The organism is Peribacillus butanolivorans (assembly GCF_001273755.1).
GTDB classification, from domain to species: Bacteria; Bacillota; Bacilli; order Bacillales; family DSM-1321; genus Peribacillus; species Peribacillus butanolivorans.
On sequence record NZ_LGYA01000001.1, the window covers coordinates 3077470 to 3122331 of the forward strand.

Below are 44862 nucleotides of genomic sequence, written 5' to 3' on the forward strand. Positions count from 1 at the left end.
TGGAGGCATAGTTAAATAAAGGAGTAATAGAAAACTCCATATTCTACCATATAATACACGTCATCTCCACGCCGCCCCTGGAGGCTTTCCCTCCCATGTCTCAACGGGTCATCAAAAATATGCCCTCTCATTCCTTCGTCATGCCTATCCAAGGGGTGGAGGCCAGTTATGCTAACCTAATGGGTCGGTGCCCTTTTGTTCAAGAAATCTGGTACTCCGTGCATTTTTGGAATCCTACGAATAAGAAAACATTCGACAAAAGATAAGCTGAAAATCAAGTGTTAATGATTTTTAAGTGAGGTTCCCTTCGAGAACCTGCAAAGCCTGATTTATTCAATATAAACTACGCTGCTAGAGCTGAAAAAGGTTGTAATTTTTCTGGAGAATAAGATTCATTTCGTTTGGCTATGCCTACAAATACTCGAGCCAGTTTACCAACCAATTTCATAATAGACTTCATTTTTTTTATTTTTTTTACCTTAACATTATTGGCGTGCAACGCTTTAAACTCAGAGTTATTCATGACAAGACTCATCGTCGCTAGGTATAAGAAACGCCTCAGTCTGGATCTCCCACGTTTAGAAATGACAATTTGTCCTTTCCATTTACCAGAGCTCGCCTCGGAAAGATGTAACATGACGAAGGNAAGAGATTTCACTGATCCCTTTAATAGCCAGCAGTTTCTTTGCGAAAGGAATTTGTTGAAGCACGTTAGTGACTTCTTGTTCCACTCTTTCGAGTTGCGTTGTAGCTAGATCATACTCTTCTAGTAGTTGTTCTAAATGTAGCTTGTAAGCTTCAAGTGCTTGGTGCGTTCCGATAGAACGTCTAGCTAAATCTATAAGTAGATAAGCTTTTTTCAACCCAGGCTGACGCTTCATTACCGATTTCCATTTGGCTACAATATCTTGAGGTTGCATCGATCGTAACTCGATTGGTGTCGGAAACAAACGTAGAGTTGCGATTGCCCCTTTTCCTTTCACATCTTTAAACACTTGTCGTAGCTCAGGAAAGACAACATCTACCCATCGATTTAATTGATTAATAGAACTAACGAGACGTTTTACGATTACGTCACGGTTGGACATAAGAACTCGAAGTTTTTCGAAAGACTCTGAAGCCACATGAACAAAAGAATAGTATCCATTCTTGACCATATCCGCAATCACGAGAGCGTCTTTTTTATCACTTTTGGACTGAGTGTTATCTCGATTTTCTTTATTTCTTTTTACAAGGTGAGGATTGACTGTTACGACATCAATATTTTCGTTAGATAACCATTTCGATAGATTAATCCAGTAATGACCTGTAGGTTCCATACCGACAATAGTTGTGTCTAAGCTGTTTTTAGCTTTTAGTTTATTAATCCATTCTAGAAATCTGTTAAAGCCTTCTTCGTTATTTTCGAAAGTAAGAGGATCACCTACCACGATTCCTCGATAATTTACAGCTCGAGCAACGTGGAATTGTTGGGCAATATCTACGCCAACAACGAGATGTCGATCAGAAATTCGTTCAATAAGTTGATTTTGTTTGTCCTGCATTTTAAAATTCATATTAGGGTTCCTCCTTAGGTTTTGAGTTAGAGTGGTGTCTTACTCATATCTTACTGAGGAGCCCTATTTTTTTCAAAGCTGAAAAATAACGAACTACAGGAATGCTATTCTGCCCCTTTAGTTCCATAAGAGGTCTTGCCGGCAAAACGCGAATATTATACGGTAAGACATTTTTTGGAAGGTAAAAACCTGATTTTCCTCCGGTACGGTGAGAACCACGGTTGTTGGATACCTGTTAATACTTAGGGAAATTTCACCAAGCATTTCTAACAAAAGATACGAAAAATCCCGATTTTATCTATAAAAAAAGATAAAGTCAGGATTTTTTAAAGTCATCCATTAATTTTGGGGATTTTCAGAAGATCATATTTCTATGTAATTAAAAAAGCTTAAACAATAGGAATCCCACAACGACTTGCACCCGTTGTACCAGCAGAATCATATTTAATTATTAATTCATCTTCTGGAGTAGAATTCTGATTAAGAAATAAATCAACATCTTCAGAAGGTACAACATTCTTTATATGACTACTACGTAAATAATCGATACAATAATTTTTAGTTACCTTATAAACCCACGTATCTAAGGAGCATATTCCCATAAATTTTTCACGATTATAATAAACCTTCAAAAAAACTTCATGAGAAATATCCTCTGAAAGGTATGGATTTTTTATAAACGAAAGTGCTATTTTAGATATTTTATTTCTATATTTAATATAAAGTTGATTTATGTTTTCTTCTTCACTCATCATTTCATCCAATCCCATGTAAAGTATCTAAGGTTATAAAAGTTCAGTGTTAATCTTTATCATTTTTTTATTCTTTTCGCTTTCTTCAGCAGTCTGATTTTCTGTACTCTCATACAAAAACTTTAGAGCATGATTGTATTCTATGCAAAGCGATAAAAACCTCTCAACCACTCGTCTACTTCTCAATAAATTCAAGAAAAACATGATTACCAGCTATTAACTCAAGATGATTAGGTATTCGTAAATAAACGACTTGGTCGCCGGTACTAAAAGATGGATTTATGATCGATTCACCTGTAAATTGCCGTATTGGAAAATCAGCTTTAGTTATTATAAGATTAATATCTTGTTGCTGAGGAAGATTAATGGTAAGGGTATTTTTCATTAACTCAAGATGATAAGGCTTCAGTTTTCTAGAAAAATCGTAACCGTCTATTATTAATCCATTGCCAAAAATGAAAGCTTCAATCGTGTCATCGTTATTTGCTTTTCTTTCTACGAAAATCTGTGAACTGTCATTGTTGCTAGATTCGACCCTTATTGATTGATTTTGGTAATTACTAAAACTACTTTCTTTCATTAAATACTTAGCATCAATCTGATCGATCTCTCCCTCATTAAGTTTCGTATATAAACCACTTAATTCCCGATCTGTATCTATGGCTTTTTCCATTCCTTTCTGACTCAAAGAATCATCAATGATGAAAGGAACAAAAACAGTGCCTAGAAGCAGTACGCCTATATAGATGAAGAGAAGCCAGTGAGTTACTTTGGGAGTTGCAAATTTTCTGGTAAGCCTAACCATAAAAATGAAAACACCAAATATAAGAATCAGGATGACTAACGGCAAAATTGCTGTCAAAACGGTCATCGTCTTACCTCCATTCGATTCAAGATGCTTATAGCAGCTGTAAAAAATACAGCAACCGTTACAATCACTTTGATAATAAATAGAAAAAGCGTTGATTCCATCCCATAAAATTTAAATACATTTATGAGAAAAGGCTCTTTTTGCATTGATGCCTCAAGAAATAGTATTCCAAAAAACAAAACCGGAATAAGAATGATAAACAATTTACTTTCTTGGACCAGTGTCCCAATAAAATAACCAATGGAGGTAACGAAGAAAACATATAAAATTGTTACACCTATACCCATAACAAGTTCTTGAAGCCCAGTATTAAAGCTATAAATCTGATCATCAAGCAAAATATGAGCTAAGATTTTCAGTAAATTCCCAGCCAGTATGGCAGTGATACTCCCAACGATACTTGCCGTTAATAAATATAAAATATTCGACAGGCTGCTACTAAGGCGATTGGTTACGAACGTAAAATCATGATTTCGGTATGGTTTCGTAGTGATTACAATCGCTGTAACGAAAGCCCATATCAGTGTGAAACCAATGACTAAATCTGCAGAATAGTATTTTATATTAATACTAAAATTCCCTCCTCCCATTCCAACTGAACCAACACCGCCAAATGAAAAGAGAAGCGCTAATAACTGAATTCCAATGAGTGAACTAAAAGCATCTATATTTGCTTTTAGCTTAAAGAAGTATTGTTTTTTTACCGTTTCCCACAAATTAACGCTTGTTAAAGACATCATCAATTCCTCCTTTCGTTTCACTGGTTAAGTAAACACATAAATCACTAGATTGTACGGGTAAGATTTCCACTCCTACAAGGTGCGCTTTATTAAGTAAGGGCTCAGAAAAATCATTTTTTACAACCGCATACATCGTATTCAAACCGAAATATTCTTTAAAAAGTATTTCCTTTCCATCCGAAAAATTAAGTACTTCTTCTGTGGTTCCTTTTAATCCGATAGCCCATTCTTTTAACTCAGAGATTGACATTTGGAAATGTTTTTTCCCATCTTTAATGAGTAACACATCTTCCAGTAAATCCTCAATTTCATCCAAGTGATGGCTAGATAAAATAATAGTACGGGGATAAGCAATATAATCCTTGAGCAATGCTCGATAGAAGTCCTTTCTAACCGCTGCATCCATTCCTGTAGTGGGTTCATCAAAAATTGTTAATGGACAACGGGATGCTAAGCCGATAATCATATTAAAGGTACTTGTTTTTCCTTTTGAAAGCCGATTGTGATAAGATTTTGGATCAAAAGAAAAATAGTCAAACAAGCCCTTAGCTAATTCCCTATCCCAATTTGGATAGAAGTTACCCGCCACTGTTAATATTTCACCAAGTGGTATGGCTGGCGGAAAACTCATTTGGTCGTCCACAAAGATGGAGTTTATGGAGACGTTCAGGCTGTTATATGGTCTTTCGGAAAAAACCTTGACCTGTCCTGACGTTTCTTTGATGAACCCAGCAATAATTTTAAGTAAGGTGGTTTTTCCAACTCCATTTCGACCAATTAATCCCGTTATTTTATTTTCTTCAATTGAAAAAGAGAGCTTATCTAAAACATTTTTCCTTAAATAAGTTTTCGTTAAATCCGTACATTCAATCACCCTCATTGTTCAGCCTCCTGATCATTTGCCACTTTTATCATTTCGATTAATTCTATTTCACTTATTTGTAACCGATTAGCTTCCAAAACCAACTCCCGTACTAATCGCTTCAATGTTTGGTTTTTTCGTTTATTGATGATGATTTCTTTTGCATCACCAGAGACAAACATTCCAAGTCCTCGCTTTTTATACAGGATATTTTCGTCCACCAGAAGATTGAGGCCCTTTGCTGCAGTTGCAGGATTGATCGTATACATTTCAGCTAATTGGTATTGTGAGTACACCTTCCCATCACTCTCAAAATGTCCATTTAAAATTTCTGATTCAATCCAATCTGCAATTTGCACATAAATAGGCTTAGTACTACCCGTATTCAGAATTGTCTCCGCCTCCTCCCAATATAGTGCATTACTGTTGTAATGTAGTATATAGTAATTTGGAATATATTACAATAACCGTTTTAATTTGTATAGATAGGCTATTTTCTTCCAGTTTGTACTTTTACAATAGGATTCCATAAACGACCGTTTTTGGTTATAGAAAAAAATTCTCTAAAAATAATCTGTCACTTTGACCGATAATTTGCGTATATTTTAAGTGCTATTTTGCACATCCAACTTTAAAAACCACCTTCACATGAGAAGATTAGCTGGGTTTCTTAATTATTTACATCCAATCATTTATAGAACTATTCGGATCCGCCAAGTAAAAAAGCAACTGCTCATTGTTATAGTGATAAGTAAGTTTTTGACGTTATCGCCTGCTTTTCCCCCACTTCACAGTACAGGCGAGTTTCCCCGCATACGGCGTCAAATTGGACAGAACAAGCAGTTAAAAGAATAACAGGAGTTTGTATGTTTTCCTTTCTTAATCTCCTCAATACCTCGATACCACTTAAACCAGGCAACATTACATCTAATTAAATTTGGTCAATTTCTGTTAGAAATGCTGTTTCTAATCCTGATTTACCGTTGTGTTTAACTGTTACTTGATAGCCCTCATACTCCAATTCCATTTTTAAGACACGAGCAATTTGAGTTTCGTCTTTGATTACTAAAATATGTTTTCACTTTTTATTCGCCCCTTCAAAACACCTTAAGGTATTATTTGAGTTTTATTCTCAATTTTAACCTTATCCAAAACAAGCCGTAACATTTCAAACAACAAAAAGTTAAAAGATATCCAGACACCGCCATATACATATCCACCCAAAATATCACTTGGAAGTAAATCGGTCGATGCAATATTTGCAATTGCTAACCCCATTAATAATATTAACCCCATTAAAGGAACGAATATGGACGTATAATTTTTTTTTGAATGACGAGTGAGTAAAAATAAGCATGTTCCATAGATAATTATTGTAATAGTAGCATTTATATCAGGAAAATTTGCGGAATGAAATTTCGCAACGAACCCTAATGATTGGAGATAGGAAAAAATCTGCATAATTGATTCATGAAACAGCCTCGCTCCTAAAACCGAAACGATAAGTAGAAAATACTCAAGCAGTCTATTCCTTCTCTTTCTCCAAATGCGGATGATCGTTACCCCAATAATTACTCCAAGTACATAAGGGGATTGAAATACTAACAACCCTTTCATCCAACTCATATATAATGAAGACTTCACTATATATTCAGCAATTACATTAAATTGAGTAAACTCATTATATAAATAGTCTTGAGCCATTCCCAGCATCAAGGTCACCATACCGATTAAAACTAAAGTGAGAAAAATAAGAAAGATTTCTGTTTTTCTTATGGTTTTTAGTCGATTTGTTAACCATTTAATTAAATGAATAAAAAAGTTTTTAATTTGAACTTTATAAAACCGATAAGTGAAATACCCAACTAACAATACCCCAAAAATAATAATAAAAATAATGAAATATTTACTTGCTGAATGATGGAAGGCCTTCCAGTGAGGTCCCAATACTTTTCCTAGAGTAATAAAACAAAATCCCCATAAAAATGAACCTGTATAAGCTGGAATAATAAATTTTCGAAACGACATTCTAGAAATCCCCGAAATATAACCAGTGAAATGTCTAATGCCTGGAATGAAATAAGCAAAGACCAACAGTTTACTGCCAGAACGCTCAAACCAAGCGGATACTTTTTTATATCTTTCTGGTCCCAAATGGATATACTTTCCATATTTTTCAATTAGTTTATACCCTCCTGCCTTACCAATCCAATAGGTTACAGTAATTCCCGCACCACCTGCAACAAAGACTGTCAGGAGTGCCAAAGGGTAATTCATTGTTCCCTGAAATACAAAATACCCAGCGTAGCTCATTAAAAATTCACCTGAAATAGGTAGAGCCATGAGTTCTAGAAAAATCCCTATGAATAATATCAGATAACTGTGCTGTTCAAATAAATTTATTAAGTATGACAAATAAATGCCTCCATTTTTTATAAAAAGAAACTTTTGAGTAAATAATTCTACAACTTTAGATCTAATTACAATTTAGCACGAAAAATGAATTCATTTTCTATGTTAATGAATTTTTAATCTTGTATTAAGTGAAAAAAAGGTTTATGGATAAAATAAAAAAGCTGTACCCTTTCTAAAAAGGTTCCTAGCTTTTTTACAAAGGATAATAAAATTAAAGTTTTTTTACCCTTATAGGACTTACCATTAAGAGTGCGAGTATTAAGGTAATCCACGCATTGCTATATAAAAAGAATCCCATACCAGCCAATGGTAATCCAGCAGCTGGAATAGGTAATCCTTTAAAATACCCAATGGTTGGTTTAACACTAAACTTAGCTAATCTTAATGCTCCCATCGTTGGGAAAAGGATAAATGCCAAAGACGTTAAAATCGATGGTGCTGCTATTGAATGAAATAGAAGTGCAGGAGCAACCCCGAAACTAATAATATCAGCCAAGGAATCCAATTCCACGCCAAATTCACTGTTCACTTTTAATTTTCTCGCAATCCTTCCATCAAGAAGATCTAAAACAGCCGAAAAGAAAATAAAAACGGAAGCTACTTCCAAAAAGCCACTCATAATATTGGTAATTGAAAGTAAACCGAACAATAAATTTCCAATCGTAAATAAATTGGGCACAGCTTTTGCTATCTGATTGAACAAGGTAGTCCCCCTGACGTCGAACAATCTACGCATTTATGTAGCATTTTCGATATATTCTTCCGCTTTTCTTAAATATTAAAGGAAAAACTATCCCTGTGCCCCACACAGTCTTAATACAGAAGCCACCAAGTATCTCACTTGTCTTAAGATAATCCTTACCTAATATTCTTTTTGCATTTTAAGGAATTTTTAATCATTTATTCATAGAACAAAAAGTTTCCTTTTATATACTTAGGTTACCCAATTTTGGATAACAGTATCATATTTGAATTCATGTAGCTGTCAAAAGATATTAGGGGTTTTTCATAATAGTTATTGGTTAAACAATCAGGGAGGTAAAAATGAAAAAATTAGTAGAGGCAACCATGCAAAGAGCCATTCTTATGATTGTGTGTGTTGTCATCATTTTGTCTTGGGGCGGTATTTCCGCATACCAGATGCAACGCGATTATTTGCCTGGAATTAATAATACTACTCTTTCGGTAAATATGAGAGTACCTGGGTATCAAGCGACTCAGGTAAAGCAAGTGACAGATAATTTGGCAAGTGCCCTCAAAACAGTGGATGGTTTATCCAATGTGGAAACCACTTCTTATGACGGTGGGTAACCACTGTGGGAGAAACAGCGCAGACTTCCTTAATGATTAACTTGGATTTGGATGGGTATCCTTATTTGGAGAGAAATAAAATTAAGTTGTGGGAAACCACTTTAAAGAAAGGAAATTATATATGCAAGAAAACCAAAAAAAAATGAAAATTTTACTTAACAAAGTGCCACAAGTGACGATTTTCTTTTGGATCATCAAAGTTTTGTGTACAACTGTTGGTGAAACATTTGCTGATTACATCAATTTCAACATTGGACTTGGTTTAACTCTTACTACCATTATTATGGGAGTTGCGTTTTTTATTGCTTTGTTTTTTCAATTTAAAGCAAACAAATATGTTCCAGCCATTTACTGGGTAACAGTTGTTCTTATAAGCGTATTTGGAACACTGGTAACGGATAATTTGACAGATAATATGGGCGTACCACTTGAGGTTAGTACAGCTGTATTCTCGGTGTTACTAGGACTGACTTTTCTATTTTGGTATCTTAGTGAAAAAACACTATCGATCCACTCGATTTTTACTAAAAAAAGAGAAGTTTTCTACTGGCTTACGGTCCTTTTCACCTTTGCACTTGGAACAGCGGTCGGCGATTTATATTCCGAACAACTTGGTTTTGGTTATCTTAACACAGGAATAGGCGTTGTTATTATTATTGTTCTTGTGTTCTTAGCTTATAAATTTTTGAAACTTGACGGGGTATTAGCTTTCTGGATTGCGTATATTTTAACTCGTCCGCTTGGAGCGTCAATTGGTGATTACCTATCTCAACCAAAAGTAAATGGCGGATTAGGACTCGGGACAACCGTTACGAGTGTGATTTTTCTTATCGCTATTTTAGCAATCATCGTTTTCCTTGCCCTTTCAAAAATTGATACAAATGCTAAAAGTGATATAGCGGAAACAAACCAAAGTAATGCAAATAAGAAACATGTGCTAACACAAACGATTGTTGTACTCGTAATTTTCTTAGTTGTTGGTATAGGTGGTTATAACTGGCGCAGTAATAATATTGCATCACAAGGTGCTGCAGAGCAAGCTACATTAGCGGATCAATTAAATGATTTTGTTAAAATTGAAAATGATATGCTAAACGCTGTAAATAAAAACGACTTTGCTTCAGCAAAAAAAGGCGCTGATAATTTGGAACATCAGTGGGATACACAAGAACCTAAGCTTCGAAAAATTGATAGCACTACATGGACAAAAATTGATGGAACAATTGACTCTGTGTTAGCAGCAGTTCGTTCTTCAAAACCTGATATTAATCAAAGCAAAACAGCACTTAATAATTCACTTAGTGTCTTAAAAGGTGCAAATAAATCAACATCAAAATCTGGTGCCTCACAAACTACATTATCTGGACAGTTAAACGATTTTGCAAAAATCGAAAATGATATACTAAACGCTGTAAACAAAAATGACTTTGCTTCAGCGAAAAAAAGGGCAGATGAATTAGAACATCAATGGGACACACAGGAACCTAAGCTTCGAAAAATCGATGGCGCTACATGGACGAAAATTGATGGAACAATTGATGTTGTATTAGCAGCAGTTCGTTCATCGAATACTGATGTAAACAAGTGTAAAACAGCACTTAACAATTCACTTAGTACCATAAACGCAGCAAATAAATAATAATCTTAGGAATCGCCAATCGCGGTTCCTTTTGCAGTTCAAAGGAATCGACTTTTTTACTTCTTCTTATAGAACTAACTCATCTGATTCTACAATTTAGAACCCAGAACCTTTATAAAAATTAACATATAGTTTTAGTTTGGCTTGCTCAACAAACCTGCCCCTTTAATAGCAAAAAAAAGGAACTGCTGATCAGTTCCGGATGTTTAAAAAAAGCACCCTTTAGTTTAATAATTAAAGTTTAACGCAAAAGGCCAAAAGGCCCTAAGGATCTTTTTATTTCGGTACATTTATGGTAAACGGAACGGTAAATACTTTTCCGTTTTGTTGGAATTGTCCCCAAATTTTATAGAGACCACTCTTAGGGAAACTCGTCATAAATTTAGCATTTGGACCAGTTGCCTTTTCGTCCATTGGATGAACATGTAAATAAGTTTCAGTATCGCCACTAATTGCTACAACGTGCCCTACTGCCCCTAAATAAGGTTGTAAATTTGTGATAGGCTGTTTCGTTTTAGCATCATTAATCGTGAATGTCATCGTCAAATCCATTCCAGTCATCAAATGGTCAAACTTTAAAGTAACCTCTTTACCATCCACTACTTTTGTTATTTCCTTATCTTCTGTTAACGGCGTAGTCTTCGCTTTGTTTCCTGCTACTGTCACGACATTCGATTTTACCGTTTTGGAACCTTCCTTAGGCGTAAAATCGGCATAAATTTTATACTCTCCACCAGTAGGGAAATTTGGAGTTACAGTAAATAAACCGTTCCCTTTATATTCAGGATGAATATGGTCAAAATAGGATAAATCTTTGCTAACCACAATTAAGTGCATGAGTTTTTCGTGTTCAACCTCAAAATCCTTAATTGGTTTACCGTCCTTATTATTTACCTTAATGTCTAATGGTATTTGTTTGCCATTTTCAGGATTTTCTTTAAAGGAAAATTCTACGTTTGTATTATCTTTTTGGGAAGAGGGTGTCATATCCCCATGATTCATCCCATCATGGTTTGTATCTGTTTGTTTTTTATTTGAGTTTTGGTCCATATTTCCATGGTCCATTGAACCATCTTTAGAACAAGCTGCTAAGAATAATGAAATGATTAGTGAAAAAACAACCATTATAAGAAACTTTCGTTCCATGGTATTCCTCCTATAAATTAGTCTATCCGATATCCTATCACAAAAAATTGCAGAAATTATGCATTTTATTTGTTCCTTCACTCTTATTTGTTATTATTACTTCAATTTAGATTACTGTTGGGGTAACTGTTTCTCTTAATGAACTATCCTGCCCCGTTAGTGCCATAAGAAAAAGCTGCCGCAGCAACCTCCCTTATTGAAGTAAAGACCCGTTAGCTTAAAAACTTTCTCTAAATAAACGGTTTCCAATTAGGGTCTTTTATATCTTTCTCATTTGGCTTTCTTACAAACTCAATACAGCCTTTTTCGCATGCCCCAAACTTAGCGAAGTTTTTTTGTGCTTGGCTTAATGAAACTTCATTAGCCCCGCCTTCGTAATCAGGGTCTCGAAATTGAACACCGTCATCTTCCCAAAAGCATATTTTGCAAATTGCATATGTATCGGTTGGTTCTTCATCTAATGTTTTATATCCACAGCAAGGACAAGTATATTTCATACAATCACCTCGATACTTTTTATGAATTTTACCATGCTTTCTTGTTCAACTAAACTGCCCCGATAGTTTATTAAAAACAAAAAAAGGACCCCTGGTCCCTTAAAAATACTTTCTATACAAGTCTCTCCGCATTGCACCACTTAGATATGCATAAATTTTTGTGGTTTCACTTTTTTCATGGCCCATTAAATTTTGAATCATTCCAGAGGAGCTCCATTATTCAATAAATTTGTGGCGTAACTATGTCTAAGCTGATGAGGATGAATGCTCTTTTTAATGTCCGTTCTCTTTGCTATCAGTTTTATAACGTTTCTCGCTTGAGAAATACTCATTCGATGGGGGGCGCGTGTTGTCACAACGAGTATTAAAATATACTTCTCGTTCTTTATTTCCTTTTCCTAATACGATTGCTGATTGATTAGAAAAATTAATTGATGTCCTATCTAGCGTTATTGCTTCACCAATTCTACATCCTGTTGAGTACATAAACTTAAATAAAGCATTTTCGAATGTTGTATGACAAGCTTCCCGCAAATGTTCAATTTCCTCTTCAGACAAGTATTTTGGAACCCTTAATTCTACTTTTGGTTCCTTTATTTTTGATGCAGGATTTCCATTAATTAAATTTTCATCCTGAGCCCATCTAAATAAAGATTTAATAAATCGAATTCTATGCCCCAGACTGGATGGCTTAAGCTTTTCAGCTGCTTTTCCCAGATAAACTTTAAGAGAATTAGTTGAAAGTTCTTGAATGGATATATTTCCAAAACTATTCACTAACAAGTTAAATTGGACGTTATACGCCTTTAATGTTTGTGATGAATAACCTTGGATTTGCTTATCTGCCTTATATAAACTCCATACATCAGTTAAGATCATTCCTCTTTCTCTCCCATCTATACCATATTAATAGACAGTATAGACAAAAGAAGAACAATTATACTAGATTAGTAGAATTTTTATTAAACAAAAGCACCCGTTAGCTGAATAACTTTCTTGGAAGAAGCACAGGAACAAAAAGCACCAACAGAAGCATTTGTAGATAAATTCGCAAGTATTTATACACCTATTGTATTTATTTTAGCTTTGGCAATTATGTTGCTGCCTCCACTCCTTGGATTTGGCACTTGAGGAGACTGGTTCTATAAGGGACTGGAACTGTTAGTTGTAGCTTGCCCTTGTGTTTAGTGATTTCGACTCCTGTTGCGATCGTATCAGCTATTGGGAACGCTGCGAAGAATGGAGTCTTAATTAAAGGCGGTACTTTCTTAGAAAAAGCAGGTACCATTACTGCCATTGCATTTGATAAAACAGGGACTTTGACTGAAGGAAAGCCTAAAGTATCAGAAATCAAGCCGTTAAACGTATCAGAAGAGGAATTACTTTCAATTGCATTAACATTAGAAGATTATTCAACACATCCAATAGCCAAAGCGATTGTTGGATATGCCAATGAAAAAGGAATTCAGCCTAAAATTGGTGAGTTATTTAAAAGTATCGTAGGAAACGGCGTTCAAGCGACCATTCAAGGAGATATCTTATACGCTGGAATCTTAAACTATTCGAAGAAATGAATGTATCCTTAGAGGAAGTAAAAAAACATGTTCAAGATATACAAAGTAATGGGAAAACCGTAGTTATTATCGGTACAAATCATCAGGTAATGGGTATGATTGCATTTTCTGATACAATACGTGACACAACGGTTTCAGCTTTAAAAGGATTAAAGCAAAGTGGGATTAACCAAACTGTATTGTTGACCGGAGATAATGAAGGAACTGCAAAAATGATTGCTTCAGAAGCTAATGTTACTCGTTGTTTTTCAGATTTATTACCGGAGGATATAGTAGATGCCATAAAGAAATTACAAAATGAAGGACATAAGGTGGCAATGGTCGGAGACGGTATTAATGATGCTCCAGCACTTTCAACAGCAGATTTAGGTATTGCTATGGGTGGTGCAAGGAACTGACACCGCAATGGAGACAGCAGATATTGTTTTAATGGCTGATAATCTTGGGTAAACTTCCTCATACAATGAAGTTAAGTAGAAAAGCTTTAACGATTATTAAACAAAAGTTCTCCGTAATTATTAAGGTAGTTGCATTAGTCCTAATCTTTCCTGGCTGGCTTACACTTTGGATGGATGTATTAAGTGATACAGGTGCTGCATTAATTGTTATTTTAAATACATTAAGATTGTTGAAAGTGGAGTTAGTATAGTTTCATGGACACATTTTAGTTAAGTCCTTACAATAATTTTTGAGAGGATGTGTCTGTCTTGGAACGTAAGAATACAGGTAAAAAATATAATAATGAATTCAAGAAGACTATTGTAGATCTTTATCACTCGGGTAATTCGGTCAAAGAATTAAGCGGCGAATATGGCGTATCAGAAGTTACCATTTATAAATGGGTTAAAGAATTTACCCCTATCGGTTTAGGGGAAGAGTCTATGACTCCAAAGGAATTAGCCGCCATACAGAAGGAAAACCTTCGGTTAAAGCAAGAAGTTGAAATCTTAAAAAAGGCTATGGCCATATTCGCGAAAAAGTAACCGAGACAGATCTTACCGAATTTATTGAGGAACACAAGAAACAATATCCCATACAAAAGATGTGTGAAATACTAGAAATCCCAAGAAGCAGCCATTATCAGTCCCTTCAAATAGTCGTATCAAATCGCGAACAGGAAAACCAAGAACTCACGAAGGAAATTCATCTCATTTACCTGGAAAGCAAGGGACGATATGGGGCTCCAAAGATTCATGAAAGCTTATTATCCAAAGGGTTTTCCCTAAGTCTAAAGCGTGTTCAACGTTTAATGAGCAAGGCGAGAATTCGTTCTATTACTAAGAAAAAATACCGTCCCTATCCATCTAAAGAAAAGGTTATTCAATTGGATAATTTGCTAAAACGAGACTTCACTACTCAGACCATTAATGAGAAATGGGTAGCAGATATTACGTATATCCACACGTTAAAAGACGGATGGTGTTATTTAGCTTCGGTACTGGACCTTCATTATAAGAAAATAGTAGGGTATTCATTTTCTCGTTCAATGACGACAGAACTGGTCATAAAAGCTTTCAATAACGCACACATTTCACAAAAGCCCTCGGAGGGCTTAGTTCTTCATACCGATCTTGGCTCACAATATACAAGTAGTGAGTTTACTCAACATATCCAAAACCATCATATTAAGCAATCCTTTAGTCAGAAAGGTTGCCCGTACGATAATGCCTGTATTGAATCCTTTCATGCCCTATTAAAAAAGGAAGAAGTCCACCATGTACAATATCTAGACTACCAAACAGCTAAATTAGCGATGTTCCAATTTATTGAAGGTTGGTATAACCGAAAAAGAATTCACAGCAGCTTGGGCTATCAAACCCCACAAGCCATTGAAGATCGAATTAGGAATACAGCTTAAGATTTAACTTTTTAGTGTCCAAAATATTGACTCAAATCCAATAGTTAAAAATTAGATGTTAATGAGATGTTTCTATAGAAACATCTCATTTCAGTTTGTAGACAAAAGGGGTTCGGAATTATAAAATTCCGAACCCCTTTTGAAATTCCCTTTGAATTTTGGTCCAAGGTTAAGATATTGGGGCTCTACGAGCCCACTCTGTTAGGCCATTTTTGGACCTTGCCATGTCCAATTGGCCATCTTCTTTAAATTAATGGCAGCGAAAGTAAGCATCGCTTGCATCGACAATTTTTTAAGTCCCCTTAAAGTAGTCCAACGCATACCATGCTTTTCTTTTGCATCTGCGAATACACGCTCAATCGTTTCTTTACGTTTCGCATATATAGGTTTTACATCTTGATGAGTACGCAGATGATCTGCTTCTTCCACATATGCTTGCCAGATATGCCGTGTCACCACTTTTTGGTGGTCTTTGCTCTCTGTACACCGTGATAAAGATGAGCATGTTGCACAAATGTGTTTTGGCGATTTGTACTCGCGATAGCCCTCTTTATTTGTTGTTGAGTACTTTAAAGTCTCGCCCGAAGGGCAAAGGTAACAATCAAAATGTTCATCGTAAATATATTCATGTTTGCGATAGAATCCTTCTTTTGTACGAGGACGTGTATAGGGTAAAGCCGGTGTAATTTCTTTTCCAAATAGATAGCTTGTAATGGCTGGTGTTTTATAAGCTGCATCTGCCGCAACGGCTTCGGGTTTTCCAACTTTCTCAATCACTTGTTCAACAAGTGGCTCTAATATATGACTATCATGCGTATTTCCAGGTGTTACAATCGTTCCCAGTACAAAACCGTTGCGGTCTGCGGCCGCGTGGAATGAATAGGCAAACTGTTTTGTTCGTTCATCTTTCACATAGTAGCCACTTTCAGGATCAGTTGTACTTTCTTTAATCTCTTTGGTTTCTTCCTTATCAAATTTATCCGGTGGGAAAGGCTTCTTTCCATGGTTTTCACGATCTTGATTTATTTCTTCTTGAAGGCGTCCTTGATACGCTCGTGTTTCCTTGCGAACGATTTTCTTTTCAAATTTCCGCTTATTCGCACTGGCTTTCACATGTGTGGAATCAACGAATACGTGCTCTGCACTTATTAACTTTCTATCGGCAGCTGTCATTAAGATGCGATAGAATATCTGTTCAAACAGGTCTGTATCTTTAAAGCGCCGCTCATAATTTTTGCCGAACGTTGAGAAGTGTGGCACTTTATCATGGAAACCGTAACCTAAGAACCAACGGTAAGCCATATTTGTTTCAACTTCTTCAATCGTTTTACGCATTGAACGAATACCGAAGGTATATTGAATGAATGTCAGTTTAACTAAAATAACTGGATCGATACTTGGGCGACCTACCTCTGAATACATATCTTTTACCAAATCATAAATGAAAGTGAAGTCAATGGCTGCCTCAATTTTACGAACCATATGGTTCGCTGGCACCAGTTGATCCAAAGTAATCATTTCAAGTTGATCTCGCTGAATAGAATTATGTTTCGAAAGCATCGTCATCACCTCAAGTTTTAATACTCCTATATTAAAACAAAATAGACTGTAGGCAAAAGTGTTTATTTCTAATTGTTAAAACAAAGTTGATTGGAACGGAAGGTGCGAGACTCCTGCGGGAAAAGCGTGTCTAAGGGAGACCCCACAGGCGCAAAGGCGCCGAGGAGGCTCCCTGACCGCCCGCGGAAAGCGAGTGCCTGGAGTGGAAATCAACGTTCGAATTTTTACAACCCCTCAAAAAAACTGTAGACAAACTCGATTTTCATCGAGTTTGTCTACAGTCTGTAATGAGATGTTTCTATAGAAACATCTCATTTTTTATACAAAAAGAAATTTATTGCACTAACCTGCTACCGGTGTTCAATAAGTCTTAGAATATGGTGGGCTTATTTTGTATGGCCTTTCACGAATATATTTTCATACAACAAAGAGCTGCCAAAGCAACTCTCTTATTGAAGTAAAGCACCTGTTAATTTAAGTACAATTCTTCACAAACCCACAAATCGTTAATATTCATAATAAAAAACTGCAGAAAGCTCGTTTACACGAACTTATCTTTTTTCGTACCTCTACAAAATCAAAGTTATTGGTGATATTGAACTAGCTAATAAAGAAGTATGAATAAAAGTGAATTTGTTGCTATCATATCGCATGAGCTTAAATCACCCATAACTGCTGTGATGTTTAAGTTGGAAGCAGTCATCGAAAAGTAGGTCTGTATCAAGATCGGTTAGATATTTGAAAAAGTGCTACAAGATGATGGGAGAGATTCAGGAACTAGTAATGGATATGGTGGAAATCTATCTAATGAAACACACTGTAATTGAATCTAAATTTTATAAGAATGGACTTATTGGATATCGTTAATGAAAGCACCTAACGGCTGCAACATTACAATTAATCAAAGAATAATCTCTTCTTTAGTATGCCTTTTTAAGAGTATCATTACATATTTGAAATGGCTTCACTTGTTGTCCATGTAGCACTACTGAAAGCTCGGTAGTTCGTAACAGCAGCATGAAAATCGTTTTCACTAATCGTGGCAGTTGCATCGTAAACAACAGCTGTCTTGAAGCCATTTTCGATTAAATCTCTCATATGCGATTCAACACATACGTTTGATAATACCCCAGCCAAAATTACTTGTTCTTTTCTGCGTTGCCTTAGTTGATAGACCAGATCATTTGTCTGAGGACTGGCCACCTTGTGCGGTGTTGCAATGACGGATGTTTTATCCCAGATATACGGAGCTAAAGTTGGAACATAATCGGCTTCCGGAGTTGGAGGACTATATTGATTTAATTTCTGATAAACACGCAAACTAATCAACATCTCTTGTTCGTTCCCTGTAAACTGCCAATCATAGTCATGTGGATATAAAAAGTGCGGGGAAACAAAGAGCTGATAACCTTTACTACGGGCAGTGCTTAATAGTAGTTCCAAGTTGGCTAAAGTATTATTCTGTTTAATGTTAGCCTTTGTCAAATGATATCCTCTTCCGCCTGGAGACAAAAAGTCATTTTGAGGGTCAGTAATAACTATTGCAGTATTCGCGGGATTTGGTTTAAACATAGAATTTTTCCCACCTTTTTTATGTTTTCACTTATCGATTATATGAACTACATTGATTAAAAATTCCTTAGGAAAATGAAATTTTGAAGTTAATGAGTGACAATAAAGTACGGATAAACAAATACAACTATTGCATAGAAACCCCATTTCTTTTTTTGTATGATTTCCTTCCAATAAACATAAAAAAGAGCTGTATTTCACCTCACTTGTTCAACCTGCCCCGTAAGCACTATAAGAAAAAGACCGCCGAAAATGGCAGCCAGATATTCAACTCTTGCACCTGTTAGTTGATTAAGAATTTTTTAAGATACTTTTGTCTTAAACAACTTTATTCGTAATCAGACGACTTTGTTAAATTTAAATAAGAAAAAAGGAAACTCGAAGTATAATGGAATTTCCTCTTTTCTTTTATTCTACAAGCTTCTGTTAGTTTAAATTGAAATTGCTTTTTAATTGTTTCTTAGCTTCTTTCACGATAGTTGTAATTAAATTGCCCTTGGTTATATTTGTAATGTTATCACCATATCGAAAGTCATCAATTTTTTCACTAATATCATACCATACTGATAATTCTTCATTTGTGAAATGTTCACGGATTACGTTGTATATCTCATAAGCAATTTCAAGAACATCATCTTCATCATTTAATATTTTTCTTAATAATTCATAAATATAATATTTTGCACATTCTTCGTGTAAAGGTTCCTGCAAACTTAATTCTCTTATAGCTCTTGAAAAATAATCTTCAACTTCAAAAATATTTAGTGGTTCATTAAAAGAAGATAGAATACTTAATGACTGTGTTGAAAAATCATTCTCCAGCATATGTATGGCCCAATTAACATAGTCGATAGATTTTACACTACCTTCAAATTTCTTATAATATAATATTTTAGTGCCCATTTAAAACCTCTATTCTCTTAGTGAATAAAGAAAAATCTGCCTTAAAGACAGCTCCGATCTTAAGTTAACGCACCCGTTAAAGAATCGCGCCCTTTAATTGAATAGAGACTTACTACTAATGCCAATTTTGCTGGATTTGGTACACTAAAAGGAATTGAACACACGAATATGTGTTTGTATCTATAAATATTACCTTGTAACGGACGAAATGCCATCAGTACTATTAAAAAGATATCTAGACCCTAATATAGGGGTTCAGCCGAGGTACGTGTAAAAACAGGTCACATACTGGTTATTATTTCCACAATTAGTTTTTTAGGTGAGAATCCCCTCCATCAAAAAAGCTAATTTCCTGTACGTTAAGGAAATTGGCTCTTTTATTTTATACATTAATTAGTTTGTTTTTTTGAACACGGAATGACTCCTAAAAATAATGGTGTAGAAGCTAAGATATTTCTTTTTCATCATATACTCTCCTTTATTCAGATAATATGAATTAATTTTTTTGATACTCTAGAATATCACCTGGTTGACACTCTAAAACTTCGCAGATCTTTTCTAATGTTGAAAATTTAATAGCTTTTGCTTTTCCATTTTTTAATATTGATACATTTGCCATCGTAATCCCAACCCTCTCCGAAAGCTCCGTTACGCTCATTTTTCGTTTTGCTAACATCACATCAATATTAATAATAATTGCCATATCCTCCACCTCAGACCGTTAAATCATTTTCTGATTTTATATTAATAGCTTCTTGTAAAAGTCTTTGGAGAACAGCAGCAAAAACGGCGATCACCATTGAGGCGAAAATAATGACCAATCCGATTGGTATGAAACTTGGAGGGTCAACTCTTTCCGCCATGAGATAGTAGAGTGGCATACCTAGCAAGTACAAGGTACTGATTGTGATGGCACAGTACTTTATATTCTTTAAAGCCTTTACCGATAATTCCGAGAACGCTTGGTTCTTATCAATATAGCTTAAAAGTTTAAAAGCTTGATACAGAGCAAAGTAAAAAGGTATCGCTGCCGCATACATATCGATTAAAACGAGAGATTTCATATAAGCAATATCTGGATACAATTCTCCAGCAAAATTCCCGATCTTAGGCACAAAAAATATGCACAATGCAAGAACTGGGATTCCTATAAAAATAACAGCTAGCTTTAAAAAGAGTGTCGTAACTTGTTTCATAAAAAGCACCTCACTTGTGTATCTTTAACTTAAGTTTAATGCAATGTTTATCGTTTTACAATAAATAATTATTTTTTTACATAATATTATTATCATTTATATATATCCCTTTATATCTTTAGACATAAAAAAAGCACTTCCTATAACTAAAAATGCTCCCTAACTTTAACTAGTCTTTTTCCACTATCCTGATCCATTAGTACATTTAACAATCTCACATCAATATAAATAGCTAATTTTGTTAAGAACCCCCATACTCCATTAAATGGCCAAATTGTTGAAAAAAGATCAAACAGCACTCTTCAACTATCCTGCCCCGATAGTTGCATAAAGAAAAAGAGCCTTAAAGGCAGCTCCAATCTTCAGCTAACGCACCCTATAGTTTAAGTAGAAACCTTCACAATCTCTTTTATACTTAAACATAATCTCATTACAAAAAGACGCCTTCTTATTAAAGAAAAGCGCCCGTTTGTGGAACAAACATATTTCTTTTCTGCCTATATAACATAAGTGAGATTATAGGAAGTTAATCAAAATATAAAGCTGACTTTAAAAGCCAGCTTTATACACCATTTACTTATGAATTTAATTATTTTTGCTTTAGTAATTGATCAACAAGTAGTTGAGACTTTAACCCTTCTAATCCATCAACAAGGGGTTGCTCATCATTTTGAATACAATAAATGAAATGCTGTACAGCATCTTCAAAGCCCCGTTGTTTTAAAGTTGTTTCCCATGAAGAAGAAACTGTTGTAGATATTGCATTTTCTTCTTCGATTTCTGTTGTATTCATGTTTTTTACACGGATAATTGCTCCGTCTGTTATCAATTCTATTTGTTCTAAATTCGTTCCTGCTTTTCTATGCATAGCTGTGGTGAAAGATATATTTTGTGAGGATTCATACGTATGCTGCGCATATAAAAGTTGATTTTCATCGTTCGTATGAACAGTACCATACAGCACACTAAGATCTCCATCACCCAACCAACGTACTGTATCGACTAAGTGAAGATAATCATCTAACATTGTGAACTCATAAGAATAAGGACCCACACTGTCCGTTCTGTGCTTTTCAACACGTACCCAAGCTATATTATTCGCTTTTTCCTTTGCTTTCACATACATTGGAGCAAAACGACGATTAAATCCAACCATAAGCTTTCTTCCCAATTTTTCACTTAATTCGACTAATTTTTCTGCTTCTGAAATAGATGCTGCCAATGGTTTATCGACATATACATCTATCCCTTTGTTAAGCAGTTCCGAAACCACTTCATAATGTGATTCAGTAGAGCTGTGTACAAACACGGCATCACACTCTTGAGCCAATGCTGGTAAGCTATCAAAATCTTGTATACGATACTGATTGCAGATTGCCTTTCTCTTCTCTCTACTGGGTGAAAATGCACCCGCAAATGTCCAATCTGTTTCTTTTGAAAGAATAGGCAAATATGCTTTCTGAGCGATACCACCCTGTCCTACCATACCGATTCTAGGTTTCATCAAATTAATCATCCTTTTCATGTATAGATTTGGTAAAGCATTAATGAAGAACAATTGATTTGTTCCTCCGTGATGCATAATAGTTAACCCTAAAAAAGGTCCAACTACCATACCAAGATTGAGTGTTAGTCCATAATAGCCCATCCCTTCCCCTTTTCGTGATTCAGGGATGAGATCTGCTACGATGGCTCCGGTAGCTGTAGTTGCCATTCCAAATCCAATTCCATGGAAAAAGTGAACAATAAGTAGTGTTGTGATCGATTGCGCTATAGATACCTGTTACTTTATTTGGATGCCTTTTGTTTACAAACTGTGCCGAACACCCATATGATGTTCGTTGAGAATAATTATTTTTCAGTTGCTGTATTCCCCATTGCAATAGATATTCTATTCCAACTATTGATTTGATTAATTATTAGTACAAGGTCAACATATTGTCGCTCGTCATAATGTTCACGTACTCGTTGATAAAGCTCATCTGGCACACGTTTTGTCGGGATTAAAGTTACGTATTCTGTCAACTCAAGAGCCACTTTTTCAGGATCTGTGTAAAATGTGCACTCTCTCGAAGCACTAATACAATATAAACGTTGTTCCGTTTCTCCCATTTTTCTAGCATCAGCTGTATGCATGTTAAGACAATATGCACAACCATTTATTTGAGAAGCCCGAATTTTTATAAGTTCACGAAGTTTACGGTCTATACCTGTTGTTTTCGTATACTTCTCCATTTCCATCATTATTTTAAGTGCTTCAGATGCTACATTGTAATAATCAACTCGTTGTTCCAATTTAATTTCCTCCTTATATTTCTTTTCTTTGCCTTTAAGAAAGTATTAATTTAGGTGCTAATCTTGAAGCAGCTTCTTCAGCTTCTTTATATGCTTTTTGTAATACTTCATTTGGTTCTAGTAAAGCAGTTCCTTGCGCCCGAATGATTTGATAATCTTTAATACCAAGGAAATTGAACATTGACTTCAGGTATTTTTGGGAGTAATCAACTTCTGTATACCAATCATTATTGGTATAGATTGATCCACTTGCTTGTATAACAAGCATTCTTCGTCCGTCATTAAGTAGACCCACTGACCCATTTTCAGTATATTTAAAAGTTTCACGTGCAATCAGGATATTGTCCATATAATCTTTTAACTTTGATGGAATATTAAAATTATGCAAAGGTAAAACAATGATATACGTATTTGCACTTTTAAATTGATTTAAGATCTCGGACATACGCTCCGTTACTTTTTGTTCTTGACTAGTTAGCTCTTGTTCTTTTCGTTGTTTTTCCCATGCACTTAAAACTGTTTTATCTATCATAGGCACTTCATCACTATACAAATTAATCTGTTCAATTGCTTCGCTGTCAGGAATTAATTCTTTATATGCTTTCAAAAAGTGGTTAAAAACCTGCAAGCTTACTGAAGAAGTATCATCTACTTTTGGATGTGCGTTAATGATAAGTGTTTTATTCATTTTTATTTCCCCTTTAAAATGAATTTTAAGTTCCAATTGGAGACTAAGTTAATCGGCGATTAACTTAGTCTATAATATTCGCTATAATTATTTTTGTCAAATGAATATGATTTACCCAAAAGAGATTTCTTTTATTTGACTAAAACTCTAAATACTCCTAAGATACAATTTGATAACCCTTAAAATCAAAAGCAGGTGAGTTTATATGCAGTATAGTGTCGGAGTTGAATATGCTTTACATTGTCTGGTTTATTTAATTGATGTTCCTTCCAACGATAGTATTGGGATAAAGGATTTGGCAGAATTCCAAGGTCTTCCTGAGACATTTCTTTCAAAAGTTTTCGGTAAATTATCTAAGGCTGGAATTGTAAGTTCTGTCCCCGGGGTAAAAGGAGGATATAGATTATCTAAGTCTCCGGAAGAGATTTCCTTTTGGGATGTAATTGAAGCAATTGAAGGCCCTAAGCCTATTTTTCAATGTAAAAATATTAAAGATAATGGTTATTTGTATAGAAATAACTGCTGTCAAGCTCCCTCCTTTTGCACCATCAATTTAGTTATGCTCTCTGCGGAAGAAAAAATGCGTGATGACTTACGTAGTAAATCACTTTCATGGTTAAATGAAGAACTTGATAGTGTCTTATCCAAACAAATACGTGAAGATACTCGGAAATATTTTTCGAAGAGCAACACATAAAACAAACCTCTCGTGAAATTCCTTAATTAAAGGGAATTAAGAGAGGTTTTTTTTCTTAGTTCAAAGAATCGTATCATTCAATTGTCTAGTAAGAACTACAACCAATCCTCAATTAACCTGCTAGTTGGCCCATTCACAATCTTAGTAAATTATTCCACTAAATGGCCCGATTACTGAACAAAGATCAATCTGGACTCTTCCACTAAACTGCCCCTTTAGTTCATTAAGCAAAAAGGCTACCAAATGGCAGCCCCGGTTCTCAACTAACGCACCTGTTAGTTTAAGTGAGGAACATCACAAACAGAGTATTAATTCATTTTAACAATATTTTTATTTTATTAGGCTATGTTAAGATTTTGGTTGAATGAAAAAACGCAAAAGATTTGGTTATTTATGTTAAAATAAAATGATATTGTGATAATATCGACTTAATTAGAGAATAAAAATGAAATGTTCATTTTAAAATTTTAATGGTGGTAGTAAATATTCTATTAGCTATTTTTTAATTTAAAAACGTATATTAGCAAAGCAGTATTCGTTTCTGTGATATAAAAAAAGTGTAACAACTTGTTTATATTTCAAGTTATCAAATCAAACTAAATTAATCCTTTTTTGAACTCAATCTTTCTAACTTTTCTTTATTAATGATAAAATATTTTCTTCCTTTTTTTTCTAATAATCCGTCTTCATGGAATTGGTTAAGTGTGTATAATAAATGTCGATAGCTTACCCCCACGTATTCTGCTGTTTCGGTATGCTTCTCTTGAAAGCATCCATCGTTTTCTATTTGAAGAATATATTTCGCCAATCGATTTTTGAATTCATAATCCTGCATAGCTGTGTAATGATCCGTTCTTTTAAGTAATTTATCACCTAAATATTTTGATAAATTATGGAGAAAAAGATTGTCATTTAACAGATGCTCTTTCGATGAAGCCAATGGAACCGCTAAGCAAGTGCAGTCATTTATAGCCACAACATCTTTTAAATTCTTTTCCACCTCAATCAAGGATAATTCACCAATAAAATCATCTTTCTTTAGAAACTGAATCAGCGCACGTTTTCCATTTTCGTGTACTATATATATTTTTGCCCGCCCATCCAATAATAAAAATAAGTGCTGAATATCTTCATCAAAGCGCACTATATATTCATTAGAAGAAAACTTACAAATAAAAGCCTGATGTAAAACTGCTTTCGGAAAAGTTTCTTGAATATCATTATATATATCTACAAAATTTTCAGCGTAATCCTTCAAATTGATTTTTTCCATTTTATCACCTCAATATGAGATATCTCCTATTATTATATTCTTACTTTCGATATATTACTACCAAGAGGTGGATAGGAATGAACAAATACAAACATATTATTTTTGATTTAGATGATACGATACTTGATTTTCAAGATTCAGAAGAAAAGGCTTTAAAACAAATTATTACGCTGTACGAGTTGCCCTATAACAAACAAACCATTGCATGTTATAAGCGCATTAATGATGGATTATGGCATCAATTAGAGGAAGGCTTGATTTCTCGTGAAGAAGTGCTGACAACGCGTTTTTCACTTTTTTTGAAGGAATTTCATATAGATGAAAACGGAGCAAAAGTTGAAGCTACTTACCGTGAGCATTTAAACCAAGGACATAAGACCGTTCCCCATGCACATGAATTATTAAATGCTTTAAGTAAGCAAGATTATAAATTATATATTGGAACAAACGGTGTAGGAATGACTCAAAGAAAAAGATTAGGAGGTGCCAAGCTACAAGGATATTTTGAACAACTTTTTATCTCCGAAGAAATTGGTTATGAAAAACCGAATCCCCATTTCTTTTACTATATTTTTGATGCCCTGCATACAAGCCGTAAAGAAGAATTTTTAATGATAGGTGATCGTTTAACATCGGATATTCAAGGGGCTATCAATGTCGGAATAGATTGTGTTTGGTTTAACCCTAAGAGAAGCATGCCTAAATCATGTTCACCTAAGAGCACATATACGATACCAAATTTAATGCAAATAATGGACTTATTAGAGGAATAATCATGAAAAAAGTAATTCAATCGATTCTACTCTATATAGTAAGTGCTATTGGCATTAGTCTTACATTAAAAGCTGATGTTGGAGTAAGCAGTTTTAATGCAATGAATTTATCCATATCTGAATGGACTTCCATCAAAGTTGGAACAATTACATTCATTGCAAATCTCATTTTTCTAATCGGTTATATCTGCCTATGCGAAAAAAAGAATTTTAGAAAATTTACTTTGATGTTCATTTCCATCTTGTTCTTTGGAATGGTTATTAATTTTTTCCTCTATACTATTTTCGGTACGATTCACGTAGAGAATTATTTAGTAAGGATCGGACTATTTATTTTCGGTGTGATACTAGCCGGTGTAACAACAGGCATTATTTTATCATTAGATATTATTCCTTTTCCTATTGAAAGTTTATGTTTACGAATAGCTGAATTAACAAAACGCTCTTTCTCTCAATACAGATATTGTGTCGATTTATTCTCCATTATTCTATCAATAACAATATCACTACTATACAATTTACCAATCAATATTCGAGAAGGAACGATTATCAGCTTCTTTTTATTGTCCTGCATTATTTCTTATACACGATTGAAATTTAAAAACTATCAGCTGAAACTCAATAAAAAACATAACTAAAAAATAACCTCTTCCGGATAAGAATCCAAAGAGGTTATTTTTATCAAACTTATTCTAAACGATCAATCTTTTTAGTAAAACTACAGTTAAACTACCCTGCACCTTTAGTTACATAAGGAAAAGCTGCCTTAAAGACAGCTCCGTTCTATTAAAGTTTGATCATTTCTTATTGAACTAAAGCACCCGTTAGTGCGATAAGAAAAGTTACATTCTATTGCACATTATCTACATACTTCGATACGAAAAAATCAAATCTCTAACTTTAAACCAACTTGTAATTTTTTTATTATTGTATACAATAATACTATCTTAAAGTGTGAAGGGACTGAACTATGCACAGATATCAATATCTAAACCCCAAATTAAAATAAAATGGAGGCAAAAATATTGATTACAGAACTACGAACAGAAAGATTAATATTAAAAAAAATGAAAGTATCAGACTCCTCTAGCCTATTTAAGATCTGGTCTGATCTTGAAGTTACAAAGTTTATGAATATCAATAGTTTCACTGATGAAAGTCAAGCAATACAAATGATTGAAATGCTTGATAAGTTATATCATGAAAACAAAGCTATTCGCTATTCAATTTTTCATTTAGAATCAAATCAAATTATTGGTTCTTGTGGTTACAATACCTTAGACTTTGAAAATTCAAAAGCAGAAATCGGTTATGAAATTAGTAAAGAATATTGGGGTAACCGATTTGCTTCGGAAGCCATTCTTAAACTATTGGATTATGCATATAATACTTTAAATTTTAATAGGATTGAAGCGAAAGTCGAACCTGAAAATAGAAATTCAATAAAGCTTCTAGAAAAGTTAAATTTTCAATTTGAAGGCACACTAAGAAAGTCCGAAAAATCAAAAGACACATTTATTGATTTAAATATGTATTCAAAATTAAAAACTGATTAACATAAATTGTGAAAAGCCTATATTCTATACGAATATAGGCTTTTTCGGCACTTTATTGATCGCTTTTATTCAACATAACAAATATACTACTGTTTAATAATAAAATTATCTTTTCTGATTGAACTATCCTGCCCCGATAGTTGCATAAGAAAAAAGAGCCGTTTGAACAGCTCAACAATCTTCAACTCATGCTCCCGTTAGTTGAAGAGGACAATCTATATTAATTTGAGATAAACGGTGCTTTTTGTACATACTTTAGATTTTCAATTTGGTTAATGATAAAAGTCGCAATATCTCGGTTAGTTATTTTTGTACCTGGCATATCTGTAAGATTTTCCTTAATGAATCCTATTTCTGTACCATCAACTATAAATGGAAGCCTAATTAGAGTCCATTTAATTAGTTTATTACGGTTAAGAATATGCCATTCTTTTTTCTTATCTATCATCATATTAGAGTAGATGATTTCAAACATCTTTGCCCCAACTCTATTTAAAATTTTCTTTTTATCTCCATTAATAGTTAGAGAACCACCCGTAACACCAATATAACGATCAATTTGTAAATCTGCCATTACCTCAAGTATTTTTTCAGTTACATTGCTATAAAACGGTTTCTCTTTGAGTGGCTGACCAAAAGTATTAATAACTATTTGACAATCTTTTAGTTGTTTTCGGATATCCTCCAAATTTTGTACATTCCCTTCTACTATCTTAATCCTAGCGTCTCTGAAAGTTAACTTTTCTGGATTTCTAACAAGCATACGAACTTGATACCCATTCTCTAACGCTCTAGCAGCAATATGACGTCCTACCTTCCCCGTTCCACCGATTATAGCTATCTTATAAGAATTATCCATAATACCCCTCCAAATAATCATAGTAATATGTATACGGTCAAATTCCCTTTTCGATTCAAATATTCCGTTATTCAACTAAACTGCCCCGTTAGTTCCGTAAGAAAAAGAGCTGCCAAAGCAACTCCCTTATTGAAGTAAAGCACTTGTTAGTTTGATAAGAAAAGACTATGTTAAAGTTCTCCGGTGTTTTTGAATTATTGTAGTGATTGGATTTGGAATATTAATTATTCTAGGGAATATAAATGATTAATTTTCTATGATACTATTTACTATAGTTTGTTTACCAGTATGAGGAGGGAAGGAATGAATCGGAACTTCCGTAATACCATATTCTATTTACTGATCTTTTTGGTCATCATTGGAATTGTAATCATCTTTAATAATAACAATGAATCAACAGAGAAAATGACCCAAGATGAGTTCTATAATCATTTGGAGAGTGGGGACGTTACATCACTAACGATGCAGTCCGAAAGCAGTGAATTTAAAATCATTTGGAAGCTTAAGGGGGAGGATGAAAACAAGAACTTTGTGACGTACGTGCCATTCAGTGAATATTCACAGAGTCGAATTAATGATGCCGTAACTAAATTAGGTAAAGACATCATCACTGTTGAACCTCCAGAAAAGAGGCTGGGTGACATTTTTCACTTCCATTATTCCATTTGTAATCATTTTCATCCTGTTTTTCTTTATTTTTCTGTTTGTAGCTATAAGAAAAAAATGGAAGGGATGAAAATACATATACATAAAAAAAAGTAAACTCGCTTTCCATATGGACTTTGCGAGTTTTTTTTACATTGTTTTTGTAAGTCAACCTTTATCTAGCCTAATAAAAGAAAAGGATAGCTTATTAAAGTAACGCACCCGTTTGTTTAAGTACAACATTTCACAATATCAATACAATTTAAAGAGGGGAATGTTTAAACATTGAATTGTCTATACAACATTAGCTGACATCATTTACATATTAAACCCTATATGGATGTATACACAACCAAACGAGAACCTTCTCGTTTGGTGAATAAGTCGCCATCTATTAATCCATCTTAACAAATGAAGCTACATGGAGGGGAGGTTCTAAGCATGAGCCAAAAGCGTGATAAAGGCAATAGTCAAAAGGGAAAAGCTAATAGCAATACAGTAGATCCAGTGATCGCAGCAGAAGACTTGGAAAAAGCAATTAATCCAACTAATAAGCTCCCGCGCAATGCCAAAGGGTAAGTACAATCTCGTGATTTCTTTGCTTTTCCGAAAAGAAACTTGCAGGTAAACGAAAATGAAGAGTCAAGCAATCCACTAACATGAAGGATTACTTGACTCTTCAAAGGTATAATAGACTTTTATTTTAGTCCTTATATTGTTCATTAGGCCTTGAAATTTCTTCTTTACATACTCCATAGCTTAGCAAGAACAGTCTTTTTTAGAAGCATACTTAGGAGGTAAAATCCCAATGTCTATTTTCATAAATTCCCCCAATTTATTATACCAATCCTCATTGGATTAACCTGCCCCGATAGTTGCCTAAAGAAAGAGCTGCCTTAAAGACAGCTCTGATCTTCAGCTAACGCACCCGTTAGTTCATTAACATATTAAGCGTTGAAGTATGTTTAATAAATGTTTTGCCAAAACCTATCACTTTTCATATCTTCAACTACTTTTTTAAATGTATTTAAAATCTGTTGAACATTTTCATCACTAAATATAATCATTTGAACTGGGGAGCTACTTGTAGTACCTCCATTTTTTGAACAAGGAAAAATCCTTATTTGAGAAAAATGCTTCCAATCAAGCGCCTCAATCAGCCAGTGTGTAGCATAAGGGTATTCAGGTGTTAATTCATCATTATTCAGAGCATACTTATCCCTTTCTCCAATTGGTAAAAACTCATATCTTATACACCTATTGCCTTTTCGTTTAAATCTTTGACGTCTGGCTTCATTTAAAGCATTATAACTATTTTCTAATTTTTTCTTTAATCGCTTTCTCATTTTTCACCTCTAATTAACATTACTTAGTGAACTAAACTGCCCCGTTAGCATTCCTGTAGTTCAATAAGAAAAGCTGCCTAATAAGCCAGCTGGATTTTCAAATAACGCACCCGTTAGCCATCCATGAAGCGCAAAAATCAGCGCTTCACCACAGAGAATGAAAATTGGTTTCTAGGTCGATAATGTTTTAATGGCTGGCGAAGAAGGTCGTTGAACTATGGTGCCTTTGAGCCCATCCGTTAGTCTGACTCCGACGACCACGGTGTACCACCGACTGTCGCGCCCTTTATGGGTAGCACTCATGGGAGATTAATCCTTTTTTGGTCGTCGCGCTAGCCTCTACTTAATTTGCTATAATTGGAGGTTTTTGTTTAACGATTTACCAAACTCAATCAGATCACTCATAAGGCTCAGCCTTTTTTAAAAAGCGTTTTTACTGGGTCTATTTTGTTGTGGTTTTTTCTGGATTTTGAGCTTTTTTAATTTTCATGGGAGTTCAATAAGAAAAGCGAACCTTATTCAAGAATCGCGCCCGATTGTTGAATAAGTGACAATTACTATCGAGTATTACCTATATTGTATTTTATCTTTGGAATGTGCAATATTATTAATTCCCATTCAAATGATAGATTAGTTGCACAACGCCAGAGGAGAACGTTCTTGTATTAACCATTTTTAAATTCAACCTCTGTTTTATATCAATAAACAATGGTTTTCCTTCTCCCAAAATAACAGGGTGAACAGATAATCTAAATTCATCAACAAGCCCTAAATTGATAAAAGTTGTAATAAGACTTGCTCCACCATATAACCAGATGTCTTTACCAGGCTTATTCTTTAATTTATTTACTTCTTTAAGAATATTATCATTTATGAATATTTCTTTATTATCAGTCCCTTTTTGCGTTCTGGAAAACACATATTTTTCCTTACTATGAACTAATTCCCAAATTTCTTTTTCAGTATTAGTATCTTCAATTTCTGGAGTAAATTGTCCCCATAAATCGTAGCTTTTTCTTCCATATAAAATAGTATCAATTTGATTTAAGAAATTAATAAACCCCATCTCAGAGTCCATGATGCACCAATCAACTTCCCCATTTTCCCCTTCAATAAATCCATCTAAAGTAATTGCTAAATCTAAAATTATTCTTCTTGGTCTTACGTTATTGGACATAATTCTTCCTCCATTTAATCATTTAGATATTGTTTCTCCCGCCAATTTTTTTATATTTTCATTATTTACAGCATTTATTTCTGAATAAAGTTACTGATGTTATTAAACTGCCTTAACTTAATAACAATCATCTCAAATTGCTATTATTTCCACAATTAGTTATTCAAGAATATGGCCCAATTGTTGAACAAATCAATATGCACTCTTGAACTATCCTGCCCCGATAGTTCCATAAAGAAAAGCTGCCTTAAAGACAGCTCCGATCTTCAGCTAAAGCACCCGTTAGCCAACCATGCAGCGCACGACCAGCGCTGCACCACAGAGAATGAAAATGGTGGAAAACCGTCCATACTGATTCTATGGCTGGGTGAGGAAGGTCGATGAACTATGGTGCCATTAGAGCCCATCCGTTAGTCTGACTCCAACGACCACGGTGCATCACAGACTGTCGCTCCCTTACGGGAAGCACTCATGGTAGATTAATCCTATTCTGGTTTTTGCACCAGCCTCTAATTTTTTCGCCATAGAAAGGATGGTTTCAATGGAAGTTATCATTGAGCGAGTATGCGGAATGGATGTACATAAAGATAACATTACCGCCTGCATTATGACCCCCGAAGGGAAGGATATTCAAACATTTTCTACAAAAACGGTGTTTTTAATTCAACTGATGGATTGGATTAAATCACATGGTTGCACTCATGTCGCTATGGAGAGCACAGGTGTGTTTTGGAAGCCTATCGTGAACTTAATTGAGGCTGAAGAAATGGAATTTTTAGTTGTTAACGCACAACATATGAAAGCAGTCCCTGGTCGAAAAACAGATGTCAAGGATGCCGAGTGGATCGCTCAACTTCTTCGTCATGGGTTGTTGAAAGCAAGCTTTATCCCTGATCGAAATCAGCGAGAATTACGTGAGCTTGTTCGTTATCGCAGAAGTATTATTGAAGAACGAGCTAGACAGCATAATCGAATTCAAAAGGTCGATGCCCCATATTCGTTCATATATTTAAGTACCTCTAGTTTAAAGGGCAGAGTGTAATTTGTATAGGATGAAGCAAGTCCTTCCATCCCATGTTTTAGATAGCGAGCGACCCATCTTTTCAGAGGGGATAAACCTACATTTCTTTCTTGTGCAATGGATTTATAGGATTTTTTCCCTTCTAAGTACTCTAAAACTGCATGTGATTTTTCGTCTATCGTATATTTAGTCAAAAAAACTGCACCTCCAATTATTAGATGTTGTCTAACAATTGGGGTGCAGTTCACAAAAGGCTCTTTAATCACTGTTACATCTCTTATTTATCTTTCCTTACAAGTAGTGAACAGCACTCCACGTGTCCAGAGTGTATGTGGCAACACATGGGAGGCTGGTGAGACCATAACAAAAAATCCCCCAAACTCTTATTCTGGGGGAACATAAAACGCACTTCAATATTCTTCTAAAATCCGCTAAAAGTATTGATTCCTGCGGGCGGATCCAATTATATACTTAGTAAATTCCCACCGAATCAAATCCGGCAGCAGCTGCAGCCTCTTCCTTGCTGCCTTCACCATAAATATCAATTGCAGACTGAACAATAGCCTTACGAGCGTCACTAAAATCGGAATTTGGCGTTAAATAAACGCTTATTGCACGATAGTAGATTTGTCCTAACTTGTGCCTTCCAATTTCTTGACCAATCAAGTATGCAGCGTGGTTTGTAATCGAGGAGTTAACATGGACACCGCCGCCATCTACCGAAGTTGGCATGTGATAAAATTCATCCATATGAGCCGGATAGACTCCACTGCCATATGCAGCTCTTTCCGCATTACTTACTACAACACTGTTTGGATTACTCAAGCTGCGCAATCTCGTTACACCGTCAGCTTTAGCAGCTGGTGCCATAATATCCTCACCCATTTCCCAATCATCGTCGTCAACAAGTGCACCAAAGACGTCAGCAAATGATTCGTTTAGTGCTCCAGATTGATTGCGGTAAACTAAATTTGCTGTATGAGTGATGACGCCATGAGTCATTTCGTGGGCAGCAACGTCAAGACCGGCTGATAGTGAAATAAAGAACTCACCGTCACCATCCCCATAGGTCATCCAACGCCCATTCCAGGATGCATTGTTGTAATTATTGCCATAGTGGACCTTAGAAATGATTGCCATTCCTTCACCGTCAAGAGAATTTCGACCATGCTCATTAAGGTAATAATCATATACCTTTTCCGAATTATAGTGTGCATCGACAAGAGCCCGATCATAGTCGCCGATAAATGCAGCAGAATTCCCCACATATAGAGTATCATTACTGGAACTATTATCATTTTTAGCATCATACGTAAGTATTCCATCAAGACCATTATGAGAGTAATCAGCTAACGCAAACTGAGTTCCAGATTTAGGTTCCTTCACTTGGGTAATATGTAATTCCCTGTGAGCACCATGTACCCCTTTTCCAGCACCTTTTTGTGTTTTCATTTCATCAGCATGCATTAAACCATTATACTTATCGATGATTTCTCCCGTGTTTGCATCCACAAAGACAAACCAGTTGCCAGGCTCATCCCCCATGAAGTTAACATTCACTTTATAAGCTGTATGATTCTCTCCTTCAAAAGGATAGACTACAAGCTCAGAAGTTGGCTCATACGTTAGCTCTTCAGGGGCATTGACAGATGATAGTGCCTGCTTTAGTGCTGCATCACTGCTTAAGGAGGCAGTCGTGTCCACCGCATCATCGGCAATCGTCTGATTTACTCTTCCGTTGACGGATACGACTTCATTATTCTTATTAAAATGAACAATAACTTCGGATCCTTCTACGTTCACTCCATTTATTGATTGATTAAAGCGAACGTTGGTCATACCGAGTTTGTCTTTTTGTAAATCTTTTACTTTTAGGTTTTTATCTGGATTTTTAATTCCGGTTTTACCTTCGTTTTTCTTTAAATAATTTAGTGCATTGGAAGGGTTGCTAGAAGAGAATTTCTCAGCAAATCGCTCCTTCACAAAAACAGGAACGCTTGCCTTCTCATTCCACTTTTTAGAAGCTTGTACACTACTAGCCACCTTCGAATCAACCGGCTTCGCAAATACATTACCGACTGGGATAGAACCTACCAACAACGCTGACGATAGTACTGCAGGAACAATAAACTTTTTCTTCAATATCGATCCCTCCATTTTTTTCCATTGACTTTATTATAGATTAATAAAAGTTAATTTACATGAATATTTTGAATTATTTTAATTTTATAAAAACTATTAAGAAAAACCCAGATGCTATCTTATGGTAGGTATAATTTACCACTTGACATGGTAATGGAATTAAAAATACCTCTAAATTTATTGGATTTTCTATACCTTTTTTTGTAGTTAATTTAAACTAATTATAAAAAGTAGGATCTTAGCTAGTTAATTTGGAATATGCATTATAATAGGTATAATGATAGTCGGTTTGACACGGAAGCTCTGCGGGCATGATGCACGGCCATGCCGTAAGGTTTTAGGAGAGTAAGCGACATTTGGGTTAGTCCCAAGAAAAGAAGTGCCAGGCACCTTCCAATTTAGTTGATTTTCTTCAAATTAATAGTGTATTCGAAATGAAACTCGAATACTCTTATTTTTTCGAATGGAGAATAAGTAATAATCGCCCCCACTTCTTAATTTCGCATGTTAATTATTCGTCTTTTTCATTAATAATTCCGTAATATACTAAATCCACATATTTACTGTCTTTTATGACATGTTCATTTAAAATTCCCTCTTTTTTCATACCAATCTTCTCCATAACTTTCCCCGAAGCAAGGTTCGATGGAAAATATCGCGCAAACACTTTGTGCAGTTTCTTTTCTTCAAAAGCAAATTGTAAAATCGACTGCGCTGCCTCTGTCACATAGCCATTTCCCCAATATGGCTCGTCAATCCAATAGGCAATTTCTCCATGGTTAAAACGTTTATTGTTCGATAACGCAATTGCTCCAAATAATTCGCCAGTTTCTTTGTCTGTTACTGCGAACTCATACGATTTATCCGCCATAAAATTATCGTAATGGTGCTCCATCCACGACACTGCATCGTTTAAACTATACGGATAAGGCAGGTACTATGTATGTTTGAAATATTATAGTTATTGAAAAGCATCGCAACCGCTGCCGCACAGGATGTTTGAAATAATCTAAGGACGAGCCATTCTGTCGTGATCATTAATTTTTCACGAACATATCCCATTCAATCGACTACCTTTACCTACAAAATGTAAATCCTGCCCTGAATCGTCTACACTTATCTGGACAGAGGTTTTAAGGGCAGATACACTTAACTCTCTACAGATAAGGGAGCACTCAAAATGACCAAGCGAGAACGCCGTACGTTCACTTCCGAATTTAAACAACAGATCATTCAACTCTACCTAAATGGGAAAAACCGTAAGGCTCTTATTGAAGAATATGAACTTACTCCTTCTTCTTTAGACCGGTGGATACAACAGAGTGAAAACACAGGTTTTTTTAAAGAAAAAGATAACCGTTCTCCTGAGGAACAAGAACTTATTAAACTACTAAAAGAACAGAAGAAGTTACAGATGGAGAATGATATTTTAAAGCAAGCCGCGCTGATACTAGGACGAAAGTAAATGTCATCAAACGGAACAAAGAAAAAATACTCGGTATCAGCAATGTGTGGCGTCCTAGAGCTTTCACGAAGCACCTATTACTACGAAGCAAAAGAACAAACCTCAGATGACGATGTCACAAACGCTATTTTAGACATTTTTGATAAAAACCGTAAGGCGTACGGAACACGTAAGATTAAGGTTGAATTAAAGAAAAGAGGCCTTACGGTCTCCAGAAGGCGAATTGGCCGGATCATGAAAGAACAGGGGCTTGTTTCCTCTTATACAGTCGCTCAGTACAAACCGCAAAAGACCTCATGTAACGAATCAGACCAGGCTAACGAATTAAATCAGGAATTTCTACAAGAAAAAGAAAAAAAAGTAGTGGTCAGCGATTTAACATATGTCAAAGTCAAAAATAAATGGCATTACATATGTGTCTTTGTCGATCTCTTTAATCGTGAAATTATTGGATTTAGCACAGGACCTAACAAGGACGCCAAGCTTGTGGCAAGAGCGTTTGCATCTATCAAAGGGAACCTCCGTGATATTCAGCTCTTCCACACAGATCGAGGGAATGAATGTAAAAAGAAGCTGATTGACGAAACGTTAACCATATTTGAGATTGGTCGTTCACTAAGTATGAAAGGTTGCCCTTATGATAACGCTGTCGCGGAAGCGACCTTTAAAATCATTAAGACTGAGTTCGCCAATCAAACAACATTCGCAAGCTTAGCTCAGCTTACACTCGAATTTGGAGACTATGTGAACTGGTTTAATAAGTTGCGAATTCATGGAACTTTAGGCTACGTAAGCCCTCTAGAATTTAAAAAGTTATCCCTTAAAAAAGTTGTTTGATTTAGTGTTGACAATCCAAAAGCAACTCTAATTAGATAGAGATACTTTAAAAAATATAGTGGATCTTAAACAATCCTACCTCGTTTAAGTACAATCCTCCACAATCTGGCCCTTTAATGGAAAAACATGACTGACGTTTTTAAACAACTTTATTATGTTTTAAACGTCACTTAACAGTATTCCTTATGGAACTATCCTGCCCCGTTAGTTAATTAAGGGTCCTTTTTCCCTTGAATTTGAAAGTATGATAATGGGAATGATTTCACGAAATTTAAGCCTCAGGTCTTACTTTCAGTTAAACCCCAGGTCTGTTTTCTAAAGATGGCATAGCCAGTACACTTAATCATACAAATATCACTTAAAGGGAGAAGGAATACTGTGGTTCTTGGAAAGAAACTGCCTGAGTTTTGGACGAATTTATTGATGGGCGCGTTTGCAGCCATGTGCGTTTTTGTATTTTTACCATCGCTGCTGATAATTTATAAAGTTATATTTACAGTCATCTTAATAGGCATTCTGTCTATTAATCTTGTCTTGATAAAAATGAAAAAAGTAAACTATTTAAAACTTACGAGTCTTTCCTTAGTGTACTTGAGCATTTTTTTGATTATTGTCTGTCTGATTTTTTATTCTACAAAGTTTTTGATTCTGGCAGATGCGAACGGTATTGAGAGCGTTTTAGGAGAAAATACCCTATTAGTCAAACTCCTTTTCCTACTTATTTGTTTCCTTCAGCCAATCATATTACCCTTGCCTGAAGCTGTAACAATTCCTGCAGGTAGTGCAGTTTTTGGCTCATTTACCGCAGCTTATCTAGGTTTTTTCGGAACTATTGCCGGAATAGCAGTCATGTTCCTAATAGCTAGGATTGGTGGACAAAAGCTTGCATTAAACTTAGTAAAAGAAAAGCACTTGCAAACCTACCAAAACTATGTAGAAAAAAATGAAACGGCCATCCTTTTCCTTCTGTTTATTATCCCGATTCTCCCAGATGAAATCATTTGCCTGGGATCGGGGATAGGCGGAGTTTCTTTTTGCAGATTTATTCTGATTGCTTCACTCTCAAAACTAATGACAGCCTTAGCCCTATCATATTCAGTCGAATTGGCAAAAGCCCTCACCATGACAGGACAGGAATTAATCTCGGCAGTGTCACTTGCTGCTGGTGTATTGTTTATTTTATCGATAGGAGTAAAATGGGTTTTAAACAAAAGAAAAGAACAATAGCAGAATGTATTATGAGAAAAACGCTGGAAAGAGTATAGCGTTTTTTTTGTGACCGAAAAAATTATAGGTATCAAATCCATTCATTCTTAACACTGTTGCTTACGTTTATGGAACTACCCTGCCCCGTTAGTTTAAGTAGAAAATTTCACAATATTGATTAACAGATTAAGCTGTCTTCATGAGAACCCAATATTTGATGAACTACAACTCAGTTAATAGAACAAGAAAAAGAGTCGCAGCTCCGACTCTTTTTCTGCTAAGTACCCTTTAGCACAATAAAAAAGGTTTTCAATTTTCATTGATAAGAATTTATATCTCTAATTCCATCTTCAAATCAGCTTCAAGATATTTGATATTTTTTAATGAAACAAACGAAAAGCCGAATTTTTTATACAATTCTATTGCCGCAGTTAGTTTATGGTTTGTAAAAAGTACAATTTTGCTTGCACCCTCTAACTTAGCTACCTCTATACATTTTTCCATTAATCTGCGTCCTATCTTCAGCCCTTGATATTTTTCTGTTACTGCAAGCTTTGCCAATTCAAATGCATTTTCTCCGTCTAATTTTATTAATGATACTGTTCCCACTATTTCAATATTGTATTTAGCAAAGAAAATAAAACCTCCACAATTTAAAACAACTTCTTCTGGATTATTTATTATTTTCTCATCTTCAGGTTCAACACTTACATATTTTTCAAGCCACTCGTATGAAAGTCTTTTTAAGTCTTCCTTGTATTCACTATTGTATGGAACGATTAAAACTTCTGCCATATTAAATATCTCCTAAATGATTAATAGTCACGTTTTATTCCACGCTTCACTAATTGCCAATCTGGTTCAATATTTTGTTTCATTCTATCTAGCATTGATAATAAGATTTGTTTTTCATCTTTACTAAAATCCCTCAATGCTACTTCACTTGAATAGTCACCTTCTCTTTTAAAAAAGAATAAATATCTTTCCCTTTTTCAGTCGGGAAAAGTTGGAGTTCTTTTTTATTTAGAGAACTTTCCCTTTTTTCAACCCATCCATTTGACTCTAATTTTTTTATCGCCTTGGCGACAGAAGTGCGGTCTATGTTAAGTAATTCGGCTAACTGTCCCTGGATGATGCCTGGATTTTCATTTATCCTTACCAAGTATAAATATTGACCTCTTCCAAGATTATAGTCTTTAAATTCAATATTACTAATTGTTTCAATACACCGGGATAATTGACCTATCTTTCTAAGTATTTGTTGCATAGAATACCCACTTTCCAAAGAGAACTAATTATGGAATACAATGACTATGCTTCATCCGTATTGTTGAAAGTTCAACAATAATGTTGTTAATTATTTTAAACTAATCTGCCCCGTTAGTGCTTAAGAAAAAGGCTGCCTCAGCAACCTCTCTTATTGAAGTAAAGCACCTGTTAGTTCATTAAGAAAAGCATTTCTTATTAAAAAATCGCGCCCGATTGCTGAACAAGAATAACGTATTTCTCTTTGTGCCTTATTTAACATAAGTCAGGATTATCAGAGTTTTTTTAAAATCTTGGTTCTGTTAAAGAAATAATGTTGTTTTTTAATACTAGGCTCTGTTATAAAGTATTGTTGTTTTCTTTCCTGGACAACTCTTTTCCCGGTTCTTCTTTTTTATTTCTTGTGTATTTTTGGCTTACGATATAAATCAAAGGGGTTCCGATGATGGTAGGTATAAACCAAAGCCATAGTTTGGGAAGTTGGTTAAGTAGAGGAATCATATTCCCAACATTAACCAAAAGAGCTGTTACAGCACCGATATAAGAACCTAACATACCTCTAATGTGGTGATGAATCCAGTTTTTCCAACGTCTTTTACGTGCAAGGTAACCATAAATCGCAAAGGAGTAAGAAAAAAGGGCCACATAAAACAAATAAGCGATTTCTTCCCATCGCAAAATTGACAAGATGATTGCAGTAATAAATATTACAACGTAAGATGCATGGTAGAGTTCACCCCATTTTGTATGAATACCTCTTCTTTTTTTGGCGGACATAGCTATTACACCTGAAAATAAGCATATTATTCCGAATATAATATGAATGATTAAAAGTATTTGGAAAGTATCCAAAGTAATCCTCCTTCAATTTATAACAACATATACCATTAATATATTCGAAGAAGATGTAAAAAATCATTAATAATTGTATTACATGCGCTATTCAAACCCAGTTTACAAAAAGCTTCTTAAAGGGAACCCAACCAAAACCAAACCCCTTGGCACCAAAGGGGTTTCGCTTATCGGCATTTATCGTTTATGAATGATTTATTATACCTCGTTGATAAATCATCGTTTACGCTTGCTCAAGAGCGCCTGATGGCTGCATAAAAAGCAGGGTTTTATGCAACCTCTTATTCAATTAAATGGCCCTCTACATAAAGAAATAGCACAATCCTTTCTACAGAATTGCGCCCGTTTGTTTAATAAGAATTAGGCTAGCAGTGAAAGCGTTGGAAACTCATGAATTAAGAAAACTTTTTACGGCAGCTAAGAAGGCTGGTAAATTAGCATCATGCACAAAGTGCCCGGCATCTTCTATCGTCACCAATTCGCAATTCGGTATAAGCTCAGAAACTTCCTGCAATTTGTTTTGAGGAATATGACTGGAACGACCGCCTATAATAAGAGTCGGCATGATAATGTCCGAAAGACGCTCCCACCATTCGGGATTGGGTTCATTAAGTTGCCGTAGAATCGAAGGCACAACCCGCCAATCAAACGGTAGGGGATCAGAAGGTTTGGAAGGAACTTCGAACGTCTGATCTGGAACAGGAGGAGGAGTGTCTTCAACAATCAACCTTTCTATTCTTGACGGATATGTTTCCGCGAAAAGATAGGATACTGTTCCGCCCATGGAATGACCAATTAGCGTAAACCGTTCCAAATTCATAGCATTCGCAAAATGAAGCAAGTCATCGGACATCAGTTCAAAAGTGTATGTACTAGTTCTCGCACTCCCACCGTGCCCCCGTTGATCTAAAGCTAAAACTCGGTATTTTTCTCCTAATACAGCAGCAACTTGATCCCATGTTTCTGCACTTGTCCCCAGCGCGTGAAGTGCAACAAGTGGTGGGGCAGAAGGTTCGCCACTCTCGCGATATTGAAAAGTGAGTCCATTCAGTTCAATTTGATTCACCCGTGTTTCCATCTCCGATCATCTCCTAGGGTAGGTATTATCATTTTAAACCCGATTTATTTAATGTCCGTACCTATATATTCAGCGAATGTGTGAATATTCCTTTTTAAACTCTTCTTCCCTTTAGTTAAATAGTCTCTAATATCATTTCTTCTACACTATTCTGCCCCTTTAGTTAATTACGGAAAAAATCCACCAAATGGCAGCCCTGATCTCAACTAACGCACCTGTTAGTTCAATTAGGTTAAGGAATTTTAATTTATTTTAGGCTTTATTCTCTGTTCAAATTCATCTTTGGCTATATCCCAAACTTATCTTGAACATCTTGAGCCATTAAATCAGTAATTATTTCATAATCATCTACTATATCTTCGTTAAGGATTCCCTTAACTGTACTCCACTGAATAAATTTATCATCACTTGGGCTGATAATATAAAAATATCTGGTTTCATACTTGTTTATCATTGGTACCTCCAGGATGAATTTTGGTTTCAAATCTTAATTCCAGTTTACAATTCGAGTTATATCCTCTTAAACTTAAACTATCCTACTACTTTTGTATTTTTAAAAAATCTCCTTATCAAGCCGTCACCTAAAAACAAAACAATTGCACAAATTATTAAAAACCACCAACCAAGTCCTTTCCAATACGTTGTAGCTAAAATCGCAATCAGAAAATACCAAGCTATAATTACTAACCCGTATAAAAACTTCATTTTAACGCCCTTCCTTTATAGACATTAAGAAATCCCCTCAATTATTTTTAAAGTATCCTGCCCCGTTAGCTCAATATTTACTTCAATTTTATTAGTACCATTAACACTAGTGAATATGGAAAAAATCTTTTTCTCACCTACCTCTTTACTTTACAAAAAGTTAGCATTTCCCTTTTTAAAGGAACATCCGTTTGTGGAGGAAAGTTAGCTGTAATGATGATGTCTGGGTAATAATAAGTAAGTTACCGTTGCCTATTAAAAAAAGCAAGGCCCGATTGGCCCTGCTTGTTATTTGACTATTACTTTTCCAGCCATTCCTTCTTGTAAATGGTACCGACATATCAGATCATATGTACCGTTCTTTTTCGGTTTCACGGTAATGGTTTTTTCTTTTCCCGGCTGGACTTCGGCGTCAATACTGAGCTTTTCCACTGTGAAGGTGTGCTTTTTCGTACCTTTGTTTTTCACTATCAACGTTGTCGTTCTTCCATTCGGAATAGTGATGACTTTCGGATTAAAGTAATCATCGTTCAACTCGACCTCAATCGCTTTCACTGACTCAATTGGCTGTGTTACGACTCCAGACTCGGCAAATACACTGAGTGAGTCTGGAGTTGTCACAACCACAATCATCGCAAGCAAAACGACCAATCCAGTTAACCACTTTTTCACAGACATTCGCAATCCCTCCTTTCCTAAGACTATCTTTTTCCAATTCATAAAATATTATCACTATAAATTAGGTTCCAACGTGCTTCAAATAGTAACTCTTTTATTTGAAACAGTGACAAAAAAAAAAGATCGACTCTAATGGCGATCTTCTGGAATCCATTCTACTTCATTCGAATAGGTAAGGGTTTGACATTATCGCTCCCTTTTCCCCTCGTTCACACCGTACATGAGATTTCCACCTCAAACTGCGTTCCAACTAATCCAATTCGATTTAATCATCAACACTTCTGAAATCGTTACCCCTTCAGTGTCTCAATTCTTCTGTTTCAATAAGTCGGTGCCTCCCGTGGGAGATAAACCTCTTTTAGTATTACGAAAACCTTATTTACCGATAAAGATTTGCCTTACATGATTACATGAATCTTCATTATTCTAGTGGCTATCCCTCCATGTGGATTAGACATATCATTGGTACTATGCCACCACTTTCCCGAAATAAAGATAAGTTATACAGTGGCTAGTCTCACTAGTGTTTTCCTTATCAACGCATCATTGGGAGTAAGCCCTCCACGTTACCAGCTTACAACGTTGAATTATCTATTATGGAATGAACTTAGGTGCTTCCTCCCTACCCCTATCTCTTTTTCTAAGATAGAAGGGAGGTGACCGCAATGGATCTTCTAAAAGACGTATTAGTGGAAGTAGCTAAAACAGTTGCCAATTCGACAGTTGTATATTTATTTAGCTTACTTCCTGCTAAAAAAGTCAAAAAGAAAACCACCCGTTCTACATCCAAACAGCACGGGCGGCCTTCTAGGAGTGTAAGATTTAGGAGCAACCGACCACTTTGGATTGGTTACTAGGCGAGATGTTAGCGCATCTCGTCTTTTTTATATATTCCACGTTATAACATAAATATACTAAAAAGATAAAAAAGAAACTACTTTCCCTTCGATAGTTCTTGCTTTATTTTTCTCCGGTTATATGATCCTTTGCCTTTCTTATTCAAAATCACACGAGTTGAGGCATCAAATCCCCAACTTAATCTACTATTGGTCATTTCACCGATTGTTTTCTTTTTCATATACATACCTGCTTTCTTTGAAACTTTCTTAGACCGCTACATTATTTCACAAGGCTTTGGCTTTTTAAATTCAAAGTATAAACAACTTTATTATCTCCATACATCAGGATATTAACAGTCGTAATTTCGTTTAAATTTGTTAACTCACGCATACTTCCTTAACATAATTCGGTCGTCCGTTGCATTCCAAAAGCCTCTAAAAATCGGGCCATATTGATACCGATATTAAACTAACGTACCCGTAAGTTGAACAAGGTTAAGTAAAATCTTTAAAAAAACAATTTATATAAAACATATCCAACTATTAAAACAACAATTAATATTCCTGTTTCTTTCCAACCTAAACCACTAACTAAGTCTGCTGGATTACCATATTCAGTTCTATTAATTCCATCTTTGAATGCACCTGTTGGATTTTTTTTTAGTTCTTCTTGTCTTAACCTCTCTCTTTTTTCTTCAGACATTTCACGGTGATTATTCAAACTAAGCACCCCCCTACGAATAATATTCTGTAATTTATCGTCTATACCTTCTTACACTAACCTGCCTTGGTTTAGTTCCATAAGAAACTCCTATGGCGGCGCTCCTCGCCGCCACCATCTACTACGAAAATCTATACTCAAAATAGAGTCTAACCCTTTAACTCCTTGACGATAATGGATGATAACAATACAACCAGGCTGAACCTTTTTTGGTGGATCTTAAGGAAGATACCCTGTATAAGAAACTGGTTGTGACAGTATTGAAGAACCATTTAGTGTACTACAAGTACG

At 35.2% G+C, this 44862-nt stretch carries 44 protein-coding genes and 8 pseudogenes; 15 read left to right on the plus strand and 37 right to left on the minus strand.

Annotated features, from left to right (window positions below; translation table 11 throughout):
- Nucleotides 1-343: 343 nt before the first annotated feature.
- From AKG34_RS28995 to pssA, 10 genes and pseudogenes are all read right to left on the minus strand, one after another.
- Nucleotides 344-645: pseudogene (locus AKG34_RS28995) on the minus strand (transposase); the annotation flags it as partial.
- A gap of 1 nt (nucleotide 646) precedes the next feature.
- Nucleotides 647-1556 (minus strand): annotated as a pseudogene (locus tag AKG34_RS14060) (IS110 family RNA-guided transposase); the annotation flags it as partial.
- 389 nt (nucleotides 1557-1945) lie between these two features.
- Nucleotides 1946-2308 carry an RNA polymerase sigma factor gene (locus tag AKG34_RS14065; RefSeq protein WP_053346648.1) on the minus strand — a complete coding sequence of 121 codons (363 nt, stop codon included), beginning with the start codon at nucleotides 2306-2308 and terminating at the stop codon, nucleotides 1946-1948.
- A gap of 175 nt (nucleotides 2309-2483) precedes the next feature.
- The gene (locus AKG34_RS14070; protein ID WP_053346649.1) at nucleotides 2484-3179 is read right to left on the minus strand and encodes a hypothetical protein; all 696 of its coding nucleotides are present in this window, start codon (nucleotides 3177-3179) and stop codon (nucleotides 2484-2486) included.
- On the minus strand, nucleotides 3176-3916 hold the full coding sequence (locus AKG34_RS14075; RefSeq protein ID WP_053346650.1) for a hypothetical protein: 741 nt from the start codon (nucleotides 3914-3916) through the stop codon (nucleotides 3176-3178). The genes AKG34_RS14070 and AKG34_RS14075 overlap by 4 nt, the downstream gene beginning before the upstream one ends.
- A complete protein-coding gene (locus AKG34_RS14080) occupies nucleotides 3897-4799 on the minus strand; it encodes an ATP-binding cassette domain-containing protein (RefSeq protein WP_053346651.1) in 903 nt (300 codons plus the stop codon). The genes AKG34_RS14075 and AKG34_RS14080 overlap by 20 nt, the downstream gene beginning before the upstream one ends.
- Nucleotides 4796-5173, minus strand: a complete 378-nt coding sequence (locus AKG34_RS14085) for a GntR family transcriptional regulator (RefSeq protein WP_053346652.1) — start codon at nucleotides 5171-5173, stop codon at nucleotides 4796-4798. Before AKG34_RS14085 ends, AKG34_RS14080 begins: the two co-directional genes overlap by 4 nt.
- Nucleotides 5174-5589: 416 nt before the next feature.
- Nucleotides 5590-5808: pseudogene (locus AKG34_RS29000) on the minus strand (response regulator); the annotation flags it as partial.
- A gap of 80 nt (nucleotides 5809-5888) precedes the next feature.
- The gene (locus AKG34_RS14090; RefSeq protein WP_053346653.1) at nucleotides 5889-7196 is read right to left on the minus strand and encodes a VTT domain-containing protein; all 1308 of its coding nucleotides are present in this window, start codon (nucleotides 7194-7196) and stop codon (nucleotides 5889-5891) included.
- 211 nt (nucleotides 7197-7407) lie between these two features.
- Nucleotides 7408-7899 (minus strand): CDP-diacylglycerol--serine O-phosphatidyltransferase, encoded by a 492-nt coding sequence (gene pssA / locus AKG34_RS14095; protein ID WP_053346654.1) that lies wholly within the window; start codon nucleotides 7897-7899, stop codon nucleotides 7408-7410.
- A gap of 341 nt (nucleotides 7900-8240) precedes the next feature.
- On the opposite strand from pssA, the gene AKG34_RS14100 reads away from it, so the two are divergent.
- Nucleotides 8241-8507 (plus strand): efflux RND transporter permease subunit, encoded by a 267-nt coding sequence (locus AKG34_RS14100; protein WP_053346655.1) that lies wholly within the window; start codon nucleotides 8241-8243, stop codon nucleotides 8505-8507.
- 121 nt (nucleotides 8508-8628) lie between these two features.
- The gene (locus AKG34_RS14105) at nucleotides 8629-10146 is read left to right on the plus strand and encodes a COG4705 family protein (protein WP_053346656.1); all 1518 of its coding nucleotides are present in this window, start codon (nucleotides 8629-8631) and stop codon (nucleotides 10144-10146) included.
- 276 nt (nucleotides 10147-10422) lie between these two features.
- Here AKG34_RS14105 and AKG34_RS14110 read toward each other — a convergent pair whose 3' ends face one another.
- The 3 genes and pseudogenes from AKG34_RS14110 to AKG34_RS14120 all read right to left on the minus strand — a co-directional run bounded on the left by AKG34_RS14110 (nucleotide 10423) and on the right by AKG34_RS14120 (nucleotide 12668).
- Complete coding sequence (locus AKG34_RS14110) at nucleotides 10423-11292, minus strand: DUF8832 domain-containing protein (protein WP_053346657.1); 870 nt, start codon at nucleotides 11290-11292, stop codon at nucleotides 10423-10425.
- A gap of 230 nt (nucleotides 11293-11522) precedes the next feature.
- The gene (locus tag AKG34_RS14115; protein ID WP_053346658.1) at nucleotides 11523-11789 is read right to left on the minus strand and encodes a CPCC family cysteine-rich protein; all 267 of its coding nucleotides are present in this window, start codon (nucleotides 11787-11789) and stop codon (nucleotides 11523-11525) included.
- Between the two features lie 99 nt (nucleotides 11790-11888).
- Nucleotides 11889-12668: pseudogene (locus AKG34_RS14120) on the minus strand (tyrosine-type recombinase/integrase).
- A 108-nt stretch (nucleotides 12669-12776) separates the two neighbouring features.
- Here AKG34_RS14120 and AKG34_RS14125 point away from each other — a divergent pair.
- Both AKG34_RS14125 and AKG34_RS14135 read left to right on the plus strand, forming a co-directional pair.
- Nucleotides 12777-14012, plus strand: a pseudogene (locus AKG34_RS14125) (heavy metal translocating P-type ATPase); the annotation flags it as partial.
- Nucleotides 14013-14070: 58 nt separating this feature from the next.
- Nucleotides 14071-15221, plus strand: a protein-coding gene (locus AKG34_RS14135) for an IS3 family transposase (RefSeq protein ID WP_407946259.1) whose coding sequence is annotated in 2 segments (ribosomal slippage) — nucleotides 14071-14320 and nucleotides 14320-15221 — 1152 coding nt in all. Because the reading frame shifts where the segments join, the coding sequence is not laid out codon by codon here.
- 201 nt (nucleotides 15222-15422) lie between these two features.
- Here the strand turns inward: AKG34_RS14135 and AKG34_RS14140 are convergent.
- Nucleotides 15423-16781 carry an IS1182 family transposase gene (locus AKG34_RS14140; RefSeq protein WP_053346661.1) on the minus strand — a complete coding sequence of 453 codons (1359 nt, stop codon included), beginning with the start codon at nucleotides 16779-16781 and terminating at the stop codon, nucleotides 15423-15425.
- A 617-nt stretch (nucleotides 16782-17398) separates the two neighbouring features.
- On the opposite strand from AKG34_RS14140, the gene AKG34_RS29705 reads away from it, so the two are divergent.
- The gene (locus AKG34_RS29705; RefSeq protein ID WP_082527743.1) at nucleotides 17399-17494 is read left to right on the plus strand and encodes a histidine kinase dimerization/phospho-acceptor domain-containing protein; all 96 of its coding nucleotides are present in this window, start codon (nucleotides 17399-17401) and stop codon (nucleotides 17492-17494) included.
- Between the two features lie 232 nt (nucleotides 17495-17726).
- On the opposite strand, the gene AKG34_RS14145 is transcribed toward AKG34_RS29705, so the two are convergent.
- From AKG34_RS14145 to AKG34_RS14175, 7 genes are all read right to left on the minus strand, one after another.
- Nucleotides 17727-18353: a cysteine hydrolase family protein gene (locus AKG34_RS14145; RefSeq protein ID WP_028391183.1), complete on the minus strand. Its 627-nt coding sequence runs from the start codon at nucleotides 18351-18353 to the stop codon at nucleotides 17727-17729.
- Between the two features lie 426 nt (nucleotides 18354-18779).
- On the minus strand, nucleotides 18780-19256 hold the full coding sequence (locus tag AKG34_RS14150) for a hypothetical protein (RefSeq protein WP_053346662.1): 477 nt from the start codon (nucleotides 19254-19256) through the stop codon (nucleotides 18780-18782).
- A gap of 496 nt (nucleotides 19257-19752) precedes the next feature.
- Nucleotides 19753-19959: a helix-turn-helix domain-containing protein gene (locus tag AKG34_RS14155; protein WP_053346663.1), complete on the minus strand. Its 207-nt coding sequence runs from the start codon at nucleotides 19957-19959 to the stop codon at nucleotides 19753-19755.
- 10 nt (nucleotides 19960-19969) lie between these two features.
- On the minus strand, nucleotides 19970-20452 hold the full coding sequence (locus tag AKG34_RS14160) for a DUF2975 domain-containing protein (RefSeq protein ID WP_053346664.1): 483 nt from the start codon (nucleotides 20450-20452) through the stop codon (nucleotides 19970-19972).
- A 589-nt stretch (nucleotides 20453-21041) separates the two neighbouring features.
- Entirely contained in the window at nucleotides 21042-22226 is a 1185-nt protein-coding gene (locus tag AKG34_RS14165) for an MFS transporter (protein ID WP_330219171.1), read from the minus strand.
- Between the two features lie 77 nt (nucleotides 22227-22303).
- Nucleotides 22304-22747, minus strand: coding sequence for a carboxymuconolactone decarboxylase family protein (locus AKG34_RS14170; RefSeq protein WP_053346665.1), 444 nt, complete (start codon nucleotides 22745-22747; stop codon nucleotides 22304-22306).
- Nucleotides 22748-22781: 34 nt separating this feature from the next.
- Entirely contained in the window at nucleotides 22782-23435 is a 654-nt protein-coding gene (locus AKG34_RS14175; RefSeq protein ID WP_053346666.1) for an FMN-dependent NADH-azoreductase, read from the minus strand.
- A gap of 205 nt (nucleotides 23436-23640) precedes the next feature.
- Between AKG34_RS14175 and AKG34_RS14180 the strand changes: the two genes are divergently transcribed.
- Entirely contained in the window at nucleotides 23641-24132 is a 492-nt protein-coding gene (locus tag AKG34_RS14180) for an RrF2 family transcriptional regulator (protein ID WP_053346667.1), read from the plus strand.
- 601 nt (nucleotides 24133-24733) lie between these two features.
- Here AKG34_RS14180 and yeiL read toward each other — a convergent pair.
- A complete protein-coding gene (gene yeiL / locus AKG34_RS14185; protein ID WP_053346668.1) occupies nucleotides 24734-25405 on the minus strand; it encodes a transcriptional regulator YeiL in 672 nt (223 codons plus the stop codon).
- A gap of 77 nt (nucleotides 25406-25482) precedes the next feature.
- On the opposite strand from yeiL, the gene AKG34_RS14190 reads away from it, so the two are divergent.
- The 3 genes from AKG34_RS14190 (at nucleotide 25483) to AKG34_RS14200 (ending at nucleotide 27734) form a co-directional block, all read left to right on the plus strand.
- On the plus strand, nucleotides 25483-26178 hold the full coding sequence (locus AKG34_RS14190) for a YjjG family noncanonical pyrimidine nucleotidase (protein ID WP_053346669.1): 696 nt from the start codon (nucleotides 25483-25485) through the stop codon (nucleotides 26176-26178).
- A 2-nt stretch (nucleotides 26179-26180) separates the two neighbouring features.
- On the plus strand, nucleotides 26181-26816 hold the full coding sequence (locus AKG34_RS14195) for a YczE/YyaS/YitT family protein (RefSeq protein ID WP_053346670.1): 636 nt from the start codon (nucleotides 26181-26183) through the stop codon (nucleotides 26814-26816).
- Between the two features lie 387 nt (nucleotides 26817-27203).
- Nucleotides 27204-27734: a GNAT family N-acetyltransferase gene (locus AKG34_RS14200; RefSeq protein WP_053346671.1), complete on the plus strand. Its 531-nt coding sequence runs from the start codon at nucleotides 27204-27206 to the stop codon at nucleotides 27732-27734.
- 220 nt (nucleotides 27735-27954) lie between these two features.
- Here the strand turns inward: AKG34_RS14200 and AKG34_RS14205 are convergent, their stop codons facing one another.
- On the minus strand, nucleotides 27955-28593 hold the full coding sequence (locus AKG34_RS14205) for an NAD(P)-dependent oxidoreductase (protein ID WP_053346672.1): 639 nt from the start codon (nucleotides 28591-28593) through the stop codon (nucleotides 27955-27957).
- Between the two features lie 303 nt (nucleotides 28594-28896).
- Between AKG34_RS14205 and AKG34_RS14210 the strand changes: the two genes are divergently transcribed.
- Nucleotides 28897-29355 carry an ATP-dependent metallopeptidase FtsH/Yme1/Tma family protein gene (locus AKG34_RS14210; protein WP_053346673.1) on the plus strand — a complete coding sequence of 153 codons (459 nt, stop codon included), beginning with the start codon at nucleotides 28897-28899 and terminating at the stop codon, nucleotides 29353-29355.
- Between the two features lie 324 nt (nucleotides 29356-29679).
- A complete protein-coding gene (locus AKG34_RS28330; protein WP_169787518.1) occupies nucleotides 29680-29817 on the plus strand; it encodes a hypothetical protein in 138 nt (45 codons plus the stop codon).
- Nucleotides 29818-30203: 386 nt separating this feature from the next.
- Here the strand turns inward: AKG34_RS28330 and AKG34_RS14215 are convergent, their stop codons facing one another.
- Both AKG34_RS14215 and AKG34_RS14220 read right to left on the minus strand, forming a co-directional pair.
- Nucleotides 30204-30584, minus strand: a complete 381-nt coding sequence (locus tag AKG34_RS14215) for a hypothetical protein (protein WP_053346674.1) — start codon at nucleotides 30582-30584, stop codon at nucleotides 30204-30206.
- A 607-nt stretch (nucleotides 30585-31191) separates the two neighbouring features.
- Nucleotides 31192-31761: a dihydrofolate reductase family protein gene (locus AKG34_RS14220; protein WP_053346675.1), complete on the minus strand. Its 570-nt coding sequence runs from the start codon at nucleotides 31759-31761 to the stop codon at nucleotides 31192-31194.
- Nucleotides 31762-32302: 541 nt separating this feature from the next.
- Between AKG34_RS14220 and AKG34_RS14225 the strand changes: the two are divergent.
- Nucleotides 32303-32746, plus strand: a pseudogene (locus AKG34_RS14225) (IS110 family transposase); the annotation flags it as partial.
- Here the strand turns inward: AKG34_RS14225 and AKG34_RS29710 are convergent.
- From AKG34_RS29710 to AKG34_RS14235, 3 genes are all read right to left on the minus strand, one after another.
- The gene (locus AKG34_RS29710; protein ID WP_407946260.1) at nucleotides 32737-33048 is read right to left on the minus strand and encodes a transposase; all 312 of its coding nucleotides are present in this window, start codon (nucleotides 33046-33048) and stop codon (nucleotides 32737-32739) included. The pseudogene AKG34_RS14225 and the gene AKG34_RS29710 sit on opposite strands and share 10 nt — an antisense overlap.
- 205 nt (nucleotides 33049-33253) lie before the next feature.
- Nucleotides 33254-34924 (minus strand): M4 family metallopeptidase, encoded by a 1671-nt coding sequence (locus AKG34_RS14230; RefSeq protein WP_053346676.1) that lies wholly within the window; start codon nucleotides 34922-34924, stop codon nucleotides 33254-33256.
- Nucleotides 34925-35435: 511 nt separating this feature from the next.
- Nucleotides 35436-35819: a GNAT family N-acetyltransferase gene (locus AKG34_RS14235; RefSeq protein WP_321177327.1), complete on the minus strand. Its 384-nt coding sequence runs from the start codon at nucleotides 35817-35819 to the stop codon at nucleotides 35436-35438.
- 285 nt (nucleotides 35820-36104) lie between these two features.
- Here AKG34_RS14235 and AKG34_RS14245 point away from each other — a divergent pair.
- Together AKG34_RS14245 and AKG34_RS14250 are read left to right on the plus strand one after the other, a co-directional pair.
- Nucleotides 36105-37226: pseudogene (locus AKG34_RS14245) on the plus strand (IS3 family transposase).
- Between the two features lie 378 nt (nucleotides 37227-37604).
- Nucleotides 37605-38453, plus strand: coding sequence for a TVP38/TMEM64 family protein (locus AKG34_RS14250; RefSeq protein ID WP_236694951.1), 849 nt, complete (start codon nucleotides 37605-37607; stop codon nucleotides 38451-38453).
- A gap of 309 nt (nucleotides 38454-38762) precedes the next feature.
- Here the strand turns inward: AKG34_RS14250 and AKG34_RS14255 are convergent, their stop codons facing one another.
- The 7 genes and pseudogenes from AKG34_RS14255 to AKG34_RS14275 form a co-directional block, all read right to left on the minus strand.
- Entirely contained in the window at nucleotides 38763-39227 is a 465-nt protein-coding gene (locus AKG34_RS14255) for a GNAT family N-acetyltransferase (protein WP_053346679.1), read from the minus strand.
- A 20-nt stretch (nucleotides 39228-39247) separates the two neighbouring features.
- Nucleotides 39248-39699: pseudogene (locus AKG34_RS14260) on the minus strand (MarR family winged helix-turn-helix transcriptional regulator).
- Between the two features lie 338 nt (nucleotides 39700-40037).
- A complete protein-coding gene (locus AKG34_RS14265; protein WP_053346680.1) occupies nucleotides 40038-40550 on the minus strand; it encodes a DUF2306 domain-containing protein in 513 nt (170 codons plus the stop codon).
- Nucleotides 40551-40938: 388 nt separating this feature from the next.
- Nucleotides 40939-41628, minus strand: coding sequence for an alpha/beta fold hydrolase (locus AKG34_RS14270; RefSeq protein WP_053346681.1), 690 nt, complete (start codon nucleotides 41626-41628; stop codon nucleotides 40939-40941).
- Nucleotides 41629-41914: 286 nt separating this feature from the next.
- Entirely contained in the window at nucleotides 41915-42082 is a 168-nt protein-coding gene (locus tag AKG34_RS28010; protein ID WP_161804938.1) for a hypothetical protein, read from the minus strand.
- Between the two features lie 77 nt (nucleotides 42083-42159).
- A complete protein-coding gene (locus AKG34_RS28015) occupies nucleotides 42160-42333 on the minus strand; it encodes a hypothetical protein (RefSeq protein ID WP_161804939.1) in 174 nt (57 codons plus the stop codon).
- A gap of 288 nt (nucleotides 42334-42621) precedes the next feature.
- On the minus strand, nucleotides 42622-43011 hold the full coding sequence (locus AKG34_RS14275) for a cupredoxin domain-containing protein (RefSeq protein ID WP_053346682.1): 390 nt from the start codon (nucleotides 43009-43011) through the stop codon (nucleotides 42622-42624).
- 665 nt (nucleotides 43012-43676) lie between these two features.
- Here AKG34_RS14275 and AKG34_RS14280 point away from each other — a divergent pair.
- Nucleotides 43677-43868, plus strand: a complete 192-nt coding sequence (locus AKG34_RS14280; RefSeq protein WP_053346683.1) for a hypothetical protein — start codon at nucleotides 43677-43679, stop codon at nucleotides 43866-43868.
- Nucleotides 43869-43945: 77 nt separating this feature from the next.
- Here AKG34_RS14280 and AKG34_RS28335 read toward each other — a convergent pair whose 3' ends face one another.
- Both AKG34_RS28335 and AKG34_RS14285 read right to left on the minus strand, forming a co-directional pair.
- Nucleotides 43946-44089, minus strand: a complete 144-nt coding sequence (locus AKG34_RS28335; protein WP_162245338.1) for a hypothetical protein — start codon at nucleotides 44087-44089, stop codon at nucleotides 43946-43948.
- Between the two features lie 269 nt (nucleotides 44090-44358).
- Nucleotides 44359-44571: a DUF6366 family protein gene (locus AKG34_RS14285; protein WP_269083738.1), complete on the minus strand. Its 213-nt coding sequence runs from the start codon at nucleotides 44569-44571 to the stop codon at nucleotides 44359-44361.
- Between the last annotated feature and the right edge of the window lie 291 nt (nucleotides 44572-44862).

What these genes read in the sequence shown, in the direction of transcription:
- AKG34_RS14205 (WP_053346672.1), bottom strand. Translation starts at nt 28,593, where the DNA reads ATGGATAATTCTTATAAGATAGCTATAATCGGTGGAACGGGGAAGGTA.
- AKG34_RS14140 (WP_053346661.1), bottom strand. Translation starts at nt 16,781, where the DNA reads ATGCTTTCGAAACATAATTCTATTCAGCGAGATCAACTTGAAATGATT.
- AKG34_RS14175 (WP_053346666.1), bottom strand. Translation starts at nt 23,435, where the DNA reads ATGAATAAAACACTTATCATTAACGCACATCCAAAAGTAGATGATACT.
- AKG34_RS14070 (WP_053346649.1), bottom strand. Translation starts at nt 3,179, where the DNA reads ATGACCGTTTTGACAGCAATTTTGCCGTTAGTCATCCTGATTCTTATA.
- yeiL (WP_053346668.1), bottom strand. Translation starts at nt 25,405, where the DNA reads ATGGAAAAAATCAATTTGAAGGATTACGCTGAAAATTTTGTAGATATA.
- AKG34_RS14145 (WP_028391183.1), bottom strand. Translation starts at nt 18,353, where the DNA reads ATGTTTAAACCAAATCCCGCGAATACTGCAATAGTTATTACTGACCCT.
- AKG34_RS14115 (WP_053346658.1), bottom strand. Translation starts at nt 11,789, where the DNA reads ATGAAATATACTTGTCCTTGCTGTGGATATAAAACATTAGATGAAGAA.
- AKG34_RS14110 (WP_053346657.1), bottom strand. Translation starts at nt 11,292, where the DNA reads ATGGAACGAAAGTTTCTTATAATGGTTGTTTTTTCACTAATCATTTCA.
- AKG34_RS14220 (WP_053346675.1), bottom strand. Translation starts at nt 31,761, where the DNA reads ATGTCCAATAACGTAAGACCAAGAAGAATAATTTTAGATTTAGCAATT.
- AKG34_RS14180 (WP_053346667.1), top strand. Translation starts at nt 23,641, where the DNA reads ATGCAGTATAGTGTCGGAGTTGAATATGCTTTACATTGTCTGGTTTAT.
- AKG34_RS28010 (WP_161804938.1), bottom strand. Translation starts at nt 42,082, where the DNA reads ATGATAAACAAGTATGAAACCAGATATTTTTATATTATCAGCCCAAGT.
- AKG34_RS14100 (WP_053346655.1), top strand. Translation starts at nt 8,241, where the DNA reads ATGAAAAAATTAGTAGAGGCAACCATGCAAAGAGCCATTCTTATGATT.
- AKG34_RS28330 (WP_169787518.1), top strand. Translation starts at nt 29,680, where the DNA reads ATGAGCCAAAAGCGTGATAAAGGCAATAGTCAAAAGGGAAAAGCTAAT.
- AKG34_RS14270 (WP_053346681.1), bottom strand. Translation starts at nt 41,628, where the DNA reads ATGGAAACACGGGTGAATCAAATTGAACTGAATGGACTCACTTTTCAA.
- AKG34_RS14155 (WP_053346663.1), bottom strand. Translation starts at nt 19,959, where the DNA reads ATGGCAATTATTATTAATATTGATGTGATGTTAGCAAAACGAAAAATG.
- AKG34_RS14080 (WP_053346651.1), bottom strand. Translation starts at nt 4,799, where the DNA reads ATGAGGGTGATTGAATGTACGGATTTAACGAAAACTTATTTAAGGAAA.
- AKG34_RS14280 (WP_053346683.1), top strand. Translation starts at nt 43,677, where the DNA reads ATGGATCTTCTAAAAGACGTATTAGTGGAAGTAGCTAAAACAGTTGCC.
- AKG34_RS14215 (WP_053346674.1), bottom strand. Translation starts at nt 30,584, where the DNA reads ATGAGAAAGCGATTAAAGAAAAAATTAGAAAATAGTTATAATGCTTTA.
- AKG34_RS14210 (WP_053346673.1), top strand. Translation starts at nt 28,897, where the DNA reads ATGAATCGGAACTTCCGTAATACCATATTCTATTTACTGATCTTTTTG.
- AKG34_RS14105 (WP_053346656.1), top strand. Translation starts at nt 8,629, where the DNA reads ATGCAAGAAAACCAAAAAAAAATGAAAATTTTACTTAACAAAGTGCCA.
- AKG34_RS14195 (WP_053346670.1), top strand. Translation starts at nt 26,181, where the DNA reads ATGAAAAAAGTAATTCAATCGATTCTACTCTATATAGTAAGTGCTATT.
- AKG34_RS28335 (WP_162245338.1), bottom strand. Translation starts at nt 44,089, where the DNA reads ATGAAAAAGAAAACAATCGGTGAAATGACCAATAGTAGATTAAGTTGG.
- AKG34_RS14235 (WP_321177327.1), bottom strand. Translation starts at nt 35,819, where the DNA reads ATGGAGCACCATTACGATAATTTTATGGCGGATAAATCGTATGAGTTC.
- AKG34_RS14255 (WP_053346679.1), bottom strand. Translation starts at nt 39,227, where the DNA reads ATGGCAGAAGTTTTAATCGTTCCATACAATAGTGAATACAAGGAAGAC.
- AKG34_RS28015 (WP_161804939.1), bottom strand. Translation starts at nt 42,333, where the DNA reads ATGAAGTTTTTATACGGGTTAGTAATTATAGCTTGGTATTTTCTGATT.
- AKG34_RS29705 (WP_082527743.1), top strand. Translation starts at nt 17,399, where the DNA reads ATGAATAAAAGTGAATTTGTTGCTATCATATCGCATGAGCTTAAATCA.
- AKG34_RS14160 (WP_053346664.1), bottom strand. Translation starts at nt 20,452, where the DNA reads ATGAAACAAGTTACGACACTCTTTTTAAAGCTAGCTGTTATTTTTATA.
- AKG34_RS14190 (WP_053346669.1), top strand. Translation starts at nt 25,483, where the DNA reads ATGAACAAATACAAACATATTATTTTTGATTTAGATGATACGATACTT.
- AKG34_RS14065 (WP_053346648.1), bottom strand. Translation starts at nt 2,308, where the DNA reads ATGAGTGAAGAAGAAAACATAAATCAACTTTATATTAAATATAGAAAT.
- AKG34_RS14150 (WP_053346662.1), bottom strand. Translation starts at nt 19,256, where the DNA reads ATGGGCACTAAAATATTATATTATAAGAAATTTGAAGGTAGTGTAAAA.
- AKG34_RS14275 (WP_053346682.1), bottom strand. Translation starts at nt 43,011, where the DNA reads ATGTCTGTGAAAAAGTGGTTAACTGGATTGGTCGTTTTGCTTGCGATG.
- AKG34_RS14075 (WP_053346650.1), bottom strand. Translation starts at nt 3,916, where the DNA reads ATGTCTTTAACAAGCGTTAATTTGTGGGAAACGGTAAAAAAACAATAC.